At 61.7% G+C, this 56,922-nt stretch carries 54 protein-coding genes, 3 pseudogenes and 2 riboswitches (1 of these 59 only partly in view); of the genes and pseudogenes, 32 read left to right on the top strand and 25 right to left on the bottom strand.

Features of this window, described 5'->3' with window-relative positions; genetic code table 11:
• Together J3489_RS25405 and J3489_RS25400 are read left to right on the top strand one after the other, a co-directional pair.
• On the top strand, positions 1–1,414 hold the 3' portion of the coding sequence (locus J3489_RS25405; protein WP_207002769.1) for an MFS transporter. Its footprint begins 26 nt before the window's first position; 1,414 of the gene's 1,440 nt are visible here — the last part of the coding sequence; its start codon lies beyond the left edge, outside the window; the stop codon is at positions 1,412–1,414.
• A 357-nt stretch (positions 1,415–1,771) separates the two neighbouring features.
• A complete protein-coding gene (locus J3489_RS25400; protein ID WP_309491424.1) occupies positions 1,772–3,448 on the top strand; it encodes an aconitase family protein in 1,677 nt (558 codons plus the stop codon).
• Between the two features lie 225 nt (positions 3,449–3,673).
• On the opposite strand, the gene J3489_RS25395 is transcribed toward J3489_RS25400, so the two are convergent.
• The 5 genes from J3489_RS25395 to J3489_RS25375 all read right to left on the bottom strand — a co-directional run bounded on the left by J3489_RS25395 (position 3,674) and on the right by J3489_RS25375 (position 10,335).
• Entirely contained in the window at positions 3,674–5,140 is a 1,467-nt protein-coding gene (locus J3489_RS25395; RefSeq protein WP_207002765.1) for a 3'-5' exonuclease, read from the bottom strand.
• A 288-nt stretch (positions 5,141–5,428) separates the two neighbouring features.
• Positions 5,429–6,370, bottom strand: a complete 942-nt coding sequence (locus tag J3489_RS25390; protein WP_207002763.1) for a 2-dehydropantoate 2-reductase — start codon at positions 6,368–6,370, stop codon at positions 5,429–5,431.
• Between the two features lie 10 nt (positions 6,371–6,380).
• Positions 6,381–7,793 carry an MATE family efflux transporter gene (locus J3489_RS25385; protein WP_374193488.1) on the bottom strand — a complete coding sequence of 471 codons (1,413 nt, stop codon included), beginning with the start codon at positions 7,791–7,793 and terminating at the stop codon, positions 6,381–6,383.
• 214 nt (positions 7,794–8,007) lie between these two features.
• The gene (locus J3489_RS25380; RefSeq protein ID WP_207002761.1) at positions 8,008–9,102 is read right to left on the bottom strand and encodes a porin; all 1,095 of its coding nucleotides are present in this window, start codon (positions 9,100–9,102) and stop codon (positions 8,008–8,010) included.
• A 327-nt stretch (positions 9,103–9,429) separates the two neighbouring features.
• The gene (locus J3489_RS25375; protein ID WP_207002759.1) at positions 9,430–10,335 is read right to left on the bottom strand and encodes a LysR family transcriptional regulator; all 906 of its coding nucleotides are present in this window, start codon (positions 10,333–10,335) and stop codon (positions 9,430–9,432) included.
• A 186-nt stretch (positions 10,336–10,521) separates the two neighbouring features.
• On the opposite strand from J3489_RS25375, the gene J3489_RS25370 reads away from it, so the two are divergent.
• The 9 genes from J3489_RS25370 (at position 10,522) to J3489_RS25330 (ending at position 17,788) form a co-directional block, all read left to right on the top strand.
• Positions 10,522–11,076: an ureidoglycolate lyase gene (locus J3489_RS25370; RefSeq protein ID WP_207002758.1), complete on the top strand. Its 555-nt coding sequence runs from the start codon at positions 10,522–10,524 to the stop codon at positions 11,074–11,076.
• Between the two features lie 10 nt (positions 11,077–11,086).
• Positions 11,087–12,040, top strand: a complete 954-nt coding sequence (locus tag J3489_RS25365) for an allantoinase PuuE (RefSeq protein WP_207002757.1) — start codon at positions 11,087–11,089, stop codon at positions 12,038–12,040.
• Positions 12,037–12,909 carry a substrate-binding periplasmic protein gene (locus J3489_RS25360; RefSeq protein WP_207002756.1) on the top strand — a complete coding sequence of 291 codons (873 nt, stop codon included), beginning with the start codon at positions 12,037–12,039 and terminating at the stop codon, positions 12,907–12,909. The genes J3489_RS25365 and J3489_RS25360 overlap by 4 nt, the downstream gene beginning before the upstream one ends.
• Positions 12,910–12,969: 60 nt before the next feature.
• Positions 12,970–13,641: an amino acid ABC transporter permease gene (locus tag J3489_RS25355; protein ID WP_207002755.1), complete on the top strand. Its 672-nt coding sequence runs from the start codon at positions 12,970–12,972 to the stop codon at positions 13,639–13,641.
• Positions 13,642–13,651: 10 nt separating this feature from the next.
• Complete coding sequence (locus J3489_RS25350; protein WP_207002754.1) at positions 13,652–14,335, top strand: amino acid ABC transporter permease; 684 nt, start codon at positions 13,652–13,654, stop codon at positions 14,333–14,335.
• Positions 14,332–15,321 (top strand): NAD-dependent epimerase/dehydratase family protein, encoded by a 990-nt coding sequence (locus J3489_RS25345; RefSeq protein WP_207002753.1) that lies wholly within the window; start codon positions 14,332–14,334, stop codon positions 15,319–15,321. The genes J3489_RS25350 and J3489_RS25345 overlap by 4 nt, the downstream gene beginning before the upstream one ends.
• Positions 15,322–16,119: an SDR family NAD(P)-dependent oxidoreductase gene (locus J3489_RS25340; protein WP_207002752.1), complete on the top strand. Its 798-nt coding sequence runs from the start codon at positions 15,322–15,324 to the stop codon at positions 16,117–16,119.
• Positions 16,120–16,224: 105 nt separating this feature from the next.
• A complete protein-coding gene (locus tag J3489_RS25335; RefSeq protein ID WP_207002836.1) occupies positions 16,225–16,962 on the top strand; it encodes an amino acid ABC transporter ATP-binding protein in 738 nt (245 codons plus the stop codon).
• 40 nt (positions 16,963–17,002) lie between these two features.
• A complete protein-coding gene (locus J3489_RS25330; RefSeq protein ID WP_207002751.1) occupies positions 17,003–17,788 on the top strand; it encodes an SDR family oxidoreductase in 786 nt (261 codons plus the stop codon).
• 60 nt (positions 17,789–17,848) lie between these two features.
• On the opposite strand, the gene J3489_RS25325 is transcribed toward J3489_RS25330, so the two are convergent.
• The 7 genes and pseudogenes from J3489_RS25325 to J3489_RS25295 form a co-directional block, all read right to left on the bottom strand.
• Positions 17,849–18,853: an NAD-dependent epimerase/dehydratase family protein gene (locus tag J3489_RS25325; protein WP_207002749.1), complete on the bottom strand. Its 1,005-nt coding sequence runs from the start codon at positions 18,851–18,853 to the stop codon at positions 17,849–17,851.
• An 84-nt stretch (positions 18,854–18,937) separates the two neighbouring features.
• Complete coding sequence (gene hydA, locus J3489_RS25320) at positions 18,938–20,398, bottom strand: dihydropyrimidinase (protein WP_207002748.1); 1,461 nt, start codon at positions 20,396–20,398, stop codon at positions 18,938–18,940.
• Positions 20,395–21,168 carry an amino acid ABC transporter ATP-binding protein gene (locus J3489_RS25315; RefSeq protein WP_289623116.1) on the bottom strand — a complete coding sequence of 258 codons (774 nt, stop codon included), beginning with the start codon at positions 21,166–21,168 and terminating at the stop codon, positions 20,395–20,397. Before J3489_RS25315 ends, hydA begins: the two co-directional genes overlap by 4 nt.
• Positions 21,165–21,881: an amino acid ABC transporter permease gene (locus J3489_RS25310; protein WP_207002746.1), complete on the bottom strand. Its 717-nt coding sequence runs from the start codon at positions 21,879–21,881 to the stop codon at positions 21,165–21,167. The genes J3489_RS25315 and J3489_RS25310 overlap by 4 nt, the downstream gene beginning before the upstream one ends.
• A gap of 67 nt (positions 21,882–21,948) precedes the next feature.
• Positions 21,949–22,860 (bottom strand): substrate-binding periplasmic protein, encoded by a 912-nt coding sequence (locus J3489_RS25305; protein WP_207002745.1) that lies wholly within the window; start codon positions 22,858–22,860, stop codon positions 21,949–21,951.
• 53 nt (positions 22,861–22,913) lie between these two features.
• Entirely contained in the window at positions 22,914–23,198 is a 285-nt protein-coding gene (locus J3489_RS25300; RefSeq protein WP_207002744.1) for a hypothetical protein, read from the bottom strand.
• Between the two features lie 59 nt (positions 23,199–23,257).
• A pseudogene (locus J3489_RS25295) lies at positions 23,258–23,560 on the bottom strand (IS6 family transposase); the annotation flags it as partial.
• A gap of 8 nt (positions 23,561–23,568) precedes the next feature.
• On the opposite strand from J3489_RS25295, the pseudogene J3489_RS25290 reads away from it, so the two are divergent.
• Positions 23,569–23,790: pseudogene (locus tag J3489_RS25290) on the top strand (transposase); the annotation flags it as partial.
• A gap of 114 nt (positions 23,791–23,904) precedes the next feature.
• Here J3489_RS25290 and J3489_RS25285 read toward each other — a convergent pair.
• From J3489_RS25285 to J3489_RS25260, 6 genes are all read right to left on the bottom strand, one after another.
• Positions 23,905–24,228, bottom strand: coding sequence for a type II toxin-antitoxin system RelE/ParE family toxin (locus J3489_RS25285; RefSeq protein WP_242540285.1), 324 nt, complete (start codon positions 24,226–24,228; stop codon positions 23,905–23,907).
• Positions 24,229–24,242: 14 nt separating this feature from the next.
• The gene (locus J3489_RS25280; RefSeq protein ID WP_207002742.1) at positions 24,243–24,527 is read right to left on the bottom strand and encodes a type II toxin-antitoxin system Phd/YefM family antitoxin; all 285 of its coding nucleotides are present in this window, start codon (positions 24,525–24,527) and stop codon (positions 24,243–24,245) included.
• Between the two features lie 150 nt (positions 24,528–24,677).
• Entirely contained in the window at positions 24,678–25,067 is a 390-nt protein-coding gene (locus J3489_RS25275) for a type II toxin-antitoxin system VapC family toxin (protein WP_207002741.1), read from the bottom strand.
• Positions 25,064–25,315: a type II toxin-antitoxin system Phd/YefM family antitoxin gene (locus J3489_RS25270; protein WP_207002740.1), complete on the bottom strand. Its 252-nt coding sequence runs from the start codon at positions 25,313–25,315 to the stop codon at positions 25,064–25,066. The genes J3489_RS25275 and J3489_RS25270 overlap by 4 nt, the downstream gene beginning before the upstream one ends.
• 822 nt (positions 25,316–26,137) lie before the next feature.
• Complete coding sequence (locus J3489_RS25265) at positions 26,138–27,811, bottom strand: TniQ family protein (protein WP_207002738.1); 1,674 nt, start codon at positions 27,809–27,811, stop codon at positions 26,138–26,140.
• 77 nt (positions 27,812–27,888) lie between these two features.
• Entirely contained in the window at positions 27,889–28,422 is a 534-nt protein-coding gene (locus J3489_RS25260; protein ID WP_207002736.1) for a helix-turn-helix domain-containing protein, read from the bottom strand.
• A gap of 277 nt (positions 28,423–28,699) precedes the next feature.
• Here J3489_RS25260 and J3489_RS25255 point away from each other — a divergent pair, with 277 nt between their 5' ends.
• The 9 genes from J3489_RS25255 (at position 28,700) to J3489_RS25215 (ending at position 33,675) form a co-directional block, all read left to right on the top strand.
• Positions 28,700–29,113: a hypothetical protein gene (locus J3489_RS25255; RefSeq protein WP_207002734.1), complete on the top strand. Its 414-nt coding sequence runs from the start codon at positions 28,700–28,702 to the stop codon at positions 29,111–29,113.
• Positions 29,110–29,892 carry a metallophosphoesterase gene (locus J3489_RS25250; RefSeq protein WP_207002732.1) on the top strand — a complete coding sequence of 261 codons (783 nt, stop codon included), beginning with the start codon at positions 29,110–29,112 and terminating at the stop codon, positions 29,890–29,892. The genes J3489_RS25255 and J3489_RS25250 overlap by 4 nt, the downstream gene beginning before the upstream one ends.
• A gap of 15 nt (positions 29,893–29,907) precedes the next feature.
• On the top strand, positions 29,908–30,315 hold the full coding sequence (locus tag J3489_RS25245) for a hypothetical protein (RefSeq protein WP_207002729.1): 408 nt from the start codon (positions 29,908–29,910) through the stop codon (positions 30,313–30,315).
• Positions 30,316–30,360: 45 nt separating this feature from the next.
• A complete protein-coding gene (locus J3489_RS25240; RefSeq protein ID WP_207002727.1) occupies positions 30,361–30,828 on the top strand; it encodes a hypothetical protein in 468 nt (155 codons plus the stop codon).
• Between the two features lie 43 nt (positions 30,829–30,871).
• Positions 30,872–31,084 (top strand): BPSL0761 family protein, encoded by a 213-nt coding sequence (locus J3489_RS25235; protein ID WP_207002725.1) that lies wholly within the window; start codon positions 30,872–30,874, stop codon positions 31,082–31,084.
• 536 nt (positions 31,085–31,620) lie between these two features.
• On the top strand, positions 31,621–31,938 hold the full coding sequence (locus tag J3489_RS25230) for a hypothetical protein (RefSeq protein ID WP_207002723.1): 318 nt from the start codon (positions 31,621–31,623) through the stop codon (positions 31,936–31,938).
• Between the two features lie 307 nt (positions 31,939–32,245).
• Entirely contained in the window at positions 32,246–32,440 is a 195-nt protein-coding gene (locus tag J3489_RS25225; RefSeq protein WP_207002721.1) for a BPSL0761 family protein, read from the top strand.
• Between the two features lie 30 nt (positions 32,441–32,470).
• On the top strand, positions 32,471–33,274 hold the full coding sequence (locus J3489_RS25220) for a metallophosphoesterase (protein ID WP_207002719.1): 804 nt from the start codon (positions 32,471–32,473) through the stop codon (positions 33,272–33,274).
• 182 nt (positions 33,275–33,456) lie between these two features.
• Positions 33,457–33,675 (top strand): type II toxin-antitoxin system Phd/YefM family antitoxin, encoded by a 219-nt coding sequence (locus tag J3489_RS25215; RefSeq protein ID WP_207002716.1) that lies wholly within the window; start codon positions 33,457–33,459, stop codon positions 33,673–33,675.
• Between the two features lie 24 nt (positions 33,676–33,699).
• Here J3489_RS25215 and J3489_RS25210 read toward each other — a convergent pair whose 3' ends face one another.
• The gene (locus tag J3489_RS25210; protein WP_207002715.1) at positions 33,700–34,818 is read right to left on the bottom strand and encodes a hypothetical protein; all 1,119 of its coding nucleotides are present in this window, start codon (positions 34,816–34,818) and stop codon (positions 33,700–33,702) included.
• A 274-nt stretch (positions 34,819–35,092) separates the two neighbouring features.
• Positions 35,093–36,544, bottom strand: a complete 1,452-nt coding sequence (locus J3489_RS25205) for a hypothetical protein (protein WP_207002713.1) — start codon at positions 36,542–36,544, stop codon at positions 35,093–35,095.
• A 247-nt stretch (positions 36,545–36,791) separates the two neighbouring features.
• On the opposite strand from J3489_RS25205, the gene J3489_RS25200 reads away from it, so the two are divergent.
• Positions 36,792–37,388, top strand: a complete 597-nt coding sequence (locus J3489_RS25200) for an IS607 family transposase (RefSeq protein ID WP_207002711.1) — start codon at positions 36,792–36,794, stop codon at positions 37,386–37,388.
• Complete coding sequence (locus J3489_RS25195) at positions 37,388–39,001, top strand: transposase (protein ID WP_242540284.1); 1,614 nt, start codon at positions 37,388–37,390, stop codon at positions 38,999–39,001. The genes J3489_RS25200 and J3489_RS25195 overlap by 1 nt, the downstream gene beginning before the upstream one ends.
• 174 nt (positions 39,002–39,175) lie before the next feature.
• Here J3489_RS25195 and J3489_RS25190 read toward each other — a convergent pair whose 3' ends face one another.
• Positions 39,176–39,697 (bottom strand): hypothetical protein, encoded by a 522-nt coding sequence (locus J3489_RS25190; protein WP_207002709.1) that lies wholly within the window; start codon positions 39,695–39,697, stop codon positions 39,176–39,178.
• On the opposite strand from J3489_RS25190, the pseudogene J3489_RS38370 reads away from it, so the two are divergent.
• Positions 39,673–41,126: pseudogene (locus tag J3489_RS38370) on the top strand (ISL3 family transposase). The gene J3489_RS25190 and the pseudogene J3489_RS38370 overlap by 25 nt on opposite strands.
• A 361-nt stretch (positions 41,127–41,487) precedes the next feature.
• Here J3489_RS38370 and J3489_RS25180 read toward each other — a convergent pair.
• Together J3489_RS25180 and J3489_RS25175 are read right to left on the bottom strand one after the other, a co-directional pair.
• Entirely contained in the window at positions 41,488–42,513 is a 1,026-nt protein-coding gene (locus J3489_RS25180; protein WP_207002708.1) for an ABC transporter substrate-binding protein, read from the bottom strand.
• 146 nt (positions 42,514–42,659) lie between these two features.
• Positions 42,660–42,785, bottom strand: a riboswitch (guanidine-I (ykkC/yxkD leader).
• Between the two features lie 79 nt (positions 42,786–42,864).
• Positions 42,865–43,233: a helix-turn-helix domain-containing protein gene (locus tag J3489_RS25175; RefSeq protein WP_207002707.1), complete on the bottom strand. Its 369-nt coding sequence runs from the start codon at positions 43,231–43,233 to the stop codon at positions 42,865–42,867.
• 157 nt (positions 43,234–43,390) lie between these two features.
• Here J3489_RS25175 and J3489_RS25170 point away from each other — a divergent pair, with 157 nt between their 5' ends.
• Both J3489_RS25170 and J3489_RS25165 read left to right on the top strand, forming a co-directional pair.
• Positions 43,391–44,266 carry a sugar phosphate isomerase/epimerase family protein gene (locus tag J3489_RS25170; protein WP_207002706.1) on the top strand — a complete coding sequence of 292 codons (876 nt, stop codon included), beginning with the start codon at positions 43,391–43,393 and terminating at the stop codon, positions 44,264–44,266.
• A gap of 9 nt (positions 44,267–44,275) precedes the next feature.
• The gene (locus tag J3489_RS25165) at positions 44,276–45,346 is read left to right on the top strand and encodes an isopenicillin N synthase family dioxygenase (RefSeq protein WP_207002705.1); all 1,071 of its coding nucleotides are present in this window, start codon (positions 44,276–44,278) and stop codon (positions 45,344–45,346) included.
• 60 nt (positions 45,347–45,406) lie between these two features.
• Here the strand turns inward: J3489_RS25165 and J3489_RS25160 are convergent, their stop codons facing one another.
• Complete coding sequence (locus tag J3489_RS25160; protein WP_207002704.1) at positions 45,407–45,550, bottom strand: hypothetical protein; 144 nt, start codon at positions 45,548–45,550, stop codon at positions 45,407–45,409.
• Positions 45,551–45,793: 243 nt separating this feature from the next.
• Positions 45,794–45,929: riboswitch (guanidine-I (ykkC/yxkD leader) on the top strand.
• A 57-nt stretch (positions 45,930–45,986) separates the two neighbouring features.
• Here J3489_RS25160 and J3489_RS25155 point away from each other — a divergent pair.
• The 6 genes from J3489_RS25155 to J3489_RS25130 all read left to right on the top strand — a co-directional run bounded on the left by J3489_RS25155 (position 45,987) and on the right by J3489_RS25130 (position 54,899).
• On the top strand, positions 45,987–46,742 hold the full coding sequence (locus J3489_RS25155; protein WP_207002703.1) for an urea amidolyase associated protein UAAP1: 756 nt from the start codon (positions 45,987–45,989) through the stop codon (positions 46,740–46,742).
• 11 nt (positions 46,743–46,753) lie between these two features.
• A complete protein-coding gene (locus J3489_RS25150) occupies positions 46,754–47,410 on the top strand; it encodes an urea amidolyase associated protein UAAP2 (RefSeq protein WP_207002832.1) in 657 nt (218 codons plus the stop codon).
• Positions 47,407–51,006, top strand: coding sequence for an urea carboxylase (gene uca / locus J3489_RS25145; protein WP_207002701.1), 3,600 nt, complete (start codon positions 47,407–47,409; stop codon positions 51,004–51,006). Before J3489_RS25150 ends, uca begins: the two co-directional genes overlap by 4 nt.
• Positions 51,007–51,008: 2 nt before the next feature.
• Positions 51,009–52,886 carry an allophanate hydrolase gene (gene atzF / locus J3489_RS25140; RefSeq protein WP_207002699.1) on the top strand — a complete coding sequence of 626 codons (1,878 nt, stop codon included), beginning with the start codon at positions 51,009–51,011 and terminating at the stop codon, positions 52,884–52,886.
• Between the two features lie 76 nt (positions 52,887–52,962).
• Positions 52,963–53,934 carry an ABC transporter permease gene (locus J3489_RS25135; RefSeq protein ID WP_207002698.1) on the top strand — a complete coding sequence of 324 codons (972 nt, stop codon included), beginning with the start codon at positions 52,963–52,965 and terminating at the stop codon, positions 53,932–53,934.
• Positions 53,935–53,987: 53 nt separating this feature from the next.
• Positions 53,988–54,899 (top strand): ABC transporter ATP-binding protein, encoded by a 912-nt coding sequence (locus tag J3489_RS25130; RefSeq protein WP_207002697.1) that lies wholly within the window; start codon positions 53,988–53,990, stop codon positions 54,897–54,899.
• A gap of 103 nt (positions 54,900–55,002) precedes the next feature.
• Here the strand turns inward: J3489_RS25130 and J3489_RS25125 are convergent, their stop codons facing one another.
• Positions 55,003–56,619: a hypothetical protein gene (locus tag J3489_RS25125; protein ID WP_207002696.1), complete on the bottom strand. Its 1,617-nt coding sequence runs from the start codon at positions 56,617–56,619 to the stop codon at positions 55,003–55,005.
• Positions 56,620–56,922 lie beyond the last annotated feature (303 nt).

The following is a 56,922-nucleotide window of genomic DNA, read 5'->3' as shown; positions in this document are numbered from 1 at the left end:
CTCTCCGCGTGTCACGCCCAACGTTCGCGTCGGCGTCGACCTCGGCGCGGAAATTTCCGCGCGCATGGATCGCCTGCCGATCACGCGGCATCTCTGGATGCTCGTATTCCTCCTCTCCCTCGGCGGTTTTTTTGAAATCTACGATCTCATCTTTACCGGCTATATCGCGCCGGGCATGGCGAAGAGCGGCTTGCTTCAGACCACGACGCAGGCGTTCTTCGGCTTCACCGGAATCGCCGCCTTTATCGCGGCGACATTCGCCGGATTGTTCGTCGGCACGTTCGGATTCGGCTGGATGCCGGACCGCTATGGACGCCGCGCCGTATTCACGTTCTCACTGCTGTGGTACTCGGTCGGCTCGACGATCATGGCGTTCCAAAGAACGCCGGAAGGCGTGCTTCTGTGGCGCTTCATCACAGGCATCGGGGTAGGCCTGGAGATCGTCACGATCGACACATACGTGACCGAGCTGGTGCCGCAGCAGATGCGCGGTCGTGCAATCGCATTCAATCAGGTTGTGATGTTCGCGGCGGCCCCGGTTGCGGCGATCCTCTCGTGGCAGCTCGTGCCCCAGACGGTCTTCGGGCTCGACGGCTGGCGCGTCGTGGTACTCGCCGGGTCAGCAGGCGCCGTGGTGGTCTGGTTCATCCGGCGCGCGGTGCCGGAAAGCCCCAGATGGCTGGCTATCCGTGGCGACTTAGAAACGAGCGATAGGATCGTGCGCAAGATGGAGTCGATCGTCGAGCGACAGTCTGGCGTGCCGTTGCCGCCCCCCGCGCAGGCGGCCGAGGAGCCCGTGCATCGCCGCGTATCGCTCGCCGAACTCGGGCGCGCGCCATATCGCTCCCGCGTTGTCATGCTGATTGTCTTCAACTTCTGCCAGGCGATCGGTTACTACGGGTTCGCGAACTGGGTGCCAACGCTTTTGATCGGTCAGGGCATCACGGTCACGAAGAGCCTTTTGTACTCGTTCATCATCGCCTTTGCCATGCCTGCGGGGCCGATGCTCGCGATGCTCTACGCCGACAAGATCCAGCGCAAATATCTCATCGTCGGCGGAGCACTTGCAGTGGTCGTTTGCGGGCTGGCGTTCGGACAAGTAAAGGCAGTGGTACCGCTCATTATTCTGGGTGTACTGATCAGCCTTGCTGGGCAGACAATCTCCGTATCGTTCCACGCGTACCAGTCCGAGCTTTTCCCCACCGCGGTGCGCTGCCGTGCAAGCGGTATCGTGTATTCGGCTAGCCGCATCGGCGCCATGATGTCGGGCTTCATCATCGCGGCGCTTCTGAAGGACTTTGGGGTAGCGGGAGTCTTTACCGGCATCACGGCCTTCATGCTGGTGGTGGCTGTCGCGATCGGCGTGTTCGGTCCCAAGACCAACGGTGTGCGACTCGAGGAACTCAGCCGGTGAATCCGGTGACGCCTCCCTTTTCGCTATCCCGACCGCCCACTAGCGAGAATTTTCATAGCGGAGACAACTGTGTGCCACTCACCTTCGCAGCCAACAGAGACGGTGCGCTTTAACGGCCGAATTTTGTTCCTCGCGCAGAACGCGAGTGTGATCGAGCGGCAACTGTCGGGGGAGGACGTTACGCTCGAAGCGGCGATGCCGCTACGCTCGGACATCTCCACGGACGAAATCACGCCCGCCTATATTTGCTACTACTTCGACGAGAAGCTCGGCGAGTACCCGTATCTTGGCCTCGACTGCGCAGGGACTCGCCCGGTGAAGCAAGGCAGCGTGAAGGCGGCGGGGTTCGCGGTGACGGTGGCGGGACGCCGCTACGGTAAGGGATCGTCGCGGGAGGCAAGCCCGTTCGCTGAGTGGTGTGCGGGCATCCGTTTGGTGATCGCCGAGAGCTTCGAGCGAATCTACCGGCAGAATTGCCGCAATCTGGGTATTTTCACGTCGACTGATTTTGGCCTGATCGAGCGCATCCGGCGAGGCGAGGACATTGCGCTGGACGAATTCACGCGCGAAGAAGACGAGCTGACCGCCGAGTTGATCCGCAGGGGAGGACTTTTCCGGCTCACCGAAGCGAGGCGTGCTGGCTGGCAGTCTTCGGTACCGGCTGCGCAACAGCGTCCCATGACGTACGCTGAAAAAATCGTCGCGAGAGCGAGTGGCTGCGCGTGCGTGATACCTGGGCAAAGCGTTTTCGCCAAAACTGACTGGCGCTACGCGCACGAATACGTCTCTCCGATGTCCATCAGCTTCCTGCGTCGCGAGTACGTCGACAAGATCGAACTGCACGACCCCGAAAGCATAGTCTGCTTTTCAGACCATCTGACATTTATCCACCGCAGCATGCCGGCCGAGCGTCGGGCGCTCGGGCTGCTCGATATGGCGCAAGCCATGGGCAAGGTCCAGCAACAGTTCTGTGAGGAGCACGGGTTACGCCATCACGGATTGTTGGTCGACAGGGAAGGCTCCGAAGGGATCAGCCACTCGATCATGGCCGAGCGCTATGTAAAGCCAGGGCAACTCGTCGTTGGCACGGATTCCCATACGCCGCATTGCGGCGCGTTGGGCGCTCTGGCTTTCGGCATCGGCGCGACAGAGATGGCCAATGCGTGGCTCACGGGCGATGTTCGGGTGAAAGTGCCGCCGACCTGCCGGGTGCGTCTCAGAGGGCGTCTGCCAGCAGGCGTGGAGGCGAAGGACATCGTGTTGCATCTGCTGCGTCTGCCCTACGTGCGCGAAGGCAGGGCAATTGGACAGGTATTTGAATACGGCGGTGAAGCCTTGGCGTCGTTGTCGACCGACGAACGGGCGACGCTCACGAACATGGTCGCGGAAATCGGTGGCTTTAGCGGTATCGTGATTCCCGACGAAGAGACGCAACACTTTCTGCGCGAGCGTCGGGGTATCGAGCTGAAGATCGAGCCGTGGATGTGCAGCGATGACGACGCCGAAATGGCGTACACCATCGAAGTAGACTGCTCGCAACTCGAACCGATGCTTGCGCGTCCGGGCGACCCGGGTCAAGGCGTGCGCGTGTCCGAACTTCGCGGGTCCATACGGGTGGATATCGCATATGGCGGGTCCTGCACCGGCGGCAAGCGCGAAGATCTGCGGCGTTGCTATGAGGTGATGGAATGGGCGCTGCGGCACGGCATGAAAGTCGCCGAGACGACCCGCTTTTTCCTGCAGTTCGGCAGTCAGGACGTGCGTGACTACTGTGTGCGCGAAGGCATGTTGAGCGTCTTCGAACGTGCAGGCGTCGAACTCATCGAACCGGGCTGCGGTGCATGTGTCAACGCAGGACCTGGCGTGTCGGATCGACCCGATCAGGTGACGGTCAGTGCCATTAATCGCAACTTTCCAGGGCGCTCGGGCCCCGGCCAAGTATGGCTCGCAAGCCCTTCCACCGTCGCAGCAAGCGCCGTGGCTGGCAAAATCGTGAGTTTCGAGCAATTGCGGGCATCGACGCAACACATCTGAGTCCTTGCACAAAGCTGCCGATGGCTGTAACGGCCACAGAGGTTTAGATCCACCGGCGACAGCAATGGCCGATGACTTCGCGAGCAACTCGAAGCACAGTTCGGCATCACACCGAGCGAACTGGCCGTGAATATCCGTAAGAAGGGCGCAAGAGTCTTCGAAAGCCGGCGAGAACTACCTTACCGGTCTCGGTGCCGAACACCGGCGCGGAGCAGACCTGCGCAGTCAGCGACGCGAACCGAACAATCGTAAAAGCTCTTCGCGTAGCTCGGAGATGTCCAGCACATGCTGTGCGCGCGTGACCGCCACGTAAAGCAAGCGCATCTCATCCTCGTCCAGCGTCAGGCGCCCGTCGGCAGTCTTGAAGCGAAAATCATTGGCTACCTTCACCCGTTTCCATTCGAGCCCCTTCGCGCGGTGCACGGTCGAGATCACAAAGTCGGCGCATGCTTCGGGCGTAACTCGCCGCGCCAGCGCTCGCAGATAGGCGGTGCCACACTCGTCGACGATGCGCACGATCGGTAGTAAGTCGCGCCCGACCGCGCTCTGAGCAAACGATTGAGCATCCTTCCACGTTTCGAACAACGAAAATGCCGCTGGCCGGAATGCTCGCTTGCCGGCCAGCAACCGGTCGGCACCATCTGCAAACGCCACGATCTCCGTGGGGCTCATCCGGATCGCCGGTTTATAACCCGCTTCGACGCCTGCGGCCAACTGCCAGATCGCCGTCACATTCTTGCGACACAAAATGGCATCGACTGGCGGCGAGATATTCGGGTCCTCCACCATGATCGAACCGATGGTGTCCTGGCCGCGAATGGGCGTGCGTTCGCCAAGCAAAGCGAGAATGCGACTAGCGAGCGCCGCGACCGTAGGTCCGAAGCGGAAGGATTCGGTTAGCGCACACTCGGGCGCGTCGATCTGAGCCATAGCATTGACCGCGCCGCGCCACTCATAGATTTGCTGGTAGGGATCGCCGACGTAGATGATCTGCGCGTGGCGCTGGTGACCAAGCACCGAGAGCATGACGCCATCGCTGTCCTGCGCCTCGTCGAACAGGATAAAGTCCGCATCGATACGCGGTTCCGTCTGCGCCCAGACTTTTAAATAGACGTCCGGCGCAATGGCGCTGCGCCCGCGTGGGTCAGTGCTTTCATTCCACAGGCGCACTACGCAGGGAAGCAACGATTCGCGCAGCCAGTCGGCCGCCTTTTCATGTACTTTTTCGTCGACAGGGATATGGGAAGCCTCCGGCCCCAGCTGCCCCGAACGGCAGAACCTGCCCAGGCCGTCGGCAACCATCCTACCAATTTCGAACGGCGTGATTTCGACGGTTTTGCCGGTGATGGTTGGCACCTGTATCGGTCCAAGCCCATAGCGGGCAGCCAATTCCTGCGGCGGCTCGGCCGGGAGATTCACGCGCGCAGTCAGGGCGGGAGCTACGGACGCATACGCGAGCGAATGCACCGTGCGCGCGCCGACATTGGGCGGAAAGCCGCGGCGAGCGTGCTCAGCGATTTCCCTGTTGAAGGCGAGATAGCTGCCGCGTTTACCGGTGAGGTGGCTGGCAACGAGCCGTAGCGTCGAAGTCTTACCGGCGCCGGCGTATGCCTTGACCTTCAGGTCGCTGCCGCCGAGGACCGCATCCACGACCGCGTGCTGTTCGGCGGTAGGCTTAAAAGAATGGGGCATGGCATGTCTGATTCAAATGCCCGATAGTGTGCCCGAAAATCGAAGATGGGCAGGCCGCCAGGTCAGGCGGCAACCGGCACCCACCAACGCGATCGATCTGGCAGTGATGGGAGGTATCTCAGGGCCGCGCGCTCACTTGCATCCCTGTTGCTTACAGGGGGCGTCGGCTAAAGTCCTCTACGTACGTAGGGCAGCAGCCGGCCGCGAGGCGTCATTCGTCCGTCGCATCACATGGACGTTAATCCGCCGCCTTCACATTTGAAAGCGGCCACTGGGCCGGCAGCCCGATCATTCTGCCGCAGTAACGTCAGCACGACGTTGCCGTTGATAAACCTGCAAGTGGCAATATGCGACGCGCGCGAGCGGCAAATCGATCTTGTGCCGCTTCGCGCGTGCGAGCAGGTCACCGACAATCGCATCGGCTTCCACGCGTGGCGCGCTGCTCGTGATGTCTCGCATCATCGACGCGGCCCACGTTGATTGCGGATCGAGCAGCCTCGCGCGGATCCGCGCGAGGTCGTCGGCGCCGGGCGGATGATCTTCGGCTGTCGAGACAGCCCCGCACTCGTCGATGGACTGGTTCATTAACTGCATGCCATCCTGGCTGGCCAGGATATCGCCTATGGTGCCGCGCATCAGACAGGTCATCAGCGAGCCGGCCGCGAGCATCACCCACTTGTTCCACAGCGCCTGCTCGATATCAGGCTGCATCGAACGCACGCCGCCCGAGCGCGAGATCAATCCATGAAAGTGCTGCACGGTCTCTTGCGCCTGCGGCGCGCGAGCGCCGACCTGCACGATATCGTTCACACCGTCGTGACGGATGATGCCGTCGGCCCCAAGCGTTGTGGCGATATACGATACGCCGCCTGCGACCCGTTCACGACCGAAGCACGCATCGAGGCGGTCGTACACGCCGAGGCCGTTCAGGAACGGAAGCACGACCGTATGCGGGCCGACTGCAGGTGCGAAATCGGCAATCGCGGCCTCAAGGTCGAACGCCTTGCAGCTCAGCAGAATCAGGTCATATCCCGGCTTCAACGTATCGCATTGCACCGTGTGCACTGGCCCGTCGAAGTCGCCGAGCACGCTGCACACCTTCAACCCCAACGCGCCCAACACGGCTGCCCGCTTTGGCCGCACGAGGAAGGCGACGTCCGCCCCCGCGTCGAGCAGCCTCGCGCCGTAATATCCGCCGATAGCCCCGGCACCCACCACCAGTATTTTCATTTTGCGATCCCTATGACGATTTAGCGGTCGCGCGTTGGCTCACGACGAACCAGCGCCCTGACGCAACTGACCAGAGGATGATTGCGCCGTACGCCACCATTGCGCCTGCACCGATTGCGAAAAAAAGCGGCAGCAATGCAGTGACTCGCAGCGCCAGCGCGCCGAGGCCCGCATACAGCGCGAGCCGCAGCGCCCCCGCCCCGAGTGGCCATGCGAGCCGGCCCGCGCCTTGCGCCGCGAAGTAAAGCGAGAAGCCAAGTCCGAAGAAGCCATAGAACGGACCGACGATGCGCAGGTAGGTCGAGCCGGTCCGCAGTAGCTGCTCGTTCGCGCCGAACAACTCAAGCCAGGCGTGCGGCCAAAGCGCTGCCGCGAGGCCAACCAGTTCGGTGAGGACGAACGCCATCACGCCACCGGTCAGCGCGATGCTCAGCGCTCGTTCGCGCTGTCCTGCGCCGATGTTTGCACCGACGAGCGCGACCATCGGTGCGCCCAGGCCGAATGCGATTGGCATCAGCAGATATTCCAGGCGAGCGGCGGTGGCGTACCCGGCCAGAGCCGCGGTGCCGGCATGAGCGCCAACGGCAGCACCGGTCAGCGCGATCAGAGTGTTCGTCATGAGCGGATTCAGGCAGGCCAAGCCACCGACCGTGAGGATGCCGCGCATTGGCGCCCAGTGCAGCCGGCCGCGCAACAGGCGGGCTGGATTGCGCCCGCTCGCGCAATACCAGCCAAGTATTGCCGTGCCTGCCGCGTAATAGGCGATGAGCGCCCATGCGCCACCCGCGACGCCGAGCTGCGGCAGCGGCCCAATGCCAAAGATCAGGCATGGCGACAGCGGAATCAGCAGCACCGCTCCTCCGCAGATCACCGCGCCCGGCACGGTCATGTTGCCGGTGCCGCGAATCACACTCGCGAGCGCGTTCATCGCCCACATCAGCGGCAGACCGGCCAACACGACGTGTCCGTAAGTGTTGGCGGCGTCAAGTGCCGCACCGTGTGCGCCGAGCATCTGGAACAGTGGCCGCGCGATCGCCAGCAGAATCACTGAGAACGCGATACCTATCAATGCATTGAGCGCGACGGCATGGCGCGCAAGCTGATTGACCAGGGCTGTGTTGCCGGAGCCGAGGCTACGCGCAACCGACGACGAGATGCCGCCGCCCATCGCGCCTTGCGACATGTTCTGCATCAGCATCAACACCGGCACAACCACCGCGATGCCCGCAAGTACCTGAGTGCCGAGCTTAGCGAGAAACCATGTTTCGACGAGGCCCGTCGACGACTGGGCCAGCATCATCAGCATGTTTGGCCAACCCATCCTTGCGAGCAGCGGGGCAATCGGCGCTTCGAGCATTGCGCGCAAGCGTGGGTGGGCCGCGGGCATGGTGGTTGGGGCGGCCTGGGTCGAGATCGTATTCATCGTCGCGCTTCTTCTGTAGATAGAAAATACTGAAAGGTGTGTCGTAGACGATGGCGTCCACATCAGATGACTTCTCGGTCCCATATTTTGGTCCCTGCCACCAGATCGGTGCGCGCGGACCATCGGCCGGCCGTGAGCTCATCAGGACTACGAAGTCATGAAAGGTGCTTGCGGGCCGGCCGGGTTTCGTTGTTGCCGCGGGGAAGAGGGGGGCTTAGAAGAAGTGCACGATGCCCAACTGCACGCCGCTGAGCGTGCCGCCCGGTGCCGAGGTGATGTGCGCCGACGGTTCGACCACCGCCGCGCCGTTCAGCGCCAGGTTGTTGCGAGTGCCGCGCTGGCTCAGGCGCGAGTAAGTCGTGTAGATAATGGTGCGCTTGGAAAGAACGTAGCTGTACATCACGCCGATCTGCGAGGCATTGCCGTGACCGGTGCCGGAAACATGATCGAGCATGTAAGCGTAGCCGAGCGCGAGGCGCGAGGCCACCGAGAAGGAATAGGCGAGCGAGCCGGACATCACGTTGGTGTGAACGCTGTCGTCGGAAGTCTTGTCGTCGTTCGCGGCCAAATAGAACTGCCAGTGCTCGCCGAGCTTGTAGTAGCCGCCCGCCGAGGTGCGCCGGAACGTGTACGGCAGCGATTCGTTGCGCACTTCCTCGTGGTTGATGCCGAGATAGAGCGGGCCGTGCGTGTATTCGAGCGCGATGTGGAAGTTCTGGTTGCCGAAATCCTGGTTGAGCGGCGTGCCGCCGGAAACCGCGCCCTTGGCGTACAAACCCGAAAACTTGAAGCCCGCGACCGTCGGCGAGAAATAGCCGATCGCGTTGTCGATACGCACCGTGGCGGTCGACATATTGTTCCAGCCCGATGCCTGGGTGGCGGCGAAGAACGCGTCGAAACTGCCGCTCATCAAGAATTCGGGCGTGTTCTGGCGGCCGAAGCGAATCTCGCCGTATTTGTCGTTGGCCAGTCCAACCCAGGCCTGGCGGTTGAAGGCGCGGTTCGAATCGGCAAAGGTGCCGTCGTTCGAGTTGATGCCGCTCTCCAGATCGAAGGTGGTCTTGTTGCCGCCGCCGAGATCCTCGGTGCCGCGCACTCCCCAGCGGCTCGCGTACAGGCCGCTCGAATCCATGCGCGTGACCGACGGTTTGCCATCCGGGTGAATGTTCGTCACGAAGGTGTCGACGACGCCATACAAGGTCGCGCTCGACTGTGCATGAACGGCGCCCGAGCCGGCCAGCAGGCCGGCTAGTGCGATGCGGATCACGATATCGCGAGGACGTGGAGCGAAACGTTGGCCAAATGTCATTACGGCTTTTCCCTTGAGTCGTCGACGGTGCCGCGGCTCCGAATGGCCGGAAACCCGCACCTCGTTGATTGGATGAGTTCTTTCTTCATTGCCCGCATTAAAATTTCGGACTGCAGAGCGAGGTGAAAGAAGGTATTCAGCCGGATTGCGCATCGGGACGGCAGGGTGGCGAGGCGTGTTGCGCGGGATGCGGAGAAACCGGGTGAATAGCCCGGATTCTAGGAGGGGGGAAATTTGCTGTCGTATTCTATTTTATGGGCTGCATATAACATCCGGTTAACGGCGCGGCCGTGCTGCGAGCGCCGGCCGGGTATTCGGCTGCGCAGCTCAGGCGACCCGGCGCAGCGCCTGCACGTCGAGTTCCATCAAGGTTTGCAGGAATTCGTGCGCCAAACCCGAGAGCGGTTCGAAGCGCGCGTGCAGCACGTTGACGTCCATCACGATGTCCGGCAGCAGCGGCCGGATCACCACGCCGGGCCACACCTGCCCGAGCACCGCCACTTCGTCGGCGATGGTGACGCCCACGCCCGCCTGCACCAGCGCGCAGGCCGCGTGGGTCAGGCGCACTTCCACGGCAAGGCGCATCGTCACGTCGGCGGTGGCGAACAGCTGCTGAATCAGGCCGCCGAACGGCGTGTCGGCGGAATAGCCGATCAGGTCGACGTTCTCGAGATCGCGCACGTGCAGCGAGGGGCGGCTCGCGAGCGGATGGTCCTGCGGCAGCACCGCTACCAGATGGTCTTCGTAAATCGACTTCTGCTCGATGTTCGGGTGGTCGAGCGAGAACATCGCGACGCCCACCTCGGCCTGGCGGGTCAGCAGCATTTGCACGAGCTGGGTGGAGGTCTGCGTGACGATGTTGACCCGCACCTTGGGAAAACGGCTGCGAAAGCGCGCGATGGCGGTGGGAATCAGCGTTTGCCCGAGGCTCGGACTCACCACCAGTTGCAGGGCGCCGGTGTTCTTCTCCACCAGCTCGTTGGCCACGTCGTTGACGCGTTGCAGCCCCTGGTGCACCGCGTTGACCTCGACGAACAGCCGGCGCGCTTCCGGCGTGGGATAGAGACGGCCCTTGATGCGCTCGAACAGCTTCAGCCCGAGACGCGACTCCGTATGAGAAATCATCCTGCTGATGGCCGGCTGCGAGACATATAACAGCTTGGCTGCACCGCTGATGGAGCCCGCAACCATGATGGCGCGAAACACCTCGATCTGGCGCAGATTGATCTGCATTTCATTAACCTCTTGTTATGCGACGGCGATAAATAAGCATACGACATTCAAAAAATGAAGTGGTTAAATTCCCCTGCCGCGCTTGGGGGCTGCTCGCCGGAGATGCCGGAGACGCCCATCCGGCGGGGCTCGCCGTGAAATCCGGACTGCCCCGGATGCGGTGTTCCTGGAGCGCTCAGGCCGTTTATGCAAGATTCCGACGCATCGCCGCCGACCCTGATCCCGAGCCCGCTGAGCGCCGAGTCGTTCGCGCCGTTCGGGGACGTCGTCGCCGTCGCCAATGGCGAACGGCGCAACCATTTCAAGTTTGCCTACGAGACAGCGCCCGAGGCGGGCGAGCCGGCGCTGTGGGTCAGCTATCCGCCGAGCGTCGCCCGCGAGGTCGTGGAGGTGAGCCGGCTCGAACGTCATCCGTATGCCGCGCAGACGTTCATTCCGATCCGCGACGGCCGCTATCTGGTGATCGTCTGTCACGCGGCTGCCGACGGCAGTCCCGATCTCGCCACCCTGCGGGCCTTCGTGGCCGGGTCGGACCAGGGCGTCACCTACCGCCGCAACGTCTGGCACCATGGCCTTACCGTGCTCGACCAACGCACGCGCTTCGCGGTGGTGACCACCTTGACCGGGCGCGGCGACGACGACTGCTTTCATGAGCTGGCGCCGCCGGTGCGCGTGACCTTGCCGGTGAACCCGCCGTCCACTTCGCCCGCGGACTCGCCGTCCGCTGGCTCCCTCGCTTGATGCCATGCCGATGCCTCGTTCTCCGTCCAGTCGCGATTTCATCGGCTACGGCCGCAATCCGCCCGATCCGCAATGGCCCGGCGGGGCCCGCGTGGCGCTCAATTTCTGCATCAACTACGAGGAGGGCGCCGAGCCCTCGATCGAGGACGGCGACGCGGCCAGCGAAACGGGCCTGACCGAGGGCGGTGCGGGCGGGTTCGAGGGGCGCGACCTGGCGGCCGAATCGATGTTCGAATACGGCAGCCGAGTCGGCTTCTGGCGGATCGCGCGGTTGTTCGAGCAATACCGCATGCCGGCCACGGTGTTCGGCTGCGCGCTTGCGCTCGAACGCAATCCGGAAGCCTGCGCGGCGATCCGCGAGTACGGCTTCGATGTCTGCGCGCACGGCTGGCGCTGGGAGCGGCACGCGCTGCTCGACGAGGCGACCGAACGCGAGCGCATTCGCCGTGCGGTCGCGAGTCTCGCGGCCAGCGTCGGCGAACGGCCGTCCGGCTGGTACTGCCGCTACGGGCCGGGCCTGAACACGCGCCGTCTGCTGGCCGAGGAAGGCGGCTTTCTGTACGACTCGGACGCGTACAACGACGAGCTGCCCTATTGGACCGAAGCCGCCGGCAAGCCGCATCTAGTGGTGCCCTACGGGCTCGTCAACAACGATGCGAAGTTCATTCGCGGCGGTATGGCCAGCGGCGACGATTTCTATGCATTCCTGCGCGATGCCTTCGATCTGCTCTACGAAGAAGGCGCCGCGGCACCCAAGATGATGTCGGTCGGGCTGCATCTGCGCCTCACCGGCCACCCGGGCCGGGCCACCGGCCTGCGGCGGTTTCTCGACCACGTTGCCGGCCGCGACGGCGTATGGGTTTGCCGCCGCATCGATGTCGCGCGTCACTGGCGAGCCGTGCATCCCTACGCGCAGCCCGCGTCGTCGTCCAATTCATTCAATCAACCTGCGGGGAAACCATGAAACTCGGAAAATTCGCCCAGCGCCTCGCGCTGGCGGGCACTGCATTGCTGCTGCTTTCGGGCGCCGTTGCGAGTCAGGCAGCCGACGCCGATCATCCGGCCGGCCAGCCGCTGGTGGTCGGCACCGACTTCGGCCTCGCGCCATGGGTGGTGCGCACCGATACCGGCCCGCAGGGCTTCGGCGTCGACGTGGTCAACGAAGTGGCGCGCCGCATCGGGCGCCCCGGCGTGCACATCGTCGACGTCAATTTCTCGGGGTTGTTCTCGGCGCTGTTTTCGAAGCGCATCGAATTCACCGCCAATCCGCTCAACATCACCGCGGAGCGGGCCGAGCGCATGTTGTTTACCGAGCCGATCATGTCGACCGGCAACGGCTTTCTGGTGCGGGCCGGCGACCTGATGAACGGTTTCAATGACCTGCGCGGCAAGGAACTGGCCGTCAATCGCGGCACCATCTCCGATACCTGGGCGACCGAGAACGCAGCGAAATACGGGTTCAACATCCAGCGCTACGACGTGTTTCCCGATACCGTGCAGGCGGTCATCACCGGGCGCGCCTTCACCGCGCTCAATGAGATTCCTACCGTGGTGTTCGCGGCCAGCCGCAACAAGGCGGTCAAGATCGGCTACGAGGATTTCAACGGCCGCAACTTCGGCTTTGCCTTCCGCCTCGACGACGCGGCCTATCGCAACAAGGTGGACGAAGCGCTCGAATGCATGAAGCACGACGGCACGCTGCACAAGCTCTACGTGAAGTGGTACGGCACCGAGCCGGCCAAGGGTTCGGCCATCGACACCATCTATCCGGGCTACGGTGCGCCGGGCTTCAAGGGTTACGATCCGCAGCCGCACCCACTCAAGTGCAATTGACCGCCACGGCCGCTCCGCGCGGGCGGCCGGTTTTTTCTTCATTGTCCGGATCTGACTTGCATGCACCGCATAGTCGATAACTTTTTCAATGCCGACATCTTCAGCCAGTCGTGGTCCCTCATCTTCAGCGGCTTCGGCATCACGGTGGTGGTCTCGCTGCTGGTGATCGCGATCGGCATCGGCTGGGGACTGCTGCTGACGCTCGTGCGCTCGCTCGAGGTGCGTGCCGTCAACGCACTGATCGTCATCTACATCGATTTCTTTCGCACCATGCCGCAACTGGTGGTGCTGGTGCTCGGCTATTTCGCGTTGCCTTATATGGGCCTGCGCATGTCGCCTTTCACGACCACCGTGCTCAGTCTCGGCGCGGTGCTGTCGGCCTTTGCGGCGGAAATCTTCTGGTCGTCGATCAAGGCGCTGCCGGTCGGCCAGTGGGACGCGGCGCGCGCGCTCGGTTTCGGCCCGATGCGCACGTTGCTTCTGATCATCCTGCCTCAGGCGATCCGGCTGTCGATTCCGCTTTTGACCAATCGCGCGATCGCCGTCAGCAAGGGCACCGCGCTCGGCACGGCGGTCGCGCTGCCGGAAGTGCTGGGCCAGGCGCAGAGCCTCGTCGGCATCCTGGCCAATCCTTCGCCGCTCACACTGGCGGCAGGCTGCTATCTGGCCTTCTTCATTCCGCTGGTGCTATTGAGCCGCTGGCTGGAAAAATCTGTGGCGCGGGTCGCATGACGAGGCAGGCATGAATCTGTTCATTGACAACTTCCTCAATCTCGACTCGCTGCGTCAGACCTATCCGCTGCTGCTGCAAGGGCTGCGCCTGACGTTGGTGCTGTCGGTCGTCACCGCGCCGATTTCGATGGCGCTCGGCGTGGTGATCGCGGTGGCCTACAGCTTTCATCATCGCTGGCTGAACCTCGCGCTGGTCGGTTATATCGATCTGTTCCGTTCGTTTCCGGTGGTGGTGCTGCTGGCGTTGATCTTCTACGGGCTACCGTTCTTCGGCGTCACGCTCGGCAGCTTCGCCGCCACCGTGCTGGCGCTCGCGCTCAACAACTCGGGCTACTACGGCGAGATTTTCCGCGCCGGCATCGAATCGGTGCCGCACGGCCAGCGCGAGGCGGCCCGTTCGCTCGGCTTCGGCCCGGTGCGCGAGATCGCCTGGATCGTGCTGCCGCAAGCCGTGCGCAACGTGCTGGCGCCGCTCGCAAGCAACTCGCTCGAGCTGATCAAGACCACCTCGATCGCCTCGCTGGTGTCACTGCCCGAGTTGCTGCGATCCTCGCGCGTGGCACAGGAGCAAACCTACAATCCGACGCCGCTGATGGCAGCTGCGGTGATCTTCTTCGTGTTGCTGTGGCCGATGGCGCGCTGGGTTGCGCGTCTCGAGCGGCGCTCGCTGGCGAGCCGCGGGAGCCGCCGATGACCACGCTGATTACCGGCGGCAACGGCTTCATCGGCCTCGCGCTCGCCGAACGGCTGCGCGCGGCCGGCGAGGCGGTGCTGCTCGCCGATCTGCCGCGCGCTGCCTCTGCAGTGCCCGCACCCGTACCGCCGGCCGGCTGCGAGGCCGTGAGTGGGGATCTGCGCGAGGCCGTCACGCTCGAACGGCTGTTCGCTGGGCGGCGCATCGAGCGCGTGGTACATACGGCGGCCATCACGCCGTCGCCGCAGCGCGAGCGCGACGATGCCACCGCCATCATGGACGTCAACGTGACGGCCACCGCGCGGCTGCTGCAGCGCTGCGCGCGTGAGCCGAGCGTGCGGCGCGTGCTGCTGGTCAGCTCGGTGGCGGTTTACGGATTTTCGGCGCCGGCCGCTTCGGGCCGTTACGAGGAAGCGGGTTCGGCGCCGGCGCCTGCCAGTCTCTATGGCATCAGCAAGCTGGCGGCCGAGCAGTGCGCGCTGCGCATCGGCCAGCTGCACGGCCTCGACGTACGGGTCGCACGGCTGGGACCGGTGTTCGGGCGCTGGGAGCATGCGAGCGGCGTGCGCGAATGGCTGAGCCCGCATCATCAGGTGCTCGAGGCGGCGTGCGACGGGATGGAGGTGGTGCTGCCGCGCGCGCTTGCCGCCGACTGGATCTATGCCCCCGATGCCGCCGACGCGCTTGCGCGGCTGGCCATCGCGGCCACGCTCGCCCACCGGCTTTATCACGTGGGCGGCGGCGGCATGAGCGACGTGGGCCAATGGTGTGAGGCGCTGAAGCGCCATCTGCCCGCGCTGCGCTGGCGGCTGGCGGCGCCTCACGAAACCGCGACGGTGCGTTACGGTCTTGCCGCCGACCGGCCCGCGCTCGATGTCTCGCGGCTCACGCGCGAGTTGGGCCATCGCTGCCGCTTCACGCTCGAGGAGGCTGCCGCCGACTATTTCGCATGGCGCGCCGCGGCGCGCGAGGCCGGGAGCCGCTGAATGGACAGACTGGAAAACACCGGCGCCGGCCGGCTTGCGGGCCGGTCCGTATTGATCACGGGCGCTTCGTCGGGCATCGGCCGGGCCATCGCGCTGCGTTTCGCCCGCGCGGGGGCGCGCCTCGTGCTTGCCGACATTACCGAGGCGGTTCGCGAGGGCGGCGTGCCGACCATGGAGCTGCTGCGCGAACACGGTTTCGCCGCGCGCTTCGTGCGTACCGACGTGGCATCGGAAAGCGACGTGGCGGCGGCCGTCGAGTCGGCGCTGCGCCACTACGGCCGTCTCGACGTGCTGGTCAACGACGCTGCCGTGAGCGTCGGCAAGCCGCTGTTGGACACCACTCTGGACGAGTGGAACCGGGTGCTCGCGGTCAACCTGACCGGCGTCTTCCTGATGTCGCGCGCCGCAGTGCGGGCCATGCTCGCGCAGGCGCCGCTTGGCGAAACGCGCGGGCGCATCGTCAATGTCTCGTCGCAGCACGGCATGATCAGCGCGCCGCGCAACGTCGCTTACGGCACTTCGAAAGCGGGTGTGGTTTATCTGACCCGCCAGATCGCCGCCGACTACGCCGCGCACGGCATCGTTTGCAACGCCGTGGCGCCCGGCAAGATCATGACCGGCAAGCCGGGGTCCGCTGCCTCAGCCGAGGCGATCGCCTATTCGCAGGCACGCACGCCGATGCCGCGCCTCGGTCGTCCCGACGACGTAGCTAGCGCGGCGCTGTTCCTCGCCTCGGACGAGGCGAGCTTTCTCACCGGGGAAAATCTGCTGGTCGACGGCGGCTGGATGGCCGCATGAACGCGTGCCCGCAGGCGGGTTTTTCGTATTGAAGCAAGGCAGGCAACTCACATGAACACACTCGTGCAACAGCATCCGCAGGCGTCGCCGGGCGAGGCATCGGCCATGATCGAACTCCGCAAGGTCTGCAAATGGTACGGCGAGAGCCAGGTGCTCTTCGATATCGACCTGAGCGTGCGGCGCGGCGAACGCATCGTGGTATGCGGGCCCTCGGGCTCAGGCAAGTCGACCATGATCCGCTGCATCAACCGTCTCGAGGAACACCAGCAGGGCGACATTCTGGTGGAAGGTGTGAACATCGCGCAAAGCCCCGGCAACCTGCGCTTCGTGCGCCGCGAGGTCGGCATGGTGTTTCAGCAGTTCAATCTGTTTCCGCATCTGACCGTGATGCAGAACCTGACCATCGCGCCGATGAAGATTCGCGCCATCGGCCGCCGCGAGGCGGAGGAGACGGCGCGCCATTTTCTCGACCGCGTGCATATCGGCAACAAGGCCGACCATTATCCGCGCGAGCTCTCGGGCGGCCAGCAGCAGCGCGTAGCGATTGCCCGCGCGCTGTGCATGAAGCCGAAAACCATGCTGTTCGACGAGCCGACTTCGGCGCTCGACCCGGAAATGATCAAGGAAGTGCTCGACGTGATGACGCAACTGGCCGCCGAGGGGATGACCATGATCTGCGTGACGCACGAGATGGGTTTTGCGTGCAGCGTGGCAGACCGCGTGGTCTTCATGGACGAGGGCGAGATCGTCGAGGAGGCGCCGCCCGCCGAATTTTTCTCGCAGCCCAAGGGCGAACGCGCGCGCGCGTTTCTCGGCCAGATCCTGCACCGCCACGACGGATGAGGCACGGCGACATCGATTTCAACCAACCAGGAAAGAGCTTATGGACCTGAAGATTTCCGGCCGCGTGGCCCTCGTGATGGGCGCGGGAGGCGGCCTCGGCGGCGCGATCGCGAGGCAGTTCGCGGCCGAGGGCGTGCAGGTGGCGCTGGCCGACGTCGACGAGAAGGCGCTGGCGGCCACCGCCGCCGCCATCGAGGCGGCCGGCCGCCGCTCGATGAGCCGGCGGTGGGATCTGGCCGACCTCGCCTCGATCGACCAGCATGTTCAGGAGATCGAACGGCAGCTGGGGCCGATCGACATTCTCGTCAACAACACCGGTGGGCCGCCGCCGTCGCCGGCCAGCGGGGTGGAAAGCGCGGAATGGGCGAGGCAATTCCAGGCGATGGTGCTCTCGGTGATCGCCATCACCGACCGGGTGCTGCCCGGCATGCGGGCCCGCAAATGGGGGCGTGTGATCACCAGTTCGTCCTCGGGCGTGATCGTGCCGATTCCGAATCTCGCCATGTCCAACGCGCTGCGCATGTCGCTGGTGGGCTGGTCGAAGACGCTGGCGCGCGAAGTGGCCGCCGATAACGTTACCGTCAACGTGATCGTCCCGGGCCGCATCGCCACGGCGCGCATCCGCTTTCTCGACGAAGCCCGGGCGAAGCGGGAGAACCGGCCGCTCGAGGAGGTGGTCAAGGAAAGCGTTGGCTCGATTCCGATGGCCCGCTATGGCGAACCCGAGGAATATGCCGATGCGGTGGCTTTCCTCGCCAGCCAGCGCGCCTCGTATATGACGGGCGGCATCTTGCGCGTGGACGGCGGCTACGTACCGAGCCTCTGAGCGCTCGACACGCCGGCTCGGGCGTGCAGGGTCCGCGCCGGCGGCGACTTGCCGGATCGCTCAGAACGGCCCGTCGTCCAGTGCGGGCGGCGGGTGCAGCGCGTCCCGCCACGCGGTATAGTCCGTCAAGGCGCGCGCGGCGTCGAAGCGGGCCTCGAAACCCAGATCGCGCCGCAGCCGCTCGACTGAAAGCGGCGGGCGTGGCGCCGGTGCCTGGGCACCGATATTGGCGTCCTCGCGGCGCCCGACCACTTCATGCGAAAACGCCGGCCAGATCGCGCGCAGCCGCTCGCACCAGTCGGCCGCCGACCAGCGTCGGCCAGTGCCGACGTGATAAAGCGGATGCGGCAGACGGGGCGCGTCGAGCAGGGCAACGATGGCCGCGGCGGCATCGACGGCATAGATCCAGTCATCGGGCAACTCGGCGCAGAAGCGCGCCCGGCCGCCCGCACGGGCGAGGCGTGCGAGCAGCAGCGGAATGCTCAGCGTATCGCGCACGCCGGTATCGTATTCCCAGCGCCCGAACACCACGCCAAGCCGTGCCACCGCCACGTCGAGCCCATGTGCCTCGCGAAAGCGCAGCGCGGCGCGCTCGGCCGCGTATTTGGTGATGCCGTAGAGCGATGCCGGCAGCGGCAGGTCGCGGTCCTCGACGAGCTCTCCGCGATCCCAGCCGCCTGCGCCGAACACGGCGCCGCTGCTCAACTGCACGACCCGGCCGACGCTGGCCTGACGCGCCGCCGCGAGCACCTTGAGCGTACCGGTCAGATTGACTTCGGCGATCGCGGCGGGCTCGCTGCGTTCGCGCTCGAGCCCGGCGGTCAGCGCCGCGCCGTGAATCAGGGCCGTGACGGCGTGGCGGCACAGCAGCGCAGCGAGCGTGGCGCCGTCGCGTACGTCCGCTACCTCTATATCGAGCCTGCCGGGCAGCGAGGCGAAATGCGCGAGGGCCTGTGCCGGCGGCGGCGCGAGATCGAGCATGACGACGCGCGTGCCGCGCATCAACAGGCACTCGGCCAGATTGAGCCCGACGAAGCCCGCTGCACCGGTAATCAGCACGCTCATGGGCGATGTCCCACGTTCACGACTTTTCCCGGTAGAACTGAAGACGGACGCCGCCGCTCCCGGCATCGGCATCGACGGCCCTGTTCAGGCAAGCCACGGCGCGGGAGCGGGGCGCGCGCCGACTTCGGCGACGCGCTCGCAGGCGATCAGCTCGCCATGACCGGGCGCGGCCAGCAAGCGGCCTTCGTGGCATATCAACCGGCCCCGGCAAATGGTGGTGACGGGCAGACCGTGCACTTCGGTGCCCTCGTAGACGGTATAGCCGGCGCCGTCATGCAAGCTGTCGGCCGACAGCGTGGTGCGCGCCTGCGGGTCCCACAGCACCAGATCCGCATCGGCGCCCGGCGCGATCGCGCCTTTGCGGCCCGCCAGCCCGAAGATGCGAGCCGGTCCGGCCGCGCTCAGCTCGACGAAGCGTTCGAGCGAAAGCCGGCCGCGCGCCACGCCTTCCGAAAACAGCAGCGGCAGACGCGTTTCCAGTCCGGGCAGGCCATAGGGCACGCGATCGAAGGGCGTGTTGGCGCCGCCCTTGCGTTTGCCATGCGGGCCGTCCAGATGGAACACCGAGTGGTCGGACGAGAAGCAGGCGAACAGGCCATTGCGCAGGCCGTCCCACAGCGCGGCGTGATCGCCGGCCAGCCGCGGCGGCGGCGAACAGCAGTATTTGACCGCCTCGTGGAAGGGCCGGTCGAGATCGTGCTCGGTCAGCAGCAGATACTGCGGACAGGTTTCAGCGTGGACCGTGAGCCCGGCGCGCTGGGCACGGGCGATCTGCCCGGCAGCGGCCGCCGAGGAGACGTGCACGATGAACACCGGAATGTCGAGCAGTTCGGCCATGCCGAGCGCGCGATCGGTCGCCTCGCGTTCGGCGAGTGCCGGCCGCGCGTGCGCCAGATGGCGCGGATGCCGGTAGCCGAGCGCGAGCAGACGTTCGGCGAGCCAGTTGATCATGTCGTGACTTTCGGCATGGATCATCGGCACCACGCCAAGCCGGCGCGCGTGCAGCAGCGTTTCCAGCAGTTGGCGATCGTCGAGGCGCAGCGCGTCGTAGGTCATGTAGAGCTTGACCGAGGTGAAGCCCTGCGCGGCCAGTTCCGGCAATTCGGTTTCGAGCACCGTCGGCGTGGGATCGGTGACGATCATGTGGAACGCGTAGTCGATCACCGCGCGCCCGGCGGCGCGTTCGCGATAGGCGGCCACGCTCGCGCGCAGCGACTGGCCGCGATGCTGGGCGGCGAACGGCATGACCAGCGTGGTGCCGCCGAAGGCCGCGCCGACGGTGGCGTCGTAGAAGCCGTCGGCTGTGGTGGCACCGGTCGAGGTGGTCTGGGCGATATGGCAATGCACGTCGATGCCGCCGGGCAGCACCAGCTTGCCGGCCGCGTCGAGCACCGTGGTGCCGGCAAGCGGCGTCGCGCTGAGCGCGGCGACGCGGCCGTCGCGCACGCCGACGTTCAGGTCCTGCAGCCGTCCGTCGGCGAATACGCGGCCGCCGCGCACCACCAGATCGAAGCCCGCCGTCGCGACGGCAGCGGCGGACTTCATCGCAGCACCTTTTCGAGAAAGCGCTTGAGCCGCTCGCTGGCGGGGCGCTCGAAGATCTGTTCGGGCTCGCCCGCCTCGACGATGCGGCCGTCGTCCATGAAGATCACGCGATCTGAGACACGGCGCGCGAAGCTCATCTCATGCGTGGCCACCATCATCGTCAGGCCTTCGGCCGCCACCGCCTCCATGGTTTCCAGCACTTCGCCTACGCGTTCGGGATCGAGAGCCGACGTCGGTTCGTCGAACAGGATCACTTTGGGCGTCATCGCCAGCGCCCGCGCGATGGCCACGCGCTGCCGCTGGCCGCCGGAAAGCTCTTCGGGCCAGGCATCGTGCTTGTGCGCCAGCCCAACCTTGGCGAGCAGTTCGCGCGCGCGTTGCGCTGCCTGGGCGCCGCGTATGCCGCGCACCGTGGTCATGCCGAGCGCGACGTTGTCGAGCACCGACAGGTGTGGCCACAGATAGAACAGCTGGAACACCATGCCGACCTCGGCGCGCATGGCGGCCAGTTCGCGGCCCGTCATCGGCCGGCGTTGCGCGCCGGCCGCCTCGACGTAGCCGACGATCTGGCCGTCGATCAGCACTTCGCCCTGGGTAGGTTTCTCGAGATGATTGATCGAGCGCAGCAGCGTGCTCTTGCCCGAGCCACTCGGGCCGATCAGACAGACCACTTCGCCGCGGCCGATGCACACGTCGACGCCATTGAGCGCCTTGACCGTCTCGAAATGCTTGTGCAATCCGCGAACTTCGATCATCGGTGTCTGGCTCATGGCGCGTTGCCTTCGGCCGCCGGGGCGCTTGCGCCGCCCGGCGGGCGGCGCCGCGGCGCGCGGCGAGTGGTGCCGGCGCGCTCGAGATGCAGCTGCGCGAGCGTCAGCACCGTGGTGATCGCCAGATAGATCACGCCGGTCAGCGTCAGCACTTCCACGGCGCGGTAAGTGCTGCTGTAGATGGTCTGGGCGGTCAGCATCAATTCGGGCACGGTGATCACCGAGGCGAGCGAGGTGTTCTTGGTATGGCTGATGAAATTGCCGACGTAGGGGGGCAGCACGATGCGCATGGCCTGCGGCAGCACGATATGGCGCAGGACGCGCGGATAGGTCATGCCGACCGCCTGGGCGGCCTCGATCTGTCCGCGATGCACGGCGCGGATGCCGGCGCGAATAATCTCGCCGTTATAGGCCGCCGAGCTCATCGACAGCGCGATGATGGCAGCCGGTATCGCATCGAGGCGCAGGCCGAAGAGCGGTGCCGCGTAATAGACAAAAAACAGATGCAGCAGCACCGGCGTGCCGCGGAACACCCAGATATACGCGAAGGCCACGCCGCGCAGCGCAGCGTGACGCGATTCGCGCGCCAGCGCCAGGACGAGGCCGGCGAGGGTGCCGCAGCACTGGGTGACCGCGGCGAGGAAGATCGTCAGCAGCGCGGCCTTGAGCAGTACCGGCAGATAGGGCAGCACCAGGGCGAAATCGATGTTCACGGCCGCTCCCTGCAAGTCGCGCCGCGTCCGCTTGTGACGGCGCCAGCGGCGTGGCGAGGCGAGGCGCTCACTTCACGTCCTCCTTGAGCTGGGCGCCGTAGTGATCGATGCCGAAATACTGCTTGCCCCATTTGTCGAGCAGTCCTTCCTTCTTCATTTCGCGGACCGCGGCATCCACTCGGGCCTTGAGTTCGGTCGAGCCCTTCGGCATCGGTGCGCCGACGAAGCGCACCTGATAGGGCTCGCCGACGATCGCGCCGATGCCGGGGCGCTGATGCAGCAGATTGGCGGCCGAGGTATCGGGCGCGACCACTGCGTCGATTCGGCCCACCGCGAGATCGGTGAACATCTCGGCGTAGCCGCCGTAACCCTTGAACGAGCCGAATTCGCCGTATTTCTTCTCGATCTCGCGGGCCGGCATCTCGCCGTCGTTGGCGCCGGCGATCGCGCCCACCCGCTTGCCCTTGAGATCCTTGTAACCCTTGATGTCGGTGACGCCGTTGCGCGCCACCACGACGACGGCCGAGCGCGAGTACGGGATCGAATAATCGAAGATCGCGCTGCGCTCGGGCGTGATGTTGACGTTCGAGAACACGATATCGAAGCGGCCTGTCTGCAGGCCCGGCAGGATGCCCTTGAAATCGAGGCGGTTGAGCTGCATCGGAATGCCGGTGTAATGGCTCACGAACCGCGCCACCTGTACGTCGTAGCCGTCGAGTTCGTTTTGCGCGTTGACAAAGGAAACCGGCGGCAGGTCGCCGCTGGTGGCGGCATTCAGGCGGGTGGGTAACGCAGCATGCGCGCAGGCAAAGGCGAACGAGCCAAGCAGGGCAAGCAGCCGGGCGGCATGGATCAAACGTCTCATCGGAACCTCGGGGTGGTGATGGCGTGCGGAGCGAAGCGCCCCGGTCAGGTTTCGCGTGGCAAATCGGGGCCGTGCCGCGGCTGGCAGCGACCATCGCGGATCGGCGCGAGGCATTGCGTATCCTAGGGAGTTTGATTTTTGTTGTCGTATGCATTTTTATCGCCACTTCATAACACCAGGTTAAAGGCCTGACGGTTTCCCATGCTCCGGTTAGCTGCCCCGATGACATCGACTGACATGGGGGTTGTCGTCATGAAAAAACCTGTCTGCTGCGGCGCGCTGGTGCGCGTGCCACGTTCGCCGTGTTGGTGAGCGCCGCGGCCGAGGTGCGCGGCTTTGTTGGTAGCGGCCGTTTCGTGTTGTGCGACCGTGGCGGCCGACCCTAAGCGGATATGTGCTTTTGCCAGAATAAACCGGAGAATGCTGTTGTGAAAGACAGCCAATGAAGGCATTGGCTCTGTCAAGTTGACGAGCGTAGGCAAAGTGTTTGTTTAAAGAGTAGTTATCCTTATTAAATAACGTCATCGACTGCGGCAGAGACAGTCCGACCGTGCCATGTGGCGAGGCGTTCTTTGAGTAAGGCGCAATGACATGCGACGTTCATCTGATGTCTGGGCAACGCGAAGTGCTGCCGGATCGGGCCAAAGCATGAGAGAAACGCCTGCGTGCGACGCGCATCACGAAAGCCGCAAATCTGGCGTTCGCGCCTGCGGGTCGGTTGGTGGCTGTTCTCGACGCGGTTGTTCACGCGTGCAGCCGCTTTGACGAAAACGTGCTTTACCTGCGCGAGTTCAGGAATATCAGCCTTTGCCGCGTCGGCTTCTGCCTGCCGTAGATCAAGCGCTGGCGCAGGCTGCCATCGGCGACCAGCGATTGCGTAGGCTACCGACGATCACCGGCGTCAATGCCACGGTAGCGATCGGGTTGCTGTCAGCCATCGGCGACATTGAGAGGTTTCCGAATCCGGAGAAGCTGGTGAGCTACTTCGGACTCAATCCGGCGGTCTATCAGTCCGGCCCGACGCCAGCCAGGCACGGCCACGTCGGCCGAATCTTACCTTAACGCCTTGTTGCGACAGAGCCGGCCTGATTGCCTCGGCTATGGGATTCGTGAAACAGAGGCAAGGTCACTTAAGAACGCGTGTCGCCTCGCGGCGACTTACATCAGCCGGAGCACGATTCTTTGGAGAAGGGCTTGCAGATCGCGTCGCGTATCGACGACGAGGTGAATGTAAACGGTGTCGTCCCGCACCTGATAAATGATCCGGTTCTTGCCGGAAAGGGCCTGTCGAAAAGTATCATCGACGAAGCCCTCAAGCTCAACAGGCACATGGCCGCTCTCGGGAAACTGGCGAATGTGTTTGATCGTTTCCTGAATCTGCGCCGATGTCTGACGCCATGTCTCCCACCCGAATGCGCGGACAATGTAACTTCTCAATTCATCGATGCCGATTCGGGCAGTCGGCAGGATGCGGTACTTCAACCGCGGGGCTTGCATTAGCGGAGCTTTTCGTGGCGGTCGAGTTCGTTAAGCTCCGCAAAGAATTCGTCGCCGTCGACGTGGTCTGCGCGCTCGATCTGTTTTTGGCCGATGGCCAGGATCTTCAGGAGGGCGATCGTCTGTTGCGTGGCTTCATAGGTCCGTACATCCTGAACGACGAGCTTCGCTTCGCCGTTCTGCGTAATGATGAGCGGCTCACCGGAGTCGGTCAGGTCTTTAACGATTTGTGCCGCTTCGCTCTTGAGGTAGCTGATCGGCTTCACGTGATCGGCGATATGCATCAGTTGCTCCGTTGCAGGCTGGATAGGACCAAATATAGACCATTATCGGTCTGCCCACAACGGGCGCCTGCCTGTGTGCTGCCTTCGTTATTGATTTTCGACCTGCATGACCAAGGCGACAACACACCCGAGACATGACTTAGGGCCTAGCTAGACGTACCGTACCGGAGCGAAGTCGTACCGTTTTATCTGTTCATCGTGGGTCAGCAACACGATTCCTTCCGCCATCGCTTGACCGACGAGAAGCCGGTCGAACGGGTCTTTGTGAATCTGTGGGAGCGCCGCGACTTCGAATGCATGCTGCGCTTCGATGGGCAGTTCTTCGTAACCAGCATCTAGTAGGTTCCTGCGCAGGACGCGTGCATCGACTTGAAAGTCGTCACGTCCTAGCGTGCTCTTGATGACAATTTCCCAAATGCTTGCGACGCTGAAGTACAGGGTGTTCTCAGTGTCCTCGATGGCCGTACGCGCTTCGTTGGGTAAGGCAGGATCGTCGGCTGCAGCCCAAATCAACAGATGAGTGTCGAGTAGCAGCTTCACTTCGCTTTGCCCTCGAACAAGTCGCTGATCTCGTCTGCTCCCATTGTGTCGAAGTCCGCTGGTACCTTGATCTGTCCTTTCATGAAGCCGATGCGCCGTGGTGGTTTTTCTGCTTCCACATCGATGCGCACCACCTTGACCAGCGGCTTGCCGGCCTTAGCAATAACGAACGGCTCGCCACCGCTCACAGTTTCCTCGATCAGCCGAGACAGGTTGGTCTTGGCATCGTGCATGTTGTAAATCTGCATAGCTACCTCATATAGACTTAGCCCATTGAACTTAGTTTATCTGGCGCATCGCATGCATTGCAATCTTTTTATCGCGGCGTCCCTCGGAGCTCTTTTTCGGTTAGGTCTTCGGACTAGATCGGGGAGCGCAAACGTCCTGCGTCGGCCCTGTTCAGGGTTTCTTAATTTAACATAATAAAAGTTATCGATACTGAATCGCGGAACCTTATGTAAAATAGCGGCGACGCCACCTTTGCCATTCTGGTTCTTTAAATCTCCCTCCTGAGTTCTCGAAATCTCCATACTTCCCCCGAAAAACTGACGATACGGGCTGAGTACGGAGATTTTGAGAACGGAAAACGAGTCATTCGAGCCGGCAAAGTGCCTGTTTGTAAATTTTTCAGCGATTTTGCGGGGCGAGACCGGAGAATTTGAGAACTAGAATGACTCGACGAAGTGCGTTTTACCGGAGGAAGGTGTCGCAGATTAGTCGATGCCGGCGTGCAACCAGGCCGCCACAGTCGGAATATCGGAGCGGACTGCTTGAATCTTCCCGTAAGGTTGCCGAGCTTGAACACGCAAATCCTTATGTGCCGGGCCGTTGCGGTGACGCTCGATTGCACCAAGCCTAACAGTAGGGAGATTTGCAGAACTGGGAGCGCGGTTTGGCGACTGCTTCATTCAATTTTCGACGTCTTGCCGTGCTGAGTCGCCTCGCCGAAAGTCGGTCCTGCCAAGCACCTGGAAGGTATCTAAATACGTGAGACAAATAGCCGTTGCAGGGCGAGCAGGCTCCCGGGTATTCAGACCGAAGTCGGCAGTTAGTGAATCGCCCACCGCTCCTCAGCTTCGTCCACGGTAAAGCGAGGCGATAGGCAAACCATCGACGGCCGGTGCGAATACCGCACCTTCCCTGAATGTCAGATACGGCGAGAGCTTGTGTTCTGGAAGGACTACAGTTGGGACGGGACGGGCAAAGTTCAGCCCGCCGAGTTGTGACCGGTGAAACCCTTCACGTTGCCTCAATTTCATCGCTGCGAGCACCATAGCGTACGCACCGATTAGAGAGGCTTTTCGTGCCAGGCGCGGAATAGCGTACGTACCATAGCCATCGACCGTAACCCGGAGGTTTGGGGTCTTCGGCTGAAACGAAGCCCACTTTTCGGAATGGATTCGATACTCTTCAAAAGATCTACGAAAGTAGGCCAACGCCATTCGGCGCAGACCAGCGTCATCCCGCTTGATTAAGACGTTGTATTCGAGGTCATCGAAATCGCCGAAGGCCGGCGCAATGTGCATATCGGCGTTCACCCAGTCAAGAATTCTCCGAACGGTCGACAGGTATACCCAGTCAGAAAACTGTTGCGGTACCTCACCAATAGCCTCTCGCGATCGGAGAGCCCAAGGCATTATGATCATTTCGTAGGCTGGTGAGGTCGTGGGCTGCATCGGAAGGGGATGAAACCGGTGGGCTGTTTTCGCCACAGAGTCCGTTGTAAAACCCCAGTTGATCCAGTTTTTTACGGATCCCCGATTTTGTTCGAGCAACTGCTCTAGTGGCCAAAGCCGAGCTGGCGCGTCGCGGAACCACCGAACAAGGAGCTCGAGCCGCTTTTCGAGTGCTGACACTTGATTTCGGAAGTCCCGGTACTCTCGGTAGGTCATTGCTTGACCTGCCAGCGGTCGCTCACACTTGGAACAGTGGTATGCCTTGTGGCCACGTCGCAATAGTTGCTCGAAGTCTCCTACGGTATTGCCACAGGCAATGCAGACTTCAGTGAGGCGAGTGCCATGGACGGGGCAAGTTTCGGCGAGGTTGATTTGGTGAAGAGTACTGTGGAAACGACATGAAATACAGTCCGGACAAAAACGGAAGCGGTCATTCAGAATCATCCCGCTCGTGTACGGAAGCTGGGCAAACAGGCGTTTGTCTTCGGTGTCAAGCCACGGCAGAGGAATGGCAGACCCGCTAAAGCTTACAAATAGAGGCTTGCCGAAATATCCCGTCTTGAAAAGCTTGATTCCAAACAGCTTGGTTGCAGCTCCCCACGACGTAGCGTTTGCCGTGAGAAGCCGAAGAGCAAGCGACACCGATGATTCTGTTGGCAACGGATCGTCCTGAAGACCGATGAAGCCCGTGTCAATCGTTGATGGGCCGGTCAATCCCTTCCCGTCACGCGCCCATTGAGCGACCCGGTCAGCGACGGCGCCGCTTTCTACAGCAATCGGTTGCCGTCGGTCTCGGACTGTGGCGCGCGTCCGTGCATCCCACCAAAGTTCGATGGCAATTTGCACGATAGCTATATTCTCAGCGGACATGCTTTTTGCCGCTTCCCGAACGGAGCCCGCAAGGTCATCACTCTTGTCACCAATTAATCCTGCGAGAGGAAGGATGTCATCTTGAAGATTGTGAGGGATGCCAGTGCATCGTTCGACGATCTCGTTCGGCAGGCCATCGACGCGAAGTTTCAGAGCGCGAACGATATATTCGACAGCCGCGAAATACGCAATTCGCATGAGGCGTTAAGACCTTATTTTTTCCCTTGTGTGGATGAGAGACCGACTCAGCGATGCCACGCGGTCGGGAGAAGCCCTCACTGCGAGGACTCCTTGCCCTGAGGGTCGCCGCCGGCTTTTTCAAATCGCTCTACGCGAGTCTGGTAGTCAACCTCGTCAAGCGGCTCCAGCAGGTCGATGACCTGCACACCAAGCTGGTCTGCAATGGATTCCAGGTCAGCGATCGACGGCGAATTGCGTGCCATCTCCAGCTCGGTTATGTAAGTCCGAAAATGGCCAGAGAGCATCGACAGTTTTTCCTGGCTCAACCCACGCTTCCCGATTTTCTTCCGCAAGCGATGAATGTTCCCACCCACGCGAACGAGCGGCGTCTGGTTGCTTTTGACGAGCTTCGAATTCGGTTCGGGAGCAAGCAGGATGCGAACGTCAAGGTCCAACCCCATCGCTAGTATTTCCAGTGTGCTCAGCAGCGGATTCCCAGCGTTGCGCTCCATCCGGGAGACGACGCTGCGAGAAAGGCCCGTAGCTCGCGCCAACGACTCCTGGGAGAGGCCCAGTTCGTCCCTGCGCGATCTAAGCGTTTCAGCGAGCCCGGAGACGCTCTTTGGCATTTGTTTCGTCATGTCGGCGGGAGCTTGGCCGACATGAGGCAATATTTCTAGTCAGCAAATAAAGTCACGGGATTTAAAGTCACTGGAAATAAGCTACAATCTCCGTATCGGGTTGACGGGGCGACGGGCCGACCGCGCCTGCGGCGCGAATTGATAACTTTGCGCAAGGCTCGAATTTAGGGACATGTAACAGACGGCGCACAGGGCCGGAGGCGAGATGACAGAGAACGGGCATCGGGTGACAAAGCGAGCTAGTCGGGCTCGAGTGGCAGAGGGAGTGATGGAGTTTCCTTGCAATTTGCCAACAAAAAATCTTTATCTTGTCGACATGCTTCTCGACGGGGCCGCTGGTCCTGAGGTTCGTCGCATGCTTGTCCGGACGCCCCGTGAGCTTCTGAACATCACGCGCACGCGCTCGCTTGTTCACGTTGTTTTTCATGAGCTGCGCGACCTTTGTCGCACGGAGCTCCAGGACGGCCTGCAGCAGGTGCTTGAACTCGGATCGCTGCCTGACGGAAGCGTTGAATATGCCCTTGCGTCTGGCGAACGGTACGTCGCGTGGACTGGCACGGACCCAGTTGCGGTCAATTTTGTGCTAAGGCCAATGGAGCGTGAGGTGGTGGAAGCCCGTGGCGAACCTTATAGTCTTGAGAGCATTGAAGCCGTCGGTCCGGGCGATAACAGGCCATGATCATGCGTGTGCAGATAGCCTCTGACCTGCATCACGAGCTCGAGCGCGGTGAGAGGTCCGAGCATGCTTTGGCGCGTGCACCGGACGCTGATCTCATGATTCTTGCCGGCGACATCCATTCCGGTACAGCAGCAATCGGTTGGTATCGAGGCCTTCCCGTTCCAGTCGTCTACGTGCACGGAAACCACGAAGCCTACAACCAACGGTACCCCCGATTGGTTGCAGAAATGCGCCAAGCGGCCGCTGGCACGTCGGTCGTTTTCCTGCAGAACTCGGAAGTCAGATACGGTAGCGTCCGGATCCTCGGAACATGTTTGTGGTCTGAAAACAACCGGGTGGCACGACACAACGGTGGCGAGCGTGAATTGTGGCGGGCGATTACGGACTACCGAGCAATCACCCGTGATGATGGGCAGGCCTTGTCACCAGAGGATATTGCTGGACATCACCGGGATGCAGTCATTTGGCTTGAACGACAGCTCGCTACGCCTTTCGCCGGGAAGACCATTGTCGTGACCCACCATGCGCCAAGTTTCAGGTCGATTCCGATCAAGTACCGAGACCATCCACTAGCGGCATTCTATGCGTCAGAGCTCGAGCATCTAGTTGTGCAGGCGGACCTGTGGCTGCATGGGCACGTCCACGCGAGCTCCGATTACACCATCGGGTCATGCCGCGTCCTATGTAATCCACGGGGATATTTCGGACGCTCGAGGACATCGGCCGACGCTAGGTACCAAAACGAGAATTTCAATCAACGGTTCTTGATTGAAATTTAGGATACCGGAGTTTCAATGTCTATCTATATCAGCGCGGGTGTGGGCGAAGTACCCCAGATTTACCTCGAGTGTTGGTCCATTCGACAGACTCGCGACGGTGACCGCCATTTCGTCGGTTTCAATATTGCGAACCGTGACGGGAGGGTGAGTTCACGAATTGTCGAGCTCGATTGCACGCACAGAGTCGGCGTCACGACAAGCGGCCGTCGGTATCGTTTGCTTGGCCGCGCAGGCTACAACTCAGACGCGGAATACGTCTGGAACTGGTATCTCAAGAACCGGGGTATTGAAAGCTGGGAGGATGTCACGCCAATCCTGATACCAGATTGGCGACGCGGTATCGCACATTTCGACGAGGGCGGTGACCTGATTAAGGGAACTTGGGCCAGGAACGACGAAGGTACACATGGTGACGCCACATGAGCGCAACTCACCGCCACGACATATGGCATGCTGATGGGAGTCGCCATGGACAGAATCGGACCGTTCACCTGGCGCGCCAAAGCCTGGCAACCTAAAATCTTTGATGCGGCGCCGGAGCCGTACGTATCTGAGATTCTGGGGGAGGTGGCACTCGAGCGGCGCAAGATCTTGCCAGCGCACCCAAGTCAAAGGATTCTGCTCGCCGTTCGTCAATGCATCCAGGCTCAGATGAAATATCAACAGCCGCTAGACCCGTCGGCCTTGCTATGTCCGTTCATGACGGTGATCGTCGATTGCATCCATTCAAAAGGCCCCGCGCGGGCGGATGAAAGTGAGCGAATCGCACGCGTTGACCTGATCGTCCAGCAAGGCGTTGCCAGCGCGGTCGCTGAGGTCCAAGGCATCGGCATGGTCGACCTGGATGAAACTGAGGTCGACGATGACGACCGGGCGTGGGAAGTCTTCGTTCGACTTCTTGCATCTGTCGACGTTCGTGATTTTCGTGAACTCTGATATGACGTACGTACGCGGCTGCATCAGCCGTTCTGGAGAAAAAATGACGACGCCGCAGGAACGTACCCGTGCACTTCTGCTCGCCAGAGCGCTCTTGCAGGAACTGGCGGCAGTCCGGGAAGAAAATGCCTGCCTTAACCGCTTTCGCAGTCGTGCGCGTGGGCTTCTGCGTCACTTCCCGGAGCCACTTCACCTCGACCTGTCAGCGGATGTTTTGCCAGGTCTTTGGGCAAACCCGCATGCCACGAAAGAATGATGAATTACGGCGGAGGCAAATGGCAGACTGCAATCAGTCAACGGTCCTCCGCGAGACATACCGTCCAGGAAGGCACCGGAGATGCCGGGCTACCAGTGCGGCAGGCGGGTCCGTCCATCGATCCTGAGGTGGACGAGGCTCTTCGCTACATGGCATGCCATATGAGCAGTTTGGCGCCAAGACATGTTGTTGATCTCTTAACCAGTCCGAGCTGGGAAGTCGGCCGAATGGTCAAGGCAGCGTTTCTCGAAGCTATATATCAGAGAAAGATTGGCTTCTTGCCAGACGTGCCGCTGACACCATCGAATCACCGCGGGCCTCAGATCGACAGGCAGAAGGATCGTGGTAAGGCCTGACTGTTCATGTAGGACCCGAAGACAGGAAGTCCAAAGGCAAAAGGAGGTGCGAATGATGAGCAAGCCTCGTCCTCGGCACCCAGGAACTCCAAGAAGGGAAACGCACCTTCTTGGAGACGCAAGAGTCCCCGAAGCCTTCTCGGGGTGCCGCAAAGTGAGAGCCGTCAGGTAGGGGCAGAAATGAGGGTTCGTGAGCTGATTGCATTGCTGTCGAATGCAGATCCGGAAGCGGTGGTGTTGGCCTTCCAACCATTTGCCGACAGCACGGAGGGCGGCGAGGTCAGGGAGGTGCTCCTGCCGGAAGTGCCTTGGATTCATGAGGCCGGAGCTTGGGCGGGCAGTAGGTATGAGGTCTTTTACCCTGGCGAAGCAGAGGTGCGGGACGGATCGTACTCCACAGTTGAGGTCAGGTCGATGTCGGTAGTGCTCGTGGGCGAGGAATTGGGAAATTTCCGTCTGGCATGGGCTCAGAAACTGCGCCCGGTCGCGCCTGGATAGCAAGGTCAAAAGGGAGGTATTCGAATGATCGATCTTGACGAATTTGAGTCCCGGGGTCTGCCGTGTCGTCGTCAACTGGTTCGCGATGGGCTGCTAGCTAGGACGGTAAGAGGAACTTGCGCACAACGGTAGCAACGTCGTCATCCTTATCGACGCGCGAGGGTTCAAAATTAGCCGCCCCCACGCGACGCGTCGGAGTGTAGAGCCGCTCGCCGGCGGGGTCGATGTCGACTGACGTAGCGCCCGTTGCGGGAATTCGGTGCTAATACTGCAACGAGCCAGAAATGATAGGAGGGAGCGCGCAACTATGACAATGCCCGATGAACGAACACGCGCGATGCTAACTGCGCGCCAACTGCTGTTTGACCTTTCGCAGATGACGACAATTCAGGACGTCAATGCGCTGCGACAACGAGCTAACGCTGTGCTACGTCATTATCCAGATGACGGCATGATTGCGCTGATTGCAAACCGATCCTTGTGGCTTGAGTGGTCACGCTGACAGTGCGTCGCTGACTATTGAATATTGAAAATGCGAATCCAACTTGCATCTGACCTCCACCTCGAGTTTCTCGCCCGAGTGTTCCCTGGCGAGCGCCTGATTGCCCCCGCGCATCAAGCCGATGTGCTTGTGCTCGCTGGCGACATCGGTCACGCCAGCGAGGCTGTCGAGCTGTTTAGAGACTGGCCGGTTCCTGTCCTGTATGTCGCCGGGAATCACGAGGCATATTCGGGCACCTGGGAATCCGTCCTAGATGAGCTAACAGACGCAGCTCGGGGCACTTCTGTCAGGTTTCTCGAGCGCGACTGCGTCGACTTTTGGGGAGTACGATTTTTAGGGTGTACGCTCTGGACGGACTATCGTCTGCGAAGCAACTACACACAGGGTCAATTGATGGAGAACGCCCAGCGTAGCCTCAATGACCACCGCCTCATCCGGACTCGCGAGGGTGGACTATTTTCGACCGCCCATGCGCTGCGAGAGCATGAGCGCTCTCGCGCATGGCTACTAGACGAACTCTCTCGCCCCTATGACGGCAAGACGGTGGTTGTAACCCATCACGGCCCTCATCCGCTTTCCATCCACTCGAAATACGCCGGTGATATGACCAGCGCAGCCTTTGCCAGCGACCTGTCGGAGCTCCTGCCGGGAGTGGACCTATGGTTACACGGCCACGTGCACGACAGCTTCGACTACACGGTTGGCCGTTGCCGCGTGGTTGCCAATCCCCGCGGATACCCCCTCAATCGGCATTCGGTGGCGAACGTCGGGGAACTGGAGTTTGAGAATCCAAATTTTCAATACGCCTGTGTGATTGATACGAGGACCAAATAGCGTCCTGCCGCTATGGATGGGCAAAGCTGTATTCCTAGGCCGTAACAGGATTTTGTGTGCAAGGGTAGCTGCGCGTGGTCAACTGCATACGGCGCGGTCTATCGTTTCGTTCGTCCGAAAGCAGGCTGTTGCGCTTCTGGACCCCCTTGATGTGCCGTCTGCTGTAAGAGATGGAGGCGTGCATGCGTTCCGTTGAGATTTCAGAAATCAGCCACCTTTCGCAGCTGATTGACGAGCTTGAGCGAGTAGACGGAAAGGTTTTGCTACTCCGCGATGGTCAGCCCGCCGCAATCCTTGTGTCGATGAAAGCGGGACCGGGCAAGCGGATCGGTGTCGCGAAAGGTGCGTTTGAGCTGCCCGACATCGACAAGAACGATGACGACATGCCCGGCATTTGGTAGGGATGCCCGTTCACTCGACACAACCTAGAATGGTATGGAATCGCTCCAAGCATCGTTCCACGGTCCATCGTATCGGGGCTCGGATTTTGGGCCAGCTCCGAGCGGCATCTGGAGGATTTGTGTGATAAGCACGTCTTCCTTGCCGTTTGAATTCACTTGCGAATCGGAAGCATAGTCGTCTTCGATTTCGCGAGCTTCTTTCAGGTACCAGTTGCCGTTCGCCATCATGCTCCACTCATACTCGATGAGCAAAGGCTCGTTATCCAATAGATAGATGACCGGGATGAACCTTCGGAAGAGCCTAAGCGTTGACAGATTCTCGAGAACCGGTATTGCGGGTGCGCCGTCGGGCAGACGACAGCAGGGAATGACCTTGCCAGACGAATTTGTCCGTGCGCCGATGTATGGTGAGGACGATTTGTGAATGAGTGTAGATGCGCTAGTCTCTGGCGATACGTTCAGCACGAGCGCATATCGTTCGTGGGTCTTCCAGCCGATCTGTTCCGGAAAATGCTCTTCCCGAAGCAGGAAAGCCGTTCTGTTATCCGCGTTCTTCGCTTCAGCGAGGTCGCACCAGTCCCATCCGTCGGACCGTAGGCGCGAATGACGATGGTACTTGTTGTTATCGTGAAGTGGCGCATAGCGTTCGCGAGCAAACTTGTCAACGAGCACAGCGATAATCGGTGGAAGTTGCTCCAGTTTTTTCACTCTGCCGAGTTGAACTCGGCGATGAAGTCCGGGGAAGAATCGTTCAACATCGAAATCCCAGTACCAACCTTGCTCGTAGTCAAGGGTTTCATTTAGAAAAGCGTCGGCGATAGCCCCAGCAACCGATAGTCGGCTGCAGTAGTCTCCAAGATTTTTCCGGAAGGCTTCCAGAGCGGCCTCCTCTTCCTTCAAGCCCTCAATTAGTTCCGGCCAATCTTCGGAAAGCCATCTTTCGAGGATGGTCGAGTCAAGGTTCGCGTAGAAGTGAGGGCCGCACTCATAGACGTCAATGAGTTTTCTGACATAGTCCATCGCCTGCTGAATGAGTGAGTCATCGTCGAGGTGTCGACAAAAGTTCGGAAGAACAAGACCGGCGGAGCTGGTGCGCTGCGAAGTAGGCCGGGTGTTCTGAGATTTCGATTTTTTGGTGGTCATTCGTCTCTGTCACGAGGGATGAAAACGAGTATTGCACTCAGGTTTAGCCGTGACGTGTGCATCTATTCTGCGAAATATTTGTCGCTCTACAAGACGGTCGCTTTTCATCGACGGCGCATCGTCGGCCTAGGAGAATGTTGAGGTTTTCTCTCCCAGGGACATTGTCTCAGACAGGCCGCGCGTCGGGCACGCGTGACTCGGTCAGGTGAATTGGCGCACAAGCAATGTCTAAACAATCCTGAGCTGGGCGTGGCTCCCAGCTCGCGGGTCGTACTCAACCGGGCGCGGCAAGAATGCGGCGTATCAGAATGGGCTGGTAGTTGCCATCGCGGTCATTTACCTTCATGGCGTCGTCTACCTCGACTGTCGGTACGTACTCGACGGAAAGCGACGAGATGTTCTTCATGATATTGAACAGGTCCACAGGGTACTGAACCAATACGCAACGGTGACGAGAGATATACAGCACGGGGATGAACCGCCTGAAGCGGGGGAGCAAAGGCCCTAGCGCATCGTGCTGGAACCAGAGGTCACGGCTGAAACTGAGCTGCCGTACATATGTGGCCTGGTGTACCAGAAAGAATGATTCCAGGTGCATCGGCTTAAGTATCTCGAGGTCGTCGATTTTTGAATCGGCAATGTTCAGTGCGAGGCACCATTGTCCCTGTACACTCTCGGCCAGACGAGTCGGAAGGTCGTCCCGGCGAATGACGTAGCCGACGGATGGTCGTGCGTCCTGCCTAATAGAATCGATGGCCGGCGACGAATCGCTCTCGCGGTGAACGAGGACTTTAATGCTGGCCGCACGTGCGCGAACTACCCGGTGGAGCAGTGCCAGAACCCGATCGGTCCACGCCGAGAGGTTTTCGACGGTGCCTGAATGCGCAGCCTTTACCGCAATCTCCAGGATGGGGCGTACTGCGTCTGGAGAACTCTGGAGAATGAGGCGGCGAATGGTCTCCCCGAGCCGCAAACAGATATTCTCTGCTAGCTGCATCCGGTCAACGTGACGTCGCAGGAGGCTCTCGAAGCCTTCTCGTTGTCCATCCACTTCGATTGCGTTCATAGTTTCAGGAATATCATCCATCAACCATCGGATGACCGACGTTATCTCGACGCTGTCCCAGAACGATTCACTCCCGGTCTCTGCGCTAAGTAGTTGCTGCTGAGCGTAGCTCAGTGCCTCTGCCAACGGCCCGTCATTGCGCACATCGAGTGGAAGCTTTACGGTGGGGTCGGCCGGTGGCGTCTGGAACACTCCATCCATTAGTTCGTCCGTCCTGTCGGCCTTTACGAAGTCGTACCTTTCCGAAAACGATGGGAGTTCGCGCGCCTTGCGGACGATACGTCGGAACGCGAGCGGCGCCGACCGGTCGGGCGGAGCCCATTTCCCTGACTCCAGAAACGCCGCAACTTCCTCGAACATTGGCCATTCAATTGGGTGTGCCCAATCGTAGGGCGAGTAACGGTCCAAGGTGGTAGCGGTAGACTCGCGCAGCTCGCCGTACTGCAACAGGCGTCGCCGCAACACTGGCAAAAGATTAAACTGACGAAGCGAAGCGACAACGTCGGGATTTGTCTTCTCGAGCGCCCAGAAAAGCATGTCTGCGTGATAGCGGAAGCCTTCAGGCGCAGCAGTGTTGTCCAGTTCTTCGGTGAGCTGAAGGGCGAGAACGAGGGCGTTGTCGACCAGTTTGATATCGTTACGTGGAGGCGATGATTTCACAGATAGCCGCTTGTTGCAGTGATGGGAGTTTCTTATAGAAATCCGTTTTATCCGCAATTTGCCTGAAGACCTCGGCCTTCAGGCCGGGGATGAAAGGCGGTTGTAGACAGCCCAGCAGGGATGTTGTGATTTTTGGGCTCGTCGGGAGAATCTGTGGGTTTTCGGCAGTCGACGCAGAGACTGAGCAAAACTGATCATGGAGGGCTAAAACGGTTGCTATACGTGTTTTGCTTTTTCGGAGACCCGGATGCGACCTGTATCAATCGGTGAGATGGCGGAGGAACTGGGAGTGGCGGTGGCCACGTTGCGGCGCTGGCATCGTCAGGGGCGGCTCCTGCCGGCTTTCCGGACGCCGGGCGGCCATCGTCGGTACGGATGCGAGGACGTGCGCGCTTCACTGGGCCTGGCGCGACCGCCTGCCGGGAAGACCGTCTGCTACGCACGGGTTTCATCGCACGACCCGGCAACGCAGCTGCAGACTCAGGCCGCCCGGCTGGAGAAGCATTGTCTCGAAGCCGATTTCTCAGACGGCGAGGTTGTTATGGATCTGGGCAGTGGCCTGAACTACCGCAAGAGGGGCTTGCAAGGCCTTGTACACGATATTTTGCGAGGTCGAGTCGCACGTCTCGTGCTGGTCACGAAAGACCGCCTGCTGCGCTTTGGCAGTGAGCTGCTGTTTCGCATCTGCGCCTTCTTCAGTGTCGAGGTCGTGATCCTCGACGCGGACGCGGCCATCTCGCGAGAGCAGCAACTGACTGAGGATCTGGTCGAAATTCTCACGGTCTTCTCTTCACGGCTGTACCGCTCGCGTAGCCGCAAGAACCAGAAGGCGCTGGCCATCTGATGCAGTCGACGACCCAGACCCGGCTGTACCTGGCGTCGCGCGACGCGCAGACGCTCGGGCAGATGGCCGCGCTGCACGGTTCGATGAAGCGCAAGCTGTACGCGCGCATCGCGGCTCGGGGTGGCAAGGCAAAGTCGCATAAGACAGCGTTCTGCCGCGACCACAGCATTTCCGCCCGGATGTTCAACGCGATTGCGATTGAGCTGCAAGGGCTACTGGATAGCGCGCGCGAGCTGCTGGGCGCGGAGCGCAAGGATCTGCTCAAGGCAATACGCCGCCAGCAGGGCCAGCTCGATGCCCGACGGGAGCGCCTCGCCGAAATTGCGGCCGACCGGCTGCGCATGCACCCGCAACGCGAGGCGAAGCTGCGTCACACCGTGCGTCGCAACGGCGTGGCGCTGGCGCGTCTGCAGGCGAAGCTAGTCAGAGTCGAGCGTCGGCTCGCTGCCAATGTGCCGGGCATCTGCTTTGGCACGCGCAAGCTCTTCAGCCAGCAGCACCACCTCGCACTGACAGGATTCAGGGGCCGCGACGCCTGGTTAAAGGCCTGGCGGGACAGCCGCTCACATCAGGTCTCCTTTGTCGGTTCGAAGGGCGAGACGGCGGGAAACCAGCTTTGCCAGCTCCGGCAAACGGCAGACGGTCATTATCAGCTCAGGGTCCGCGTGCCGGATTGCCTGCGTAGCCGGGGCGAGCGGAAATATCTCGTCATCAACAGCGTGACGTTCAACCACGACGGTGCCGCGCTGGATGAGGCGCTGCACGCGAACGTCGCCCTGACATGGCGCCTGCATTGGGACGGACGCCACTGGCGGGCATTCGTCGCGTTCGACCACGCGCCGGCGCGTCGCGTTACGCTCGGCGCGCAGTACGGCGTAGTCGGGATCGACTTCAATGTCGATCATCTTGCGGCAACGGAAACCGACCCGTCTGGCAACCTGATATCGACCCGGCGCTTCGCGCTGCTTCGTGAAGACGCCACGTCGGGCCAGCGCGAGGCCGTGCTGTCCGATGCGCTGTCGAAGGCCGTGGCGTGGGCAAAGGAAGAACTCAAACCTGTCGTCGCAGAGGGTCTCGACTTTACGGCGAAGAAGAAAGCGATGGCGCGGCTCAGCCCGAAAGGAGCGCGCATGCTCTCCGGGCTGCTCTACGCAAAATACCGACAACTGCTCGAAGCGAAGTGCTTCCGGGCAGGTGTCGAGCTGATCCTGATTGACCCGGCCTATACGTCGACCATCGGTGCGGTGAAATACGCAGCACGACGGGGCTGGAGTGTGCATGCTTCCGCAGCGGGTGTGATCGCCCGTCGCGGACAGAAGTTGACTGAACGTCTGCCACGCGCCGGCACGGTTCTCCGTGTTCCGGTGCGGGGAGGCCATCACGCCCTCGAGCTACCTGCAAGGAAAAGCCGGGATTCGCGTGTGGCCGCCTGGCGCAGCGTTCATGCAGCGTACAGAGGTGTGGTGCGCGAGCGCTGGCTCGCCACCCGGGGCGGTTCGCCGCACCGGAGTGCGAAAGGTACCGCTGGCATGGTGCAAACGCCATGCCCCTCAGCAGGGACTACCGCTACCCCTGCGACAAAAATCTGCACGTACAGATTTGTGCACCATTAAGCTAGCGGTAAAGAAGCCGAATCCAGGGCTAATCGACAAAACTTCCGACAAATGGCCTCGTCGAAGGCAGTTTGCTCCGAGAGCAGTTTTCAAGTGTGATGTATGAGCTGACGGCGCTAAGATCAGGTTGCAGTCGGTTGCCAACCCGGTGTGCTGTCGATCATCGTAGTACCGTCAGACTCGGCTGCGTTTCAATCTGTCACCTGCGCCGACCACAATGTCCTCGAATGTCGAATCTAACTCCGCGAACACGTCCCAGCGGTCGACGCCCAGCCGCTTGGCGACCTCATCGATCACCAGAAGCTCAAGCTCGGCCTCGCGTTTGCCTTTCCACAACTTGTCGGCGAGGGCGACGGTCCGCTCTTCAAGCGACACACCCTCATCACACCACGCGGCATGCGTGATGCAGCAACGTGCGATGTTGGCTTGTACACCGTGCTCAATCATGAGCTGCTCGCCGGCGGGCTCGTGCAGCGAGCCCGGTCCGTCGAGCTCGTTCGGATACAGGATCTTGCCAGCATCGTGGACCGCAACGCCCAGCTCGACCACTTGGGCATCGAACGTTAGACCCATTGACCGATAGCGTTGTATCAGCAAGTCGGCGGCTTCGCCGACCAGCTTGACATGACGAATAAGGCGAAGACTGGCGCCAAGCTCGGCCAGTAGGTTGTATGCGTCATCCCTCGAACTCAACACGATTCACCTCTCAAATTGACTTCGCGCGGCCACCAATTGCTCGCATCATTGCCATCTACCATCTATATGGAACATCTTGGTCTTCGACGCTCGAGCAAGCCGCCCAGTTTTGCATGTCAGGCACAAAGCGTTCGAGGTCGCTCATTCCGGGAGCGACAATATCGGTATTACTGACGCTTCTTCGTTTGCTCGCCATGCTGCTGACACGATTGCTGAGTGCCTGCCATCATTTTCCCGGTTTCGTGTACTACGGTGCACGCCTGTGCGAGGCAACCCAGACCGTTGAGATCGACGTGCGCCCGCGCAAGGGCTCCAAGCCGATCTGCTCGTGTTGCAACAAACCTGGCAGCGGGTATGACACACTCCATGAACGTCGCTTCGAATTCATTCCGCTCCGGGGTTTCGCCGTGATTCTGCTCGATTCGATGCGCCGCGTCGACTGCCGCCAGTGTGGCGTGAAGGTCGAAGCGGTACCGTGGGCCGTCGGCAAGCATACGCTGACCAAGGCATACATGCCGTTCCTTGCGCAGTGGGCGCGCAAACTGTCGTGGAAAGAGACGGCACGAAGCTTTCGCACCAGTTGGGAGAGAGTTTTGCAGGCGGTGGAGTGGGTTGTCGACGGGGGACTGCACAATCGCGAACTCGGAACGATCCGTGCGTTCGGCGTTGATGAAATCCAGTATGGACGCGGACATCAGTACGTCACGCTCGTCTACCAGATCGAGGCCGGCTGCACGCGATTGCTCCGGGTCGGGCAGGAGCGCACGAAAGAATGCTTCACGAAATTCTTTGGCATGATCGGAAAGCCGCTGTGCGAGAAGGTTGAATTCGTGCGCTCGGACATGTGGAAGCCCATTGCACATCATTGCCCAAACGCCTTGAACATTCTCGACCGTTTCCACGTCGTGGCCAAAATGAACAAGGCCATCGACGAAGTTCGTGCCGATGAGGCTTGGCGCATGACTCGCGACGGCTATGAGCCGGTTCTCAAAAAATCCCGCTGGCGCCTGCTCAAGCGGCGCGAGAATCGCACTGGCAAGCAACGTGTTCGCCTACGGGATTTGCTTCAGTACAATCTACGCGGCGTACGCGCCTAACTGCTCAAAGAGGAGTTCCAGCAACTCTTGGATTACGTCTCGCCGAACTGGGCCGGAAAATTCCTTGACCAGTGGTGCAATCGGGCCATGCGCTCGCGCACTGAGCCCATGAAGAAGTTGCCCTTACCGTTCACTCCCACCGAGCGCTGATCCTGAACTACTTTCGTGCGCGAAAACAGTTCTCCGGCGGAGTCATCGAGGGTTTAAACAACAAAGCCAAAGTCACCATGAGAAGAGCCTACGGCTTCCGAACCTTCAGAGCCACGGAAAACGCGCTCCCACATGCGCTCGACAATCTTCCAGAGCCTCCGTCCACCCACACTTATTACTGACGAACCACATTTTCCTTGAGCGTCACTCCTGATCGCATCGACGACGGGCAACCGTCGTCGCGAGCGCAAAGAAAACCATGGGGCAAATTCTTGGCAGAGCGCGCAATGCTTCTGAGCTTGTGCTTGCCATTGCCGCGGCCTCCGACGAGCTGAGCAGAGGAATTGCACAGGTCAGCTTGGCCGAGGAACGCTCAAGACCGATAGTGAGCTTTCGACTTTTTCAGGACCGGACCTTCGCTGAGCGCGACTGCGCGAACTACCGCTCCGACCGACTATCCACGGGGAGCGCCTAGTCAGAATCTCAGGTACCGCAAAGGTGACACGTGCGGATGGAGCCCGTGTCACCTTGCAACAATATTGCTTACGGCGCGTCAGTCAACGCTGAATCAATATAGGCGTTCACATCCTGCGATTGCTTGTACACGGCATTGCGCACATTGAACTTGTCGGCGTTCACGCTCGAACCGTATACCGAGTCAAGCCCGTCACCCTTAACGAAAGCTTTCTTTGCTGCCGCCTCATCAAGCAAGTGCGTGCCCTTGAGCAGCGGCAGATATTGAGCCGGCGTCAGACCAACACGTGCAGACATGATCTTTACCGCGTCCGGCTGCGTCTTCGGATCATTGACATAGGCAACGCACCGATACCAGACCTTCAGCACCTTTGCCCAGTCGGCCTTGCGCGACGACAAGCTGACGGGATTGACCGTGATCGCGTCGTAGATCAAACCAGGCGCGTCGGCCGACGTGAAGATCGGGCGTGAGCCCGGCACGCGCTTGAGCGCCTCACCTGCGTTCGGTTGCCACGCGCCGACCGCCGCCACGTCGTTGGACGATGCGAGTACCTGCGGCAATTCGTTGGTCTTTGCGTTGACGAGTGTCACGTCCGATTCCTTGAGCTTGTGCTTCTCGAGCGCCGTGTCGAGCAGGAGGTGGTCGACGAGGCCCACCTCGACGCCCACCTTCTTGCCCTTGAGCCCCTCAACAGACCGGATGGGCGGCTTGGCGACGATCATGTCGTTGCCGCTCGAGTAGTCCGTCAGCAGGATCATGACGTTCTTGGCGCCGCTTGCGCCGGTCACCAGCGCGTCGCCATTGGTCGCGCCGACCGCATCGAGCTTGCCGGCCGAGAACGCATCGAGCGAGGCCGAGTAATCGAACCATTGGAAATTGACGTCCACGCCTTCCTGCTTGAACCATCCTTTGTCGATGGCGATCTGGAAGGCGAGGAAGCCCGGCCAGTCGCTATAGCCGATCGTCAGCGGCGCGGCGGCATGCACAGGTGCGGCTGCCAAGCCCACAGCAAGGGCTGCTGCGGCGCCGGCGACCACGCGACGGACTCGCGCCGAAGAGGGGAAGCGGGTGAGTGCGGATGCAGTTCGTTCCATCGTTTTCTCCAGGAGACCGGTGAGTTTGCGATTGTTGAGTTTGGCCACGCGGCGATTGCGCGACCTGACAACATGACCGGTCCCTGCGGATGCGGGAGAACACAAAAGCCGGCCACGGAGAGGCACGGTAGCCATCGCTACCGCCAATCTCCCGGGCTTTTGTCCCGCCGTGTAGTGCTACCGGCCAATCGGTTTTCAGTCGATTGCACCGGTGCACCGGGCTGCTCTCGGACCAGGCGTTCTTGCGAACCGGAACCCTAGCATCCCTAAGATGCAACGCCGCCGCACCTCTCGGTTCGTATTCAAGCGAGAAATATGCCAGTGCGAATTGTGCCGGCGCACCCTGCCGCGCTAATCCAGCTCGGCGAAGCGCTGATGGACGTACGCAAGGAACTGCTCCAGCCGTTCCTCAATCGAGGCCGCGAGGCTGATCTGCTTGACGCGGCGGTCGTCTGCGGAAGTCGCCTCCAGCAGCCAGCCGCCGTCAATCAGCGCTTGCACATAGCTGACCGCCGTGCGGCGGCTCACGCCGGGCATGAAGTCGTAGAGCGCCGTCTTGGCGAAGCAATCATCCTCCTCGAGCCACATCCGGCAAAAGAGATCGCTGTAGTTGAGGTCGTTCAGTCCCAGATCGCCAAAGTGCGCGGACCACTGCCAGTCCATGTCGAGAATGGCGCGCGCGACGGCTTGCCCCTTGCTACGCGCAATTTTTTTCTTCATCGATTCACCATGAGGAGGACGAGTGCACAGTCGAAGTGCGAAACAACCGGAAATCGGGCGCGACGCAATTATGTAACGCCGGCGCGCTGATCGTTTTATTGACGTCCGACTTTTAGTGTGTACTATTGCATGCAATTTTACATCTAAACGGAGAGGTATGAAATTCGAACTGTTCAAGACGTTCTGGGGATTCGACGGTGGGCCGCGCGAAGCGGCGCCTATGGTGCGCGCGGCCGGATTTGACGGCATCGAGGCGCCGGTGCCAGCCGCTGCGGCCGCGCGCGAAGCGTTTGCGACCGCCATTACCGAAGAACGGCTCGGGTTCATTGCGGAGATCACCACGGCGGGCAGTTACGTGCCACAACGTTCGGCGACGCCCGACGATCATTTGCGCGACCTCGAAGCAAAGATCATCTGGGGCAAGCCGCTGGGGCCGCGCTTCTTCAATGTGATGGCGGGCTGCGATGCATGGCCAGCCGTGACGCAAATTGACTTTTTTGCGCGCGCGGTCGAGATCGCGGCGAAGCACGACGTGATCTGCAGCTTCGAGACGCATCGCGGGCGCTCGTTCTTCAACCCGTGGATCACGCGCGACGTCGCGCGCGCGGTGCCTCAACTCAGGCTGACCTGCGACTTCAGTCACTGGGTATCGGTGTGTGAGCGTCTGCTGGATGAGGAATGGGACACGATCCTCGAACTCGCTCCGCATGCACATCATTTGCACGGCCGCGTCGGCTATCCGCAAGGTCCGCAGGTTCCGCATCCCGCTGCGCCCGAATATGCCGAGTGCCTCGCCTCGCATCAGCGGATCTGGGAGGCGTTGTGGAGCGCGCAGATCGAGAACGGCTACACGGGCACGACGATGACCCCGGAGTTCGGTCCCGATGGCTATCTTCACACGCTGCCCTTTACTAACGCACCCGTGGCCGATCTCTGGGAGATCAACACGTGGATGGGACGGGAAGAGCGTCGGCATTTTGCCGCGTTTCTTGCGCAGCGCGAAGCGCGCCTCGAACCGCAATCCACTATATAGGCAAACCTCATGAGCCATACCCACACGGGCTTCGATCGACTCCCCATCGTCGACGTCAGCGGACTCTTTAGCGATGACCTGGGCGAGCGTCTGGCGACCGCTTGCGAACTCGATCGCGCGGCGCGCGACGCCGGATTCTTCTACGTCACGGGTCACCAGGTTGCACGCGAACAACAGGCCGAACTCGTTGCGCAGGCGCGGCGTTTCTTTGCGGCGCCCGAAGACTGGAAAATGCGCTACTACATCGGCCAATCGGTCGCGCATCGCGGCTACGTTCCGGAAGGCGAGGAAGCGTTCGCCGGGGGCAAGCGCGACAGGAAGGAAGCGTTCGATACGGGCAGGGAACTGCCGCCCGACGACCCTGACGTGAAGGCCGGCACGCCAATGCTCGGCCCGAACCTGTGGCCGGAGCAGCCCGGCTTTCGCGAGGCGGTCAGCAGCTACTACGAGGCGGCGTTCGCGCTCGGCCGGGCCCTGTTCCGTGGTTTCTCGCTTGCGCTAGGCTTGCCGGAGTCGCATTTCGACGCCTATCTGAGCAAGCCGCCGAGCCAGTTGCGGCTCATCCACTATCCATTCGACCCGTCCGCCGAAGACCGGCCGGGGATAGGCGCGCATACCGACTACGAGTGCTTCACGATCCTGCTGCCGACAGCCCCCGGGCTCGAAGTCATGAACGGCGAGGGCCATTGGATCGATGCGCCGCCGGTCGAAAACGCGTTCGTCGTGAACATCGGCGACATGCTCGAGGTCTGGACCGGCGGCACTTATGTGGCCACGTCGCACCGCGTGCGCAAGGTGAGGGAGGAGCGGTACTCGTTTCCGCTGTTCTTTGCCTGTGACTACCGGACGGTGGTCGCGCCGCTGCCGCCGTTCGCGACACCGGAGGCTGTGGCGAAATACCCGCCAGTGTTCGCGGGTGATCACCTGTTCGCGCAGACCGCGCAAAGCTTCATGTATCTGAAGCAGCGGCTTGAAAGCGGAGAGCTGGCGTTGCCCGACGGTTCGAAAGCGCCTGCCAGCTTCGGGCAGCAGGCGCGGTATGCGACGGCTGGGCCCAGCAGCATGAACGATGACGAGTGAACGTCGGTCGTCCTGGCGGGCAAACAGTGACTGCGGTTTGCCCGCCACGGCGCCCGCACGTTAGGGGCGGCGCCGCTGTTTCTGCAGTTCGATGAAACGGACCGACAGCAATTCAAAGAGCGTGCGGCGAAGGGTGGCGAGGTTGGGCATGTCGGATGATGGCGTGTTGATAGGGAGTCTTGCATCCAGCAACCACCATGCCATCGCGTTCCATCCCGTGCGCACAACGAAGCACGCAGCGCGTCGGCCCAAATGTGGAGCACGAGGCATTCAAGTGGTGCGAGGCGGCCCTGCCGCAGAGCGCGTGCACTGCCAGACGCACCAGTTGCATGGCATTGCGGATGGCAGCGCATCGCTTGTCGCGGCTGGCTTCCGACGCAAGCACCGCTACGCTGGCACGCAACTCGCTTAACGGTGCCGCGAGAGGTGCGAAGCAATTTGCATCATCTTCAGGATCGCTAGGGTTCCGGTCGTACCGCCGTCATGTGGGCACGATGCCTGGTCCAAGAGCAATCCGGTCTTGCCGTCCACCTTCTTTCAAGGCGCCGGCGAGGCTCCACGGAGGGATAAAAGCCCGGGAGGTCGCGATGTCGTTCAATCGCCCTCTCACGCTTTTTCCCAACCGATACCAGGAGCCTCCATGTCGACGCAACTCCCAGTCGATCTTGCACCGATCCCGCACGTGTTGTGGGAAACAGTGATTCCTGCCGGCACCCACTGGTCCGGCGTGCTGCGCCGAGGCATTGCGCTACGTATCGTCGATCTCGAGGGCGGCGCGAATCTGGCCGCCGTGTTCTATCGGCACGACGATCCGCTCGAGCGCTACAACATGGCCGATACGCTGAAGGCACAGCACACCGCGCATCTGACGCGCGGCTGCGTGTTGTATTCGGACATGGGCCGGGTGATCGCATCGATCACGGCCGACACGCTTGGCTGGCACGATCCGCTAGGCGGCGTCGGCGATGCGGCGCTTTTCGCGAGCAAGTACGGCGTCGCCCGCTATCAGGAGCATCGCAACGCGATGATCCGCAACGGCCGCGACAGCCTGCTACTCGAACTGGCGAAGTACGGCCTCGGCACGCGCGATCTGGTGGCGAACCTCAACTTCTTCAGCAAGCTCGCCCCGGACGAGGCGGGCGCGCTGACCTTCGTGCCGCACCACTCGCGGGCCGGAGCAGCGTTCGATCTGCGCTTCGAGATGAACACACTCGCGGCGTTTTCGAGCGCGCCACATCCGCTGGATCCGGCGTCCACTTACGAACCGAGGCCTGTCAAGCTGATCGCGTACCGCGCCTATGCAACGGACGCCACCGTCCCGGCCGACGATCCATGCCGCGCAGCGTGCCCCGAGAATGAGCGCGGCTTCGTCAACACCGACCGCCTGTTCGTATAAGGAGACCCATGATGCCTATCGTCGAAAGCAAGCTCGATATCCGTCATGCGGTCTACGACCACACGTTGCCGGCCGGTGAACCATGGCTGCACGAAGTCAAGCGCGGGCAGTTGTTCCGCATCCTCGACCTCGAAGGCAATCAGGCGGTCGACACCCTTTTCTACAACACCGCCGATTCGCTGGAGCGCTACAGCGCGCAGGACACGATTCGCGTTCAACGCAACCTGTATCTGACAGCGGGCAGCGTGCTGATGTCGAACTTCGGCAATCCGATGCTGACGATCGTCGCGGATACCTGTGGACGCCACGACATGCTCGGTGGCGCCTGCGCGGCAGAAAGCAATACGGTCCGCTATGCGCTCGACAAGCGCCACATGCACAGTTGCCGCGACAGCTTCCTGCACGCCATCACGCATTGCACCTGCGGCGCGGGAGCGCAACTGACCAAGCGCGACATCGTCAGCAACATCAACTTCTTCATGAACGTGCCGGTCACGCCGCTCGGCAAGCTGACGTTCGAAGACGGCATTTCCGCGCCGGGCAAATACGTCGAGATGCGCGCCCACATGGACGTGACCGTGCTGATCTCGAACTGTCCGCAATTGAACAATCCGTGCAACGGCTATAACCCGACGCCCGTGCGGCTCCTCATCTGGGACGCACAATGAGATTCGACAAGATCCTGATTGCCAATCGCGGCGAAATCGCCTGCCGCGTGATTCGCACGTTGAAGCGTCTTGGCATCGCGTCGGTTGCTGTCTATTCGGAAGCCGATCGCCACGCGATGCATGTGATGCTCGCGGACGAGGCTGTCTGCATTGGCCCAGCTGTCGCGGCCAGCAGCTATCTGAACGGCGCCGCGATACTCCACGCGGCGCGCGCGACCCGCGCGTGTGCGGTGCATCCCGGTTACGGCTTCCTGTCCGAGAATGCCGCTTTCGCGCAGTCTTGTGAAGACGCAGGGGTTCGTTTCATCGGACCGCGCCCCGCGCAGATGCGTGAATTCGGCCTGAAGCACACCGCGCGCGAACTGGCGAAGGCCAACGACGTGGCGCTGCTGCCGGGCACCGGCTTGCTGGCCGACGTCGCCACCGCGATACGTGAGGCCAATTCGGTCGGCTACCCGGTGATGCTGAAAAGCACAGCGGGCGGCGGTGGCATCGGCATGTCGCTGTGTCGCGACGCCGTGCAACTGGAGGCGGTGTTCGCATCGGTTGCGCGGCTCGGCGAGGCGAACTTCGCGAACGCGGGTGTCTACCTCGAGAAGTTCGTCGAGAACGCGCGGCACATCGAAGTGCAGATCTTCGGCGATGGGCGGGGCGGCGTGATTGCGCTCGGCGAACGCGATTGCTCGGTACAGCGACGCAATCAGAAGATCATTGAAGAGACGCCAGCACCGGGTTTGACCGAGGCAGAACGGACTGCGCTGCACGCGAGCGCGGTGCGTCTGGCAAAGGCAGTGAACTATGAATCGGCCGGTACGGTCGAGTTCGTGTTCGACGCCGACACGCGCCGCTTCTATTTCCTCGAAGTGAACACGCGGTTACAGGTCGAGCATTGCGTGACGGAGGAGGTGACCGGTATCGATCTGGTCGAATGGATGATCCGTCAGGCGCAGGGCGAGCTTGCGCCGCTCGACACGCTCATGCCGCAGCCCAGCGGGGCGAGCATCCAGGTGCGTGTGTACGCAGAAGATCCGCACAAACAGTTCCAACCCAGTGCGGGCGTGCTGACACACGTTGCGTTTGCCGACGACGCGCGCATCGAGACATGGGTCGACGCCGGCACCGAAGTGAGCGCGTTCTACGATCCGCTGCTCGCGAAAGTCATTGTCAAAGGCGAGACGCGCGATGCCGCGCTCGCCACGCTGCGCGGCGCGCTCGACGACACACAACTCTACGGGATCGAGACGAATCTCGACTACCTGCGTGCAATCGCAGGTTCGGATACGTTCGCGCGCGGTGCGCAGACGACTGCATTCCTGTCGCGCTTAATGTTCATGCCGCACACGATCGACGTGCTCGACGGCGGCGTGCAGACGACGGTGCAGCAGACACCGGGACGGCTTGGCTACTGGGACATCGGCGTGCCGCCTTCCGGGCCGATGGACGATCTGTCGTTCCGGCTCGCGAACGAGTTGCTCGGCAATGCGCCGGATGCGGCCGGGCTCGAATGTGCGATGGTCGGTGCGACGCTGCGCTTCAACACGACTACGCTTTTCGTGCTCGGTGGCGCGCCGCTCGCCGCGACGCTCGATGGAGAGCCTGTCGAGTTTTGGCAGGTCACGCGGGCGGCCGCAGGTTCGGTGCTGAAGCTGGGCGGCGTGACCGGTGCAGGCATGCGCGCGTGCCTCGCGCTCAAGGGGGGCTTGCGGGTCCCTGATTACCTCGGCAGCAAGGCCACGTTCACGCTTGGCCAGTTTGGCGGACATGCCGGGCGCGCATTGCGCAAGGGCGATGTATTGCATCTCGCCGTCGACGCGGGCCGAGGCGAGCCGGGCGCGGTGCTCGATCCGGCCCGTGTGCCGGAATTGACGCACGACTGGACGCTGGGCGTGCTCGACGGTCCGCATGGCGCGCCGGACTTCTTCACGCCGGATGACATCGCGATGCTGTACGGAACGCAGTGGACCGTCCACTACAACTCCAGCCGCACAGGCGTGCGCCTGATCGGGCCGAAGCCGGAGTGGGCCCGCGCGGACGGTGGCGAGGCAGGGCTGCACCCGTCGAACATCCATGACAACGCCTACGCGATCGGCGCGGTTGATTTCACTGGCGACATGCCGGTGATCCTCGGGCCGGATGGCCCGAGCCTCGGCGGCTTTGTGTGTCCGGTGACCGTCGTCGGCGATGAGTTGTGGAAGCTCGGGCAACTGCGGCCGGGAGACACGGTGCGGTTTGCGCCGGTTCCGGTCCAGGAGCCGGCGTCCATGCCTGCGCCGAACAGCGCGCCGAGCGCCACCGATTGCGTTCTCTACCGTGATTCCGACGCGGGCGAAGGGACGGGTGTCGTGTATCGCCGCTCGGGCGATCAAAACGTGCTGGTCGAATACGGCCCGCTGGTGCTCGACCTAAACCTGCGCTTTCGCGTGCATGCGTTGACGAACTGGCTCGATGCACATCGGCTGCCGGGCATCATCGATCTGACGCCCGGGATCCGCTCGCTGCAAGTGCATTTCGATCACCGGACGCTGTCGCGCGACACGGTGATCGCGCATCTTCAGCAAGCCGAGCGCGAATTGCCTGGCGTCGCCGATATGCGCGTGCCGAACCGCATCGTGCATCTGCCGCTGTCATGGGACGACCCGTCCACGCGGGTGGCGATCGAGCGCTATATGCAATCGGTGCGGCCCGATGCGCCGTGGTGCCCGAGCAATATCGAGTTCATTCGCCGCATCAACGGGCTCGCCAGCATCGACGACGTGAAGCGCATTGTGTTCGATGCGCGCTATTTGGTAATGGGACTCGGCGACGTCTATCTCGGCGCGCCGGTGGCGACGCCGCTCGACCCGCGCCACCGGCTCGTGACGACCAAATACAACCCGGCGCGCACGTGGACGCCCGAGAATGCGGTCGGTATCGGCGGCGCTTATCTGTGCGTGTATGGGATGGAAGGGCCGGGCGGCTATCAGTTCGTCGGCCGCACGGTGCAGATGTGGAACCGCTATCGGACCACGCGCGAATTCGAGGCGGGCAAGCCGTGGCTGCTGCGCTTTTTCGACGAGATCCGCTTCTACGAAGTCAGCGAAGCCGAACTTGCCGAACTGCGTGCCGATTTCATCTCGGGTCGCGCGAGCCTGAAGATCGAGGACTCGGTGTTCGACCTCGGCGCGTACAACCGTTTTCTGCACGAAGAGGCCGAATCGATCGCCGCGTTCAAAACAATGCAGCAGGCGGCCTTCGATGCCGAGCGCGAGCGCTGGCAGGCGGCCGGACTAGCCGAGTACGTGGGCGAGTCCGGCGGCGACGCGGCTTGGGTGCCTGCCGGTGCGCCGGACGACGCACTGGCAACCGGCCAGCGGAGCATCGTCGCCGATGTGTCCGGTAGCGTGTGGAAACTGCTCGTGAGCGAGGGCGAGCGCGTGACCGAAGGGCAGGTGGTCGCGATCGTCGAATCGATGAAGATGGAATTATCTGTTGCCGTCAACGAAGACGGCGTGATCGAAACAATCGACTGTGCGCCGGGCGCGGCTGTCGTCGCCGGCCAGCGGTTGATGGTGATGCGTGCCGACGTTGCGGCCGACGCTAGCGAGGAGGCTGCGTGAAAATGAACCCACACACTGATCTACTTGAGCCGATGTCGATCGCGTCGCTGCACGCGCGCTATCGGGATGGCAGTCTCACGCCCGCGCAACGGGTCGAAGCGATTGCCGCGCGTACGGCGGGCGACGATCCACATCACGCGTGGATTCGCGCGTTGACCCGTGACGAGATGATGCGATACGTCGACGCACTTGAAGGCCTGGACGTGGACGCCTTGCCGCTGTACGGGATTCCGTTTGCGATCAAGGACAACATCGATCTGGCAGGCATCCCGACGACCGCCGGTTGTCCGGCCTATGCCTATATGCCCGAGCGGAGCGCGGCGGTCGTCGAACGTCTGATTGCGGCGGGTGCAATTCCGATCGGCAAGACCAATCTCGATCAGTTTGCAACCGGCTTGTCCGGGCAACGCTCACCCTACGGCGCATGCCGCAACGCGCTCGATCCGCGTTACGCGTCGGGCGGCTCCAGTTCCGGCTCTGCGGTCACGGTTGCACTTGGTCTCGCGGCATTTTCGCTGGGCACTGATACGGCTGGCTCGGGGCGCGTGCCGGCGGCATTTCACGGGCTGATCGGACTTAAGCCGACCAAGGGCGTGCTCAGTACGCTCGGCGTCGTGCCGGCGTGCAAGTCGCTCGATTGCGTATCGATCTTCGCGCGCTCAGTCGGCGACGCGCAACGTGTGTTCGACGTCGCGCGCGGCGTGGCGGACGGTGATCCGTATGCGCGTGAGTGGCAACCGCCCGAACCGCCGTCCCAGTCCTTCCAGTCGTCCCAGTCCTCCCAGTCGGGACAGCCACGGTCCTTGCGCGGCGTACGCTTCGGCGTGCCGCGCGCGGAACAACTCGAATTCTTCGGCGACGCTTCGTACGCCCGGGCTTTCGATGCCGCGCTAGCGCGCTTGCGGTCGGCGGGTGCGCAACTGATCGAGATCGACTTCGAGCCGTTCCTGGCAACTGCTCGCCTGCTGTACGAGGGCCCGTGGGTGGCCGAGCGGCTCGCCGCGATTCGCGCATTCGCCGAGGCGCAGCCGGATAAGCTGCATCCGGTGATACGCGAGATCATCGGCGGCGCCGCGCGCTGGAGCGCGGCGGACGCGTTCGCCGCTTTCGACCGGCTGGCCGTATTGCGCATGCAGGCCGAAGAGGTCTGGCACCAGATCGATGCGATTGTGACGCCGACGTCGGCCACGACTGCGACCATCGCCGAGCTGGAAGCGGATCCGATCCGCGTCAACTCGCGCTTCGGCTACTACACGAACTTCGTCAATCTGCTCGACCTTTCTGCGCTTGCCGTGCCCGCCGGTGTCTGCGCGGCCGGGGAGCATGCCGGGCTGCCCTTCGGCGTGACGTTCGTCGGACGTGCGCATCAGGATGCCGTTCTGCTCGATCTGGCGGGGGCTTGGCTTGGTGAGACGTCGGATGAGCGGAGGTTGCGCGCCGTACCGACGGGCGGAACAGCGGGCGAGGGCGAGCACGCGACCGTGCGGATCGCCGTGGTCGGCGCACACCTCAGTGGCGAGCCACTGAACGGGCAACTGACACAACGAGGCGCGCGCCTCGCTGCGAGCACCACTACCGCGCCGACCTACCGCTTATACGCGTTGCCCGCGGCGTCGGAGGGGGCCGTCGCGAGGCCGGGTCTCGTGCGCGTGGCGACCGGTGGTGCAGCAATCGAAATCGAGGTGTGGAACATGCCGCTCGCCGGGTTCGGTGATTTCGTCGCAGAGGTACCACCGCCGCTTGGCATCGGCACGCTGACGCTCGTGGATGGTACGCAGGTTTACGGTTTCCTGTGCGAAAGCGTCGCGCTCGACGTCGCGACCGACATCACCGCGTTTGGGGGGTGGCGCGCTTATCTTGCGAGCCGTCATGCGCGATGAGCAGCATGTGGCGAATCAATTCAACATCGACGGAAGTGCACGGTAGGGGCAATCGAACCATGCAACGGAGAATCCCATGACCATGATTAACCGGACCGAATGGTTCGCCGTGCGCCGCGAGCTATCCTTGCGCGGCAAGTGGATATTGGGTGTCGGCTCGTTCCTGCTGCCGCTGGCGGTGTGGTGCGTGCTCAGCTATGTGCCGTTTGTCTGGCATCCACAGGTGCTCGTCACGAGCCCGGGCAGCGTCGACTATTTCCAGAGCGGCATGCGTGTCGACAGGGACGTGTTCGCCGACGAGCTGGCCCATGCGCGAGAGACTCACAGCGCGTTGCCGGCTGGCAAGCCCGCTAACCCCGTGTACCTGCCGGCGCCGCATGAGGTACTGCGCGCGTTTTACACGGCGTTCACGACGCCACCCGCATCGCACGATGGCGTCTGGCTGCATCAAAGTCTGTGGCACAGCATCCAGATCATCTTCTGGGGCTTCGTCGTGTCGTCGGCCATTGGCGTGCCGATCGGCATTGTCTGCGGCACTTACAGCGCGGTCGCACGGTTGCAGGAGCCCGCTTTCGAGTTCTTCCGCTATTTGCCGGCGCCCGCTTTCGGTGCCCTGATGGTTGCGATACTCGGCATTTATGACGCACCCAAGATCGCCATCATCGTCATCGGAACGTTCTTCCAGCAGGTGATGATCATCGCTAACACGACGCGCAAGCTCGACTACGGCTTGTTCGAAGCGGCGATGACGCTCGGCACAAAGAAACTCAGGCTGCTCACGCATGTGGTGGTTCCGGGCATCCTGCCGGACCTGTACCGGGACCAGCGCATCCTGCTCGGGTGGGCGTGGACTTATCTGATCGTCGCAGAACTGGTCGGCACCACTTCCGGCATTACCTGGTACATCACCCAGCAGGCGCGATATGAGCATTTCGACAACGTCTACGCGGCGATCTTGATGATCGGCATCATCGGACTGGGCACCGATCTCGTGCTGGCGTTCGTCGGTCGCAAACTGTTCCCATGGGATCGTACGTTGAAGGCGTAGCGTGCACGTTTATGCGATCCGGTCTATTGCACCGCATCTAGAGGACCTCATTCATGCTAAATCCGCAACCAATCCCGTCATACCTCATTCAGTCCGACGCGGTGCGCGCCCGTTTCCAGCACCTGAAGGCCCGTGAGGTGATCCTGGAGGTCAACGACCTTGGCAAGCGCTTCGAGACGTCGCAAGGCGCGATCACGGCGCTGGATGGCATCAGCTTCAAGACTCATCGGCGCGAGTTCGTCTGCGTGATCGGTCCGTCGGGCTGCGGCAAGTCGACGTTGATTCGCATCCTCGCCGGGCTCGACTCGCAGACGAGCGGCCACGTGCTGCTCGACGGCAGGCCTGTCCAGGGGCCGGGCGCCGATCGCGGGATGGTATTTCAGGGCTATACGCTGTTTCCATGGTTGACCGTCAAGAAGAACGTCATGTTCGGCCTGAAGATGAACGGACACAGCAACGTGCACGCCGAGCGCGAGGCGCTGCAATGGCTGGATCTGGTCGGCCTCGCGAAGTTCGCGAACGCCTACCCACATCAGTTGTCCGGCGGGATGAAGCAGCGCGTAGCGATTGCGCGAGCGCTCGCGAACCGGCCGCGCATCCTGCTGATGGATGAACCGTTCGGCGCGCTCGACGCACAGACGCGTGCAAAGATGCAGACACATCTGCTCGATATCTGGCGCAACATCGACGTTACCGTCCTGTTCATCACGCACGATTTGGACGAGGCGATTTTTCTCGCTGACCGCATTCTGGTCCTGAAGGCGCATCCGGGCGAAGTGCAGGAGTTGATCGAAGTGCCGGTCCCGCGCCCGCGCGATTATTCACAGATCACGCTGCCGGAATTCGCGGCGACGAAGGCGCGGCTTGACGCACTGATTCATCCGCCCATTACGGCGGACGACGAAGACGAGGGGGTAAAGCCGCACATGGTGCGGCTGACTGACGTGAACGACAACGTCGAGTAGAGGCGTGGGGCGTAACGTTTTGCGAAGAGATTACGTCACAGAACCGGCACGGGCGCCGGTTCCGGATAGAAAGCGCGCGGGGCGCACGATTTCAGTAGGAGGACTAGACAGTGGGCACCTCAACGCGCGCCTCCATGGCTTGAGCCCAATCAGATAGAGGTGCACGCGTCGTCAGATCCGCCACTTTCGTCAGAATTACTGGTTTGACCTGCGTCCCGTCGGGCAGCTGAGAAACGTAGTGCTTCGCAGCGTGCCGCCATTCACCGTCATTCAACGTTGCCGAATCCCAATGGCGGTATGGCACATCAGCGACTCGTCGCAGGTCGACAAAATGATTGAAGCGGTACAGAACAAGGACACAGATTTCCGGGAAGACGTAAAGCACCGGCACTTCGTTTCGAAATCTGAACATCATCGGCCACAGTTGCTCCTGGAGCGCCCAGAACGCATGATTTACAGTCAGGTTACAGCGTTGTTGACTTCCATCCGCCATCTTCGAGAAGAGTCCTGTCAGTCCTACATCGCGGGCAAGCTGGTCAAGCAGTTGAAGACGTTCCTCTGGTAGCCGGACCACAATGCATTGCCGTTCGGTGATCCGTTCCTCAAATGGTTTCGGCAGCGCCGAAGAGTCGACCAGATAACATGTTTCCAATGACGCGGCCTCATGCCTGATAGTCTGTAAAACGGTATTGCTTGCTAGCAACTGGTAAGGCTCGCGAGTCGTGGTTGTTCGGTCTGGATTCAGGCGCCGGCAAAACATCGCGTACACCATTCGCGCAGTCAGCTCCCGAGCAGCTTCCTCGTGCTCGGGAAATTCGAGCATCGACGCGATGATACCGACCGCCTCTTCCGCATCGACAGTGCAGTGAGATAACAATGAACGCAACGGTTCACTCAACCTATGCCAGAGGCGCTCGATGTCGCGCATAGTCTCAACGTACGATGTGGCCGCTTTGTAAAAAGCAGGGATGAGACCGTTTGTCTCCACGGACTTTGCGAGAAACGGTGCGGCCAGCTGAAGCCATTCACCCAGTACCGACGTGTAGACGGTTGACCAGAAGTGCAGGTGGCGTCCGTCATCCATCGAGTCGAGCGTTGACCTGAACCAAATCGTGGCTAGTTCGAGGGGGGCGTTGGAATTATCGAGCGGCGCGGAAAGCTGCTCGCTAATCTGGTATGCCTCAAAGTGGTCAAACAGCGGTTCAGCGTGTTCATCATTTTGTTCGATGAACTCGTCTCCCCATGGGCCCGCCATTTCTTCGTCACCCCACGAGATTTCATCCACCATCTGCAGCCGCTCCTGAACTATCGGCAGTATTGAGCTGAGGGCATTGCGAAATGCGGGTCTTACATCGTCCCCGTCGCCCAGCGACAACGCTTCTCTCAGGTGGTCGTATGTAATACGGAAGGGCAGGGGAGCTTCAAGCTCAACTTCATTGTTGCTGTACGCAGAAAAAGCAAGCCGCTTCTGCGCCGTTCGGCGGAGCGCAGCGTACTCAGCGAGCAGAGAAATGAAGGGCTCCCGCAAGCCGCTTTCTTCAATTTCAGCGATTACGTCCGGCGAGGTTTCCTTCAACATCCAAAGCACCACCTGAGGGACCACGGAAACAAGCCCCTCCGAGGTAGAAAGGGATTGGTCCATATCGGCGATTAGCTCGACGGCGTGAAGAAAGGCGAATTCCAGCGTTGTTAGAAGCTCGATGTCGGTATTTGTATCCATGAGTCAATTTCAGCGGTATCAGCGCGTTGGGGTTGCGATAGCGTGGTGTTCATGCAGCGTACAGAGGTGTGCTGCGCGAGCATTGGCTCGCCAGCCGGGGCGGCTCGCCGCACCGGAGTGTGAAAGGCACCTTTGGTGGCGGCGCTCGCACCGCTCGCCTCAGCAGGGGCGATCGTTTGCCCAGCGAAACCAGTCTGCGTGAGCAGATTTGTGCACGTTAGAATTAACGTAAGCGCTAGTTTTAGCACACCGAATGCAGATTTGATGGTCGGTGCGCGTTTGTCGTGTCAGCCGACGTTCGTT

This window comes from Trinickia mobilis, from assembly GCF_017315705.1.
In the GTDB taxonomy this organism is placed as follows: Bacteria; Pseudomonadota; Gammaproteobacteria; order Burkholderiales; family Burkholderiaceae; genus Trinickia_A; species Trinickia_A mobilis.
The sequence above is the reverse complement of the archived record's forward strand: the minus strand, read 5'-3'. Positions and strand labels throughout refer to the sequence as shown.

Coding starts and splice junctions, on each gene's coding strand:
- J3489_RS25135 (WP_207002698.1), top strand. CDS start 52,963: ATGACCATGATTAACCGGACCGAATGGTTCGCCGTGCGCCGCGAGCTA.
- J3489_RS25315 (WP_289623116.1), bottom strand. CDS start 21,168: ATGAGCCAGACACCGATGATCGAAGTTCGCGGATTGCACAAGCATTTC.
- J3489_RS25375 (WP_207002759.1), bottom strand. CDS start 10,335: ATGCAGATCAATCTGCGCCAGATCGAGGTGTTTCGCGCCATCATGGTT.
- J3489_RS25155 (WP_207002703.1), top strand. CDS start 45,987: ATGTCGACGCAACTCCCAGTCGATCTTGCACCGATCCCGCACGTGTTG.
- J3489_RS25395 (WP_207002765.1), bottom strand. CDS start 5,140: ATGCCCCATTCTTTTAAGCCTACCGCCGAACAGCACGCGGTCGTGGAT.
- J3489_RS25355 (WP_207002755.1), top strand. CDS start 12,970: ATGCACCGCATAGTCGATAACTTTTTCAATGCCGACATCTTCAGCCAG.
- J3489_RS25225 (WP_207002721.1), top strand. CDS start 32,246: ATGACAATGCCCGATGAACGAACACGCGCGATGCTAACTGCGCGCCAA.
- J3489_RS25370 (WP_207002758.1), top strand. CDS start 10,522: ATGCAAGATTCCGACGCATCGCCGCCGACCCTGATCCCGAGCCCGCTG.
- J3489_RS25210 (WP_207002715.1), bottom strand. CDS start 34,818: ATGACCACCAAAAAATCGAAATCTCAGAACACCCGGCCTACTTCGCAG.
- J3489_RS25215 (WP_207002716.1), top strand. CDS start 33,457: ATGCGTTCCGTTGAGATTTCAGAAATCAGCCACCTTTCGCAGCTGATT.
- J3489_RS25365 (WP_207002757.1), top strand. CDS start 11,087: ATGCCTCGTTCTCCGTCCAGTCGCGATTTCATCGGCTACGGCCGCAAT.
- J3489_RS25165 (WP_207002705.1), top strand. CDS start 44,276: ATGAGCCATACCCACACGGGCTTCGATCGACTCCCCATCGTCGACGTC.
- J3489_RS25360 (WP_207002756.1), top strand. CDS start 12,037: ATGAAACTCGGAAAATTCGCCCAGCGCCTCGCGCTGGCGGGCACTGCA.
- J3489_RS25330 (WP_207002751.1), top strand. CDS start 17,003: ATGGACCTGAAGATTTCCGGCCGCGTGGCCCTCGTGATGGGCGCGGGA.
- J3489_RS25335 (WP_207002836.1), top strand. CDS start 16,225: ATGATCGAACTCCGCAAGGTCTGCAAATGGTACGGCGAGAGCCAGGTG.
- J3489_RS25260 (WP_207002736.1), bottom strand. CDS start 28,422: ATGCCAAAGAGCGTCTCCGGGCTCGCTGAAACGCTTAGATCGCGCAGG.
- uca (WP_207002701.1), top strand. CDS start 47,407: ATGAGATTCGACAAGATCCTGATTGCCAATCGCGGCGAAATCGCCTGC.
- J3489_RS25390 (WP_207002763.1), bottom strand. CDS start 6,370: ATGAAAATACTGGTGGTGGGTGCCGGGGCTATCGGCGGATATTACGGC.
- J3489_RS25180 (WP_207002708.1), bottom strand. CDS start 42,513: ATGGAACGAACTGCATCCGCACTCACCCGCTTCCCCTCTTCGGCGCGA.
- J3489_RS25150 (WP_207002832.1), top strand. CDS start 46,754: ATGCCTATCGTCGAAAGCAAGCTCGATATCCGTCATGCGGTCTACGAC.
- J3489_RS25230 (WP_207002723.1), top strand. CDS start 31,621: ATGAGGGTTCGTGAGCTGATTGCATTGCTGTCGAATGCAGATCCGGAA.
- J3489_RS25250 (WP_207002732.1), top strand. CDS start 29,110: ATGATCATGCGTGTGCAGATAGCCTCTGACCTGCATCACGAGCTCGAG.
- J3489_RS25160 (WP_207002704.1), bottom strand. CDS start 45,550: ATGGCATGGTGGTTGCTGGATGCAAGACTCCCTATCAACACGCCATCA.
- J3489_RS25345 (WP_207002753.1), top strand. CDS start 14,332: ATGACCACGCTGATTACCGGCGGCAACGGCTTCATCGGCCTCGCGCTC.
- J3489_RS25235 (WP_207002725.1), top strand. CDS start 30,872: ATGACGACGCCGCAGGAACGTACCCGTGCACTTCTGCTCGCCAGAGCG.
- J3489_RS25300 (WP_207002744.1), bottom strand. CDS start 23,198: ATGCCTTCATTGGCTGTCTTTCACAACAGCATTCTCCGGTTTATTCTG.
- J3489_RS25170 (WP_207002706.1), top strand. CDS start 43,391: ATGAAATTCGAACTGTTCAAGACGTTCTGGGGATTCGACGGTGGGCCG.
- J3489_RS25125 (WP_207002696.1), bottom strand. CDS start 56,619: ATGGATACAAATACCGACATCGAGCTTCTAACAACGCTGGAATTCGCC.
- J3489_RS25245 (WP_207002729.1), top strand. CDS start 29,908: ATGTCTATCTATATCAGCGCGGGTGTGGGCGAAGTACCCCAGATTTAC.
- J3489_RS25195 (WP_242540284.1), top strand. CDS start 37,388: ATGCAGTCGACGACCCAGACCCGGCTGTACCTGGCGTCGCGCGACGCG.
- J3489_RS25200 (WP_207002711.1), top strand. CDS start 36,792: ATGCGACCTGTATCAATCGGTGAGATGGCGGAGGAACTGGGAGTGGCG.
- J3489_RS25175 (WP_207002707.1), bottom strand. CDS start 43,233: ATGAAGAAAAAAATTGCGCGTAGCAAGGGGCAAGCCGTCGCGCGCGCC.
- J3489_RS25380 (WP_207002761.1), bottom strand. CDS start 9,102: ATGACATTTGGCCAACGTTTCGCTCCACGTCCTCGCGATATCGTGATC.
- atzF (WP_207002699.1), top strand. CDS start 51,009: ATGAACCCACACACTGATCTACTTGAGCCGATGTCGATCGCGTCGCTG.
- J3489_RS25350 (WP_207002754.1), top strand. CDS start 13,652: ATGAATCTGTTCATTGACAACTTCCTCAATCTCGACTCGCTGCGTCAG.
- J3489_RS25280 (WP_207002742.1), bottom strand. CDS start 24,527: ATGCATATCGCCGATCACGTGAAGCCGATCAGCTACCTCAAGAGCGAA.
- J3489_RS25270 (WP_207002740.1), bottom strand. CDS start 25,315: ATGCAGATTTACAACATGCACGATGCCAAGACCAACCTGTCTCGGCTG.
- J3489_RS25385 (WP_374193488.1), bottom strand. CDS start 7,793: ATGAATACGATCTCGACCCAGGCCGCCCCAACCACCATGCCCGCGGCC.
- J3489_RS25220 (WP_207002719.1), top strand. CDS start 32,471: ATGCGAATCCAACTTGCATCTGACCTCCACCTCGAGTTTCTCGCCCGA.
- J3489_RS25265 (WP_207002738.1), bottom strand. CDS start 27,811: ATGCGAATTGCGTATTTCGCGGCTGTCGAATATATCGTTCGCGCTCTG.
- J3489_RS25130 (WP_207002697.1), top strand. CDS start 53,988: ATGCTAAATCCGCAACCAATCCCGTCATACCTCATTCAGTCCGACGCG.
- hydA (WP_207002748.1), bottom strand. CDS start 20,398: ATGAAGTCCGCCGCTGCCGTCGCGACGGCGGGCTTCGATCTGGTGGTG.
- J3489_RS25240 (WP_207002727.1), top strand. CDS start 30,361: ATGGACAGAATCGGACCGTTCACCTGGCGCGCCAAAGCCTGGCAACCT.
- J3489_RS25325 (WP_207002749.1), bottom strand. CDS start 18,853: ATGAGCGTGCTGATTACCGGTGCAGCGGGCTTCGTCGGGCTCAATCTG.
- J3489_RS25305 (WP_207002745.1), bottom strand. CDS start 22,860: ATGCCTCGCGCCGATCCGCGATGGTCGCTGCCAGCCGCGGCACGGCCC.
- J3489_RS25340 (WP_207002752.1), top strand. CDS start 15,322: ATGGACAGACTGGAAAACACCGGCGCCGGCCGGCTTGCGGGCCGGTCC.